Source organism: Streptomyces sp. NPDC001904, from assembly GCF_040297005.1.
Classification (GTDB): domain Bacteria; phylum Actinomycetota; class Actinomycetes; order Streptomycetales; family Streptomycetaceae; genus Streptomyces.
Genome location: NZ_JBEOYI010000015.1, coordinates 115344 through 171578 on the forward strand (window position 1 = coordinate 115344; position 56235 = coordinate 171578).

Consider the following 56235-nt stretch of genomic DNA (forward strand, 5'->3'; position numbering starts at 1 on the left):
CAAGCTGCTCCGCCGCAACCTCGGGATCTACGGCCTCGGCGGTCTGGTCGCCCCCTTCGTCGGCATCAAGATCATCGACCTGCTCATCTCCCTCATCCCCGGAATCGGCTGATCCGCATGAACAACTCCGTAGGAAACACCGCCCGGTTGCTGTGGGCAGGCCTGCGCGCCCTCATCGTGCTCACCGTCGTCTGCGGCGTGCTCTACCCGCTCGCCGTCACCGGCGTCGCCCAGGCCGCCTTCCACGGCAAGGCGAACGGCTCGGAGATCAAGTCCGAGGGCAAGGTGGTGGGGTCGTCCCTCATCGGGCAGACGTACCTCACCGCGGACGGCAAGCCCGACCTGCGGTGGTTCCAGCCGCGCCCGTCCAACGGCCTCGGCGAGAACAGCGTCAACACGCAGTACAAGCTGATCCTCTCCGGCGCCACCAACCTCTCCGGTGACAGCAAGGAACTGCTCAAGCAGGTCGAGGCCGCCAAGGACGCCGTCGTCGAGGACAACTCGACGGCCGCGTACAAGGTGCGGGCCGCGGACGTGCCGGCCGACGCCGTCACCTCGTCCGGCTCGGGCCTGGACCCGGCGATCTCCCCGGAGTACGCCGACCTCCAGGTGCACCGGGTCGCGGAACGGAACCACCTCTCCGTCGCCCGGGTCCAGAAGCTCGTCGACGCGCACAAGGACGGCCGGGTCCTCGGCTTCATGGGCGAGCCGACCGTCAACGTCCTCGAACTCAACATCGCGCTCAAGCAGTTGACGCGGTCGAGCTGACGGTCGTGACCGGCACGGCGGGAGCCGGCGACCCGGGGAACCTCCCGGACCGCCGGCTCCCGCCGTCCCGCACCCGGACCGGAGCGCCGCGGACACCCCGGGCGGCGGGGCGGTGCCGTGTCAGGGCGCGACGACGGCGGAGGGGATCACCCGAGCGCGGGCAGCGGTCCCAGCACGGCGCGCAGATCGGCCGGTTCGCGGTAGACGACACCGGTCATCCCGAGCGCGACCGCGGCCTCGACGTTCTCCTCGGTGTCGTCGACGAACAGACACCGGTCGAAGGAGACGCCCACGAGGGACGCGGCGATCTCGTAGATCTTCCGGTCCGGCTTGACCACGCCGAGCCGCGCGCTGCTGACGACATGGTCGGCGAGGTCGCTCAGCCCCATCGACGCCAGATCGTCCTCCAGGCGCACCGTCGCGTTCGTCACCAGGACCAGCGGCACCGCCGCCCGCACCCGCCGCAGCAGCGCCACGATCTCCGCGTCCGCCCGGAACGGCGAATCGGCGAGCGCCCGGCCGAGCTCCCGCGCCCGCTCCTCGGGCAGCCGCCCGGCGAACCCGGACACGATGGACTCCACCCACTGCCCGAGACCGATCTCGCCGCGCATCAGCGGCAGATCCACCTCGGGCGCGAACGCCACCCGCGCCGTGCGTCCCTCGTCCAGCCCGGCGGCCCGCTCCAGCTCCGCGAGACGGCTGCTGTCGTAGAACCGGATCACGTTGTCGACGTCGCAGAGCACGGCGTCGAAGGAGCGGTCGGTACCGGGGCGGGACGAGATCTTCACAGCCCCTGAATAGCACGCCGCACCGTCCCGGCTCCGGCCGGGCCCTAGGGAGGCGGGGAACTGCGCGACCGAATGTGTACTGGGTAGTTGGCCATGGCGTCCATGCTGCTCGGAAGGGGTGGGGCGGCGGCAGCGGCGGCCGGTTGAACCTGCCGTCCACCGACCGGGTCCACACCTCGGACGCCCCGACGGATATGTGCCCTCTGCAGCTACTCTGCGTCCGTACGCGAGGAACCGGGAGGCATCATGGGCAGCACGAGCGGGACGGGCGCGCGCGTCGTCGCCACCCTCGACGGCGCGAGCATGCGCCGCCTCACCACCGGCCAGGTCATCCTCGACGGCATCGACTGGAGCGTCCGCTCCGGCGAGCACTGGGCGCTGCTCGGCCCCAACGGCGCGGGCAAGACCAGCATCCTGCGCCTGGTCGGCGCGACCGCCTTCCCCACCACCGGCAGCGTCGAGGTCCTCGGCCACCGGCTCGGCCGCGTCGACGTGCGCGAACTGCGCGCCCACATCGGACACGTCTCCACCTCCCAGCGCGTCCCGCAGGACCTCACCGGCCACACCGTCGTCCTGACCGGCCACTCCGGCACCGTGCAGCCGCTCTGGAAGACGTACGACAGCGAGGTGCGCGACCGCGCCCACGAACTGCTCGCCGAACTCCAGATCAAGGACCTCGCCGACCGCCCGTACGGCGTCTGCTCCGGCGGCCAGCGCGCCCGCGTCCTCATCGCCCGCGCCCTGATGGCGAACCCGTCGCTGCTGCTGCTCGACGAGCCGTTCAACGCGCTCGACCTGCCCTCCCGCGAAGACCTCATCGACACCATGCGCCGGCTGGCCGACAACCGGCCCGAGCTCGCGACGGTCACCGTCACCCACCACCTCGAGGAACTGTCGCCCGCGATCAGCCACGCGCTGCTCCTGAAGGAGGGCCGGGTGCTCGCCCGGGGCACCGTCGAGGACGTGCTCACCGCCGACCGGATGACCGCCTGCTTCGGCCGCCCCATCGAGGTCACCCGCCACGCGGGCCGCTGGCTGGCCCGCTCGGGCGGACTTGTCTAGGCGAACGCCACCGTTCCCGGGGTGTACTCAGCACCACCCCGGTCCGGGCCGTACGCCCAGTGCCCCCGCGATCCGCCGTCCCTACCGTCGAGGACATCGACGACGAGGCGCGCGAGCGTCAGACGAGGGGATCGGCGGCCATGCGACAGCCACACGCACAGACACCTCACCGGGCCGAGGCGCTCCGCCTGGTGAAGGTCACCAAGACCTACGGCACCCGGGCGCACGGGGGGACCGGCGACGGTGAGGGAACGGCGATCCGCGCCCTCGACGACATCACCCTCTCCCTCCCCACCGGCACCTTCACCGCCGTGATGGGCCCCTCCGGCTCCGGCAAGTCCACGCTGCTGCACTGTGCCGCCGGACTCGACCGCCCCGACCAAGGCCTGGTCGTGGTCGACGGCGAGGAGATGACGGACTCCGCGAAGCCGCCGCGCGGCGAGGCCGCGCTCACCCGGTTCCGCCGCACCCGCATCGGCTTCGTCTTCCAGCAGTACAACCTGCTGCCGACGCTCACCGTCGCCCAGAACACGGTCCTGCCGCTCAGGCTCGCGGGCCGCCGCGTGGACCGGGCCCGGGTCGAGCGGACCCTCGCCGCCGTCGGCCTCGGCGACCGGCTCGGCCACCGCCCCGACCAGCTCTCCGGCGGCCAGCGCCAGCGCGTGGCGATCGCCCGCGCCCTGGTCACCGAACCGTCGGTGATCTTCGCGGACGAGCCGACCGGCGCCCTCGACACCCGCAGCGCCCGGGACGTGCTCGGCCTGCTCAGGGACGTGGTGCGCATCCACGGCAGGACGGTGGTCATGGTGACCCACGACCCGCTCGCCGCGTCGTACGCCGACGCGGTCCAGTTCCTCGCGGACGGACGGCTCGCCGGACACCTGAAGGCGCCCACGGCCGACGCGGTCGCCGAACGCCTCGCCCACCTCGGCGACGACCTGCCGGCGGGGGTGTGAGCGATGTTCACGACCCTCGGCCTCGCGGCCCGTTCCGTACGGCAGCGCCCCGGCCGCTTCCTCGCGACCCTCCTGTCCGCCTTCCTCGGCGCGGCGATCATCATGACCTTCAACGCGATGCACGACACGGCGGCGGGCAACGGCGTCGACAGCACCAGCGCCGACACCCTCACCACGGCGGCCAGCGTCGTCGGCGGCTACGGCACTCTGCTCGTCTTCTTCGCGGTCGCCTCCACGTTGACGGTCAACGTCCGTCAACGTACCGACGAGATGAGCCTGTTGCGCACCGCGGGCGCGACCCCGGGCCAGATCAAGCGCATGGTCGTCGGCGAGTCCGTCGCGGTCGCCCTCGCCGGAGCCGTCCTGGCCGTCGGCCCGGCCGCACTCGGCGGCGCCGTCCTGCTCGGCGTGTTCAAGGACAGCGGCCAGGTCGCCGGCTCCGTCGACTACGCCTTCGGGCCCATCGCGCTTCTGTCCGGCGTCGGCGTCACGCTCCTCGCCGCGGCGGGCGCCGCGTTCCTGGCCGTGCGCCGGGTCACCGGGGAAGCGGCGGGAATCCGGCACGGCAGGCGCGGGACACGGACGTTCATGTCCTGGTCGGCGCTCGTCCTGGGCCTGGTGTCGGTCTGCTCCACGTTCGCGATGAAGGCCACGGACGCCGCCCTCATGGCCGCGCCCGCCTACGGCGCGATCCTCCTCTCCGTGGGCCTCGCCCTCGTCTCGGCCGGCCTGCTGAGCACCGTTCTCGGCCGGGCCGAACCGCTCCTGACCGCCCTCACCGGCGCGAGCGGCTACCTGGGCGTGCGGAACCTGCGACAGCGGGCGTCCCAACTGTCCGGAGTCCTGGTTCCGTTGATCCTGTTCACCGCCATGGCCACCGCGACGCTGTACATGCAGGCCGTCGAGAACGACACGATCAAGGCATCGGGGTTGACCAGGTCAACAGAGGACAAGAACCTTGAGACGCTCAACCTGACCGTGGTCGGCATCATCGTCGTGTTCGCCTGCGTCATGCTGATCAACTCGCTGTACGCGGCCACGGCCGCCCGGGTGCGGGAGTTCGGCCAGCAGCGCCTCGCCGGCGCGACCCCGGCGCAGATCCTGGGAACCGTCGCGGTGGAAGGCGCCGTCCTGACCGTCACCGGAGTGTTCTTCGGCACATTGGCGGCACTCGCCGGCCTCCTTCCGTTCACCGCCGTACGCACCGACGGGCTCCTCCCGGACCGGGGCCCCGGCATCTGGATCACGGTCGTGGCCATTGCGGGGGCGGCCACCATGGTCACCGGCCTCCTCACCGCGTGGCGGGCCCTGCGGGTCCCGGCGGTCGACGCGGTCGCCCTGGCCGCGTGAGCGGAAGCGGCACTGCCCCGTGTCGGTGTTGGGCCAAGCGGGTGACATGACGTAAGAATTGGTCGGTGCAGACAACAGTGCGAGCCCGGACGGGGTGGGGGCAGTGAACAGCCACGACGTCACCGACGAACAATGGGAAGGGCTCGCCCAGGTCGTACCGCTGCGCAGCCGCAACGAGTGGCCGTCGGCGGTCGACCATCGGGCGATGCCGGATGTGGACACCGAACCGCGCCGCCGCTTCGTCGTGCTGCGGGTGAACGTCTTCGGCGACGCCCGCGAGGTCGCCGAGACCGTCATGTCCGGCATTCCGGTCCTGCTCGACCTGAGCGGCTCCGAGCCCGAAGTCGCCAAGCGGGTCCTCGACTTCAGCAGCGGCGTCGTGCTCGGCCTCGGCTGCGGCATGCACCGCGTCGACCGCAACGTGTTCCTGCTCGCCCCGCCCGGCACCGAGGTCCAGGGTCTCGTGGCGGGCGCGGGCGCACTGTCCTGAGCGCGCGTCGACGGGCAATCCCGTTCGGCATAATCGCTCGATCGTAGGAAGGTCACCGGGGACGAACGGTTCTGCGGTGCCGGTCCGCCTACGTTCACCTCATGACCGTGCTCCAGCGGGGCGCGCCCCCGTTACCTCCCGGCGCGTCCTCCGGCCGCCCGCGCGTGACCGAGCTGCGGCTCTCGGCCTTCGCCCGCCATCGCGGCGTCACCGTCCCTCTCGGCCCGTTCACCGCGCTGACCGGCCCCAGCGGCAGCGGCAAGAGCAGCGTGCTGCGGGCCCTCGACGCCCTCGCCCGGCTGGGCGGCGGTGCGCACCTCGCGGAGGTGTTCCCCGACCCGCGGGCCCACGTGCCCGAGCGGGCGCGGCCCGACGCGCAGCGCCGCCGCGGCTTCCGCATCGGCTGCACCGTCGAGGGCCCCGTCGGACCCGTCCGGCTCGACCTCGCCGTCCAGGCCGAGCCCGAACTGCGCGTCGTCGGCGAGCGGCTCACGGGCCCCGGCGTCGTCTACCTGGAGACCGCCCTGCGCGATCCGGGCCGCCGCGACGTCCAGGCCGCCTGGCACACCGCCGGATCGGTGCCGGTGACCCGGGGCCCGCTCCCCGACGACCTGCTCGGCACGGCCCTGCTCCCGCTGCGCGTCGCCGGGCGCACCGAGGGGCAGCTCCAGGTGCTCGCCGCGGCGGAACAGGTGGTGGTCGGGCTCCGCTCGGCGTTCGCCTGCGACCCCGACCCCGCCCGGATGCGGGCCCCGGCGCCGTCCCGCGCCGACCGGCTGCTCGGCGGCTGCGACAATCTGGCGGCCGTGCTGCGCCGCACCCACAGCGAGTGCGGCAACCGGCACGCGCTGCTGGTCGCCGCCGCGCGGGCGGGCCTCGCCGGACCCGTCCTCGACGTCTTCGCCGAACCGGCGGGCCGGGACGGCACGGTCCGCGCGTTCATCGATCGCGGCGACGGTCTGCGGACCCCCGTCGAGCGGCTCGCGGACGGCGAGTTGCGCTACCTCGCCCTCGCGCTCGTCCTGCTCACCGGCCCCCAGGTCCTGGAGGTCGACGCCGCGGCCGAGGTGCCGGAGGCGTATCAGACCCTGACCATCGCGGCGGACGGCTTCGACCGCGGCCTCGACCCGGCCCAGAGCACCGAACTCACCGCGCTCGCCGCCCGGATGTGCGCCCGCGGCCACATCCGGCTCGTCGCCGCGGTGGGCCAGGGGGCGAGTGCGGAACGGGAGGCGAGGGCGCACGGAGCGACGGTGGTAGACCTGGAACCGTGACAGACGCACAGAACCATGGGGCCGCTCTTCCGGCCGGCGGCGGCGACCTCGACGTCGCCGCCCTGCAGAACCGCCTCGCCCGCTTCGCCGCCGCCCGCGACTGGCAGCCCTTCCACACCCCGAAGAACTTGGCCACGGCGCTCAGCGTCGAGGCGTCCGAACTCGTCGAGATCTTCCAGTGGCTGACCCCCGAGCAGTCGGCCCGGGTGATGGACGACCCGGAGTCGGCGCACCGGGTCCGCGACGAGGTGGCCGACGTCCTCGCGTATCTGCTGCAACTGTGCGAGGTGCTCGGCGTCGACGCGCTCGCCGCACTGGCGGCGAAGATCGACCGCAACGAGTCCCGGTTCCCGGTTCCGGGGGACCAAGGGGACCAAGGGGAGGCGGGGGATCAAGGGGAGGCGAGGGATCAAGGGCGGTCGAGGGAGCCGGAAAAGGGAATCCGTCACTCTCCGGAGTCATAGAAATATCCACAGCGGATTACTTCTCCACAGATTTCGGGCCTCCCCTGGCTTTTCACCTCACGACCCCTCACTCTGGGTAGTGGACAAGGGAGTTCGGGCGTGACAGGTGGAGGCGCGGATGGAAGCGGTGCGGCTCATCGGGGTCGGCCGACGGGCCTTGGCGGACAGCCAGGACGCGCCGGACATCATGAGGGAGGCGTGGCAGGCACAGGCGCTGGCGCAGGCGATCGGCAGCCGGCTCGCCATGCTGGGGCCACTGGAGCTGAGAGGAGAGGCGCTGGGTCTCTGTGAGGCAGGAGCGCGGGGCAGTGGCGGATCGGCGGTCCCGGTGGTGGGGGCCGGCGGGATACGGGCGGCGCAGCTGACCGAACTGGGCAATGTGCGCGGGGCGTTGATCGATCTCGGCGCGCTGCTCGGCGATGTGGGGATCGCGCTCGTCGCGGTGGCGAGCGAGTCGTTCGAGGAGGGGGCCTATTGGCAGTGCATGGAAGCCATCGACGCGGCGGACGAGTCACGGGACCGCGTCCTGGAGATACTCCGACGCCTCCCGGAGCGGAACAGCCGCCTCGCGGACCCCGGTCCGGAGCCCGGCTCCGACTCGGCGGCCTGACCGGGAGCGCACCCGCAGCAGCGGCGCCCCCGGCACGGCGCTCCCCGCGGGCTGCCGGGGGAGCGCGGTGATCGCCTCGGCGGGCGGCTGCCTCAGAGGTCGTCGGCGGCCGGACGCGAGGCGCCCGGGGGCTGTTGGAGGTCGGCGTCGAGCTGCGACAGATCGGCGTTGAGCGCCGCCATCAGCTCCTCCATCTGCTGCAGCAGACCCTTGGGTGCCCCCTGCTGCTCCGGCACGTTCGTATCGTGCGCGGCCTGCTCGGGCACTGCTTCCTGGGACATGACGGCCTCCTCGGCCTTTGCCTTCCCCGCGGAGGGGAGGCAGCTGACGCAAGTGACGCGCGGCAGCGACCGCCGGCGCGGGGGCCGGGCGGTCCGGCTCCGCCCGAGCCAACGATCATCGGGCGGGCCGAGTCACTGCGGCGGGACCGCCCCGCACCACGGGTTGACGCAATTTCACCCGACAGGGGCCGTGGGGCGGGACCGGGCGACAGCGGAGTTGACGTCCCGCCGAGGGAAGGTGGTCAGCGAGAAGGAGGTCAGGAGAGGTGCGGGGCCACCTCGGAGGCGATCAGCTCCAGGTGGTCGAGGTCGTCCAGGTCGAGCATCTGCAGATACATCCGCTGCGAGCCGACGGCCTGGTAGGCGGCGATGCGTTCCAGGACCTCCGCGGGGGAGCCGGCGAGCCCGTTCGCCTTCAGCTCGTCGACGTCCCGCCCGATCGCGTCCGCGCGCCGCTTCACCTCGGCGTCGTCGCGGCCCACGCAGATGACGAGAGCATTGGAGTAGACGAGGGAGTCCGCCGCCCGCCCGTACTCGACGGCGGCGGCCCCGACCCGCTTGAACTGCGCCTCACTGTCGGCGACGGAGGCGAACGGGATGTTGAACTCGGTGGCGAACCGGGCCGCGAGCGCCGGCGTCTTCTTGGCGCCGTGGCCCCCGACGAGGACCGGCACCCGCGCCTGGGCGGGCTTGGGCAGCGCGGGGGAGTCCTTCAGCTGGTAGTAGGTGCCGTCGAAGGTGAAGCGCTGGCCGACCGGCGTCTCCCACAGCCCGGTCACGATGGCCAGCTGCTCCTCCAGCCGCCCGAACTTCTCCTTCGGGAAGGGAATGCCGTACGCGGCGTGCTCCTCGGCGTACCAGCCGGAGCCGAGCCCCAGCTCGACCCGGCCGCCCGACATCTCGTCGACCTGGGCGACCTGGATGGCGAGGACACCGGGCAGCCGGAAGGTGCCGGCGGTCATCAGGGTGCCCAGGCGGATCCGTCGCGTCTCGCGGGCCAGACCGGCCAGCGTCGTCCAGGCGTCCGTGGGGCCGGGCAGACCGTCGGCGGATCCCATGTGGAGGTAATGGTCCGAGCGGAAGAAAGCGTCGAAGTTCAGCTCCTCGGCCGTCTGCGCGACGCGGAGCAGCGTCTCGTAGGTGGCACCCTGCTGCGGTTCGGTGAAAACTCGAAGATCCATACAGCCATGATGCCCGGGGCCGGGCCGCGCGAGGGAAAACTCGCTGGTCGCCGTGGCGGGCGCCGGGGAGACTGGGTGGCGTGTTCCTGACGATCAGTACCACCGGTACCCGTGAACGCCCCGCGACCGACCTCGGTTTCCTGCTGCACAAGCATCCCGACAACGCACAGGCGTTCTCCACCTCCTACGGCACCGCGCACGTCCTCTACCCCGAGGCGAGCGCGGAGCGGTGCACGGCCGCGCTGCTGCTCGAAGTGGATCCGGTGGCGCTGGTGCGCCGCGGCAAGAAGAACAACACCGCCGACGCGGCGCTCGCGCAGTATGTGAACGACCGGCCCTACGCCGCCTCGTCGCTGCTCGCCGTGGCGCTCAGCACGGTTTTCTCCAGCGCGCTGCGCGGGGTGTGCAAGGCGCGTCCCGAGCGGGCCGAGGAGCCGTTGCCGCTGCGCGTCGAGGTGCCCGCGCTGCCCGCGCGCGGCGGCCCGGACCTCGTACGGAAGCTGTTCGAGCCGCTCGGGTGGGCCGTCGAGGTGGAGCGCGTCGGGCTCGACGACCGGTTCCCCGAGTGGGGCGAATCGCGGTACGTGCGCCTCGTCCTGGAGGGGGAGCTGCGGCTCGCGCAGGCGCTGCGGCACCTGTACGTGCTGCTGCCGGTGCTCGACGACGCCAAGCACTACTGGGTCTCCGCCGACGAGGTCGACAAGCTGCTGCGCGCGGGGGAGGGCTGGCTGGCCGACCACCCCGAGCAGCGCCTGATCACCAGCCGGTACCTGTCGCGCCGCTGGTCGCTGACCCGCCAGGCGATGCAGCGGCTCGAACTGGTGCGGCTCGCGGACGCCGACGACACGGACGTCGAGGAGATCGACAACGCCGTGGACGAGTCGACCGACACCGAGGAGAAGCCGGTGCCGCTCGCGGTGCGGCGCCGCGAGGCGATCCTCGACGCGCTGCGCGACTCCGGCGCGGCCCGGGTGCTCGATCTGGGCTGCGGACAGGGCCAGTTGGTGCAGGAGCTGCTCAAGGACGTGCGGTTCACCGAGATCGTGGGGCTCGACGTGTCCGTGCGCGCCCTCACCATCGCCGCGCGACGGCTCCGGCTGGAGCGCATGGGGGAGCGGCAGGCCGCGCGCGTGCAGCTCGTCCAGGGGTCGCTCGCCTACACCGACAAGCGGCTCAAGGGGTACGACGCGGCGGTGCTCAGCGAGGTGATCGAGCACCTCGACCTGCCGCGGCTGCCCGCCCTCGAGTACGCGGTGTTCGGCTCCGCGCGGCCCCGCACCGTGCTCGTGACGACGCCGAACGTCGAGTACAACGTCCGTTGGGAGACCCTGCCCGCCGGGCACGTCCGGCACGGTGACCACCGGTTCGAGTGGACACGCGAGGAGTTCCGCACCTGGGCGGAGCGCGTGGCGGGGCGGCACGGGTACGACGTGCGGTACGTGCCGGTGGGACCCGACGACCCCGAGGTGGGGCCGCCCACCCAGATGGCCGTTTTCACGGTACGAGAGACAGCGGAGAAGGAGGCGGCGGCATGACCGACAGCGAGAACACGGGGCGCGTGCTGCCCGTCACCGACCTCTCCCTGGTCGTCCTGATCGGCGCGTCCGGTTCGGGCAAGTCCACGTTCGCGCGGGCCCACTTCAAGCCGACCGAGGTCATCTCCAGCGACTTCTGCCGCGGCCTCGTCGCCGACGACGAGAACGACCAGAGCGCCAGCCGCGACGCCTTCGACGTGCTGCACTACATCGCGGGCAAGCGCCTGGAGGCCGGCCGCCTCACGGTGGTCGACGCGACGAACGTGCAGCAGGACGCCCGCCGTCAGCTCGTCGACCTCGCGCGGAAGTACGACGTGCTGCCGATCGCCGTCGTGCTCGACGTGCCGGAGGAGGTGTGCGCCGCGCGCAACGCGGAGCGGACCGACCGGGCCGACATACCGCGCCGCGTCATCACCCGGCACACCCGCGAACTGCGCCGCTCGCTGCGGCACCTGGAGCGGGAGGGATTCCGGAAGGTGCACGTCCTGCGGGGCGCGGACGAGGTGGCGCGGGCCGCTGTCGTGCGCGAGAAGCGGTTCAACGACCTGACCCACCTCACCGGACCGTTCGACATCATCGGCGACATCCACGGCTGCGCGAGCGAGCTGGAGACGCTGCTCGGCAAGCTGGGGTACGCCGACGGGGCGCACCCGGAGGGCCGCACGGCGGTGTTCGTCGGCGACCTCGTCGACCGCGGGCCCGACACCCCCGGTGTGCTGCGCCGGGTGATGGGGATGGTGAAGGCCGGCACCGCGCTGTGCGTGCCCGGCAACCACGAGAACAAGCTGGAGCGCTGGCTCAAGGGCGCGCAGGTCCAGCACACCCACGGCCTCGCCGAGACCGTCGAGCAGATGGGCGGGGAGAGCGAGGAGTTCCGGGCCGAGGTGCGGGAGTTCGTGCGCGGACTCGTCAGCCACTACGTCCTCGACGGCGGCAGACTGGTCGTGTGCCACGCGGGCCTGCCCGAGAAGTACCACGGGCGGACCTCGGGGCGGGTGCGTTCGCACGCGCTGTACGGGGAGACGACGGGCGAGACCGACGAGTTCGGGCTGCCCGTGCGCTACCCGTGGGCGGAGGACTACCGCGGCAGGGCGGCGGTGGTCTACGGCCACACCCCGGTCCCGACCGCGACCTGGCTGAACAACACCATCTGCCTCGACACCGGTGCCGTCTTCGGCGGCCGGCTCACCGCGCTGCGCTGGCCGGAGCGCGAGCTGGTCGACGTACCGGCGGAGCGGGTCTGGTACGAGCCGGCCAGGCCGCTGGCCACGGAGGCGCCCGGCGGACACGAGGGCCGGCCGCTGGACCTCGCCGACGTCCGGGGGCGCCGGACCGTGGAGACCCGGCACGGCGGCCGGATCACGGTGCGCGAGGAGAACGCGGCGGCGGCGCTGGAGGTCATGAGCCGCTTCGCGGTCGACCCGCGGCTCGTGCCGTACCTGCCGCCGACCATGGCGCCGACGGCGACCTCGCAGCTGGAGGGGTACCTGGAGCACCCTGCCGAGGCGTTCGCCCAGTACGCGGCCGACGGCGTGGCCCGGGTCGTGTGCGAGGAGAAGCACATGGGCTCGCGGGCCGTGGCCCTGGTCTGCCGGGACGCGACGGTGGCGCACGAGCGGTTCGGCGTCGCCGAGGGCGGCACGGCGGTGACGGGCGCGCTCTACACCCGTACCGGACGGCCGTTCTTCGACAGCGCCGAGATGACGGAGGCGTTGCTCGGGCGGGTACGGGACGCCGTCACGGCGGCCGGGCTCTGGGACGCGCTCGACACCGACTGGGTGCTGCTCGACGCGGAGTTGATGCCGTGGTCGCTGAAGGCGTCCGGGCTGCTGCGTTCGCAGTACGCGGCGGTGGGCGCGGCCGCCGGGGCCGTGTTCCCGGACGTGCTGGGCGCGCTGGAGGGCGCGGCCGGGCGCGGGGTCGACGTGGGCGGTCTCCTCGACCGGCAGCGGGAGCGGGCGGCCGACGCCGCCGCGTTCACGGACGCCTACCGGCGCTACTGCTGGACCACGGACGGGCTGGAGGGGGTGCGGCTCGCGCCGTTCCAGGTCCTCGCCGTGCGCGGCCGGTCTCTGGCCGCGCTGCCGCACGACGAGCAGCTCGCGCTCGTCGACCGGATGGTCGAGCACGACACGAGCGGGCTGCTGCGGACGACGCGACGGCTCCACGTCGACACCGGGGACCCGGAGTCGGTGCGGGCCGGCGTCGACTGGTGGCTGGAGATGACCGGGCGCGGCGGCGAGGGCATGGTCGTCAAGCCGGTCGGGGCACTGGTGCGCGACGAGAAGGGGCGGCTGGTGCAGCCCGGGATCAAGTGCCGGGGGCGCGAGTACCTGCGGATCATCTACGGCCCGGAGTACACGCGCCCGGAGAACCTGGCCACGCTGCGCCGGCGCTCCCTCGGGCACAAGCGGTCGCTTGCGGCGCGGGAGTTCGCGCTGGGGGTGGAGGGGCTGGAGCGGCTGGCCGACGGGGAGCCGCTGTGGCGCGTGCACGAGGCGGTCTTCGCGGTTCTCGCCCTGGAGTCGGAGCCGGTCGACCCCCGCCTGTGACCGGCTGCGGGCCGGTGGCCGCTTCTCGCGCAGTTCCCCGCGCCTCCGGAACGAGCTTCGCTCGCCCAGGGGCGCGGGGAACTGGGCTTCCCGGGGAAGGATGGCTTCATGGGATTTCACGTCGACTCCGAGGCCGGGCGGCTGCGCCGCGTGATTCTGCACCGGCCCGATCTGGAGCTGAAGCGGCTCACGCCCAGCAACAAGGACCAGTTGCTCTTCGACGACGTGCTCTGGGTGCGCAGGGCGCGCCAGGAGCACGACGGGTTCGCCGACGTGCTGCGCGACCGGGGCGTCACGGTGCACCTCTTCGGCGACCTGCTCACGGAGTCGCTCGCCGAGGAGGCGGCCCGCACACGCGTCCTGGACCGCGTCTTCGACGAGAAGGAGTACGGCCCGCTCGCCACCGACCCGCTCCGCGCCGCCTTCGAGGCGCTGCCCGCGCACGAACTGGCCGAGGCGCTGATCGGCGGGATGACCAAGCGGGAGTTCCTGGCCGGACACCCGGAGCCGACGTCCGTCCGCTTCCACGTGATGGACCTCGACGACTTCCTGCTCGCGCCGCTGCCCAACCACCTCTTCACCCGTGACACCTCGGCCTGGATCTACGACGGGGTGTCGGTGAACGCGATGCGCTGGCCGGCCCGGCAGCGCGAGACGGTGCACTTCGAGGCGATCTACCGGCACCATCCGCTGTTCCGGGACGAGAGATTCCAGGTCTGGTCCGAGGGACAGGCCGACTACCCGTCCACCATCGAGGGCGGCGACGTACTCGTCATCGGTGAGGGCGCCGTCCTCATCGGCATGAGCGAGCGGACCACCCCGCAGGCCGTCGAGATGCTCGCGCACAAGCTGTTCGCGGCGGGCTCGGCCCGCACCATCGTCGCGCTGGACATGCCGAAGCGGCGGGCCTTCATGCACCTGGACACCGTGATGACGATGGTGGACGGGGACACGTTCACGCAGTACGCGGGCCTCGGCATGCTGCGCTCGTACACCATCGAACCGGGCACCTCCGGACGGGAGTTGAAGGTCACCGACCATCCGCCGGAGCACATGCACCGGGCCATCGCGGCGGCTCTCGGCCTCAGCGGCATCCGGGTCCTGACCGCCACCCAGGACGTGCACGCCGCCGAGCGCGAGCAGTGGGACGACGGGTGCAACGTGCTGGCCGTCGAGCCGGGTGTCGTCGTCGCCTACGAGCGGAACGCGACCACGAACACCTTCCTGCGCAAGCAGGGCATCGAGGTCATCGAGATTCCGGGCAGTGAGCTGGGCCGGGGCCGGGGCGGTCCGCGCTGCATGAGCTGTCCGGTGGAGCGGGACCCGGTCGGCTGAGCCGCGGGCCGGGGCTCAGCCCGGCCCGGCGGGCGGCAGCCCCCGTTCCGTCACCTGCGTGCGCAGCAGCGCCGTGAACGCCCGTACGGCCGCCGAGCGGTGGCCGCCGGAGCGGGTGAGAAGCGCCGCCGTGCGGTGCGGCAGCGGCGGGCGCAGGGGCGCCTGGGAGAGCCCCGGCCGGTCCAGGGTCACGGCGTCGGGGAGCACGGTGGCCAGCGTCCCGCTCCGTACGATCTCCAGGAGGGCCAGCGCCGAGTCGGCCTCGACGACGACCCGGGGCGCCACCCCCTGCTCGGAGAAGTAGGCGTCGATCCGGGCGCGGGTCGCGAAGTCGCCGGCGAGCAGCGCGAGGTCCCGGCCCGCCAGCTCGGCCACCGGCAGCGGCGCGGAACCGGCCCCGGCGCCCGTAACCACGCCGAGCGTCTCGGTGAACAGCGGCTCGGCCGTGACACCGGGCACCGCCGCGCCGGTGAAACCGATGCCCGCGTCCAGCTCGTCGGTGATCAGCCCCTCCGAGATGCGCTCCTGCGTCGCCTCCCGGACGGTCAGGTCGAGCCCGGGGTGCCGGGTGTGCAGGGCGGCCATGAGCGGTCCGACGAGGTATGCCGTGAAGGTGGGCGTGACCGCGAGCCGCAGCCGCCCGCGCGAGAGGTCCTGCACGTCGCGCAGGGCCGCGTCGGCGGCGGCGATCTCGCGCAGCGCCCGCCGTGCGTGATCGGCGTAGACCTCGCCCGCGTCGGTGGGGCGCACGGTGCGTCCGGACCGGTCGAGCAGAGGCTGCCCCACGGACCGCTCCAGCGCCCGGATCTGCTGCGACAGGGTGGGCTGGGAGACGTGCAGCGCCTCGGCCGCCCGGGTGAAGCCGCCGTGTTCGACGACGGCCAGGAGATAGCGCAGGTGCCGCAGTTCCACAGGAGCCATGCGACGAGCCTAGCGCCGGGTATAGCTGTCATCTATAGGAGACATCGGCAGTGCGTCTTGGACGCTATAGGTGCAGTTCAGCCAGGCTGGGTAGCAGTTCGGCAGAAGCCGAGAACACATCGACCGGAGGTATCTCATGGACTTCGTCCAGCGCACCATCGACCTGGCCCGCGCCAACGTCCTGGACGGCGGCCGCCCCTTCGCCACCGTCGTCGTCAAGGACGGCGAGATCATCGCGGAGCGCGCCAACCAGGTCGCCCAGACCCACGACCCGACGGCCCACGCCGAGGTGCTGGCCGTCCGTGACGCGTGCGTGCGGCTCGGCACCGAGCACCTGACCGGCACCACGATCTACGTCCTGGCGCAGCCGTGCCCGATGTGCCTGGGCGCGCTCTACTACTGCTCGCCCGACGAGGTCGTCTTCGTCACCACCCGGGACGCCTACGAGCCGCACTACGTGGACGACCGCAAGTACTTCGAACTGGGCACGTTCTACGACGAGTTCGCCAAGCCGTGGCAGGAGCGCAGGCTGCCGATGCGGCACGAGCCGCGCGAGAACGCCGTGGACGTCTACCGCCTGTGGCAGGACCGCAACGGCGGCGACCGCCGGGTCCCCGGTGCCCCGGTGAGCGATCACGGTACGCAAGGCTGAATATAAATGTGGAACATCGTATAGACTTCCATCGTCCTGTTGTTCCCTTCCCTGTACCCGAGCCTTCCTCAGGAGCGCCCCATGGCGACGACCGCCCGCCCCGACCTCGCAGGCCGCCACTTCCTGAAGGAGGTGGACTTCAGCGCGCAGGAGTTCCGCGGTCTGGTCGAGCTGGCCGCCGAGCTGAAGGCCGCCAAGAAGGCGGGCGCCGAGACGCAGTACCTCAAGGGGAAGAACATCGCGCTGATCTTCGAGAAGGCGTCGACCCGGACCCGCTGTTCGTTCGAGGTCGCGGCCGCCGACCAGGGTGCATCGACGACGTACATCGACCCGACCGGCTCGCACATCGGCAAGAAGGAGTCGAGCAAGGACACCGCGCGCGTCCTCGGCCGGATGTTCGATGCCATCGAGTTCCGCGGGGACGAGCAGGAGATCGTCGAGACGCTCGCCGAGTTCTCCGGCGTGCCGGTCTACAACGGCCTGACCGACGACTGGCACCCGACCCAGATGCTCGCCGACGTGCTGACGATGACCGAGCACAGCGACAAGCCGCTGAACGAGATCGTCTTCTCCTACCTCGGCGACGCCCGCTTCAACATGGGCAACTCCTACCTCGTCACCGGCGCCCTGCTCGGCATGGACGTGCGGATCGTCGCGCCCAAGGCCTACTGGCCCGCCGCGGAGATCGTCGCGCAGGCCGAGCGGCTCGCCGGGGCGAGCGGCGCGCGCATCACGCTCACCGAGTCCGTCGCCGACGGGGTCGCCGGAGCGGACTTCGTCGTCACCGACGTCTGGGTCTCCATGGGTGAGCCCGAGGAGGTCTGGGACGAGCGGATCAAGGCGCTCACGCCGTACGCCGTCACCATGGACGTGCTGCGCGCGACGGGCAACGCGGACGTGAAGTTCCTGCACTGCCTGCCCGCCTTCCACGACCTGGGTACCAAGGTCGGCCGCGAGATCCACGCCAGGTACGGTCTGGAGTCCCTGGAGGTCACCGACGAGGTCTTCGAGTCGGCGCACTCCGTCGTCTTCGACGAGGCCGAGAACCGGATGCACACCATCAAGGCCGTCATGGTCGCCACGCTCGGCCGCCCGTGACCGACGGGACACACGCTCTGTAACACCTCGAAAACCGCACATATCTGTTCACACTGATGGGGCCGGAACACCCTCTCCGGTCCCATCGGCATGCGGCACACCCCCGCCGCACCCGCACCACCGGAAAAGAGCACCACCCCATGCGCATCAAGTCGCCCGAATCCCTCATCGCCGAATCGGGCGCCGACCTCGAAGGCCACGGCCTCAAGCGCACCATGGGGCTCTTCCAGCTCGTGTGCTTCGGGGTCGGCGCGGTCGTCGGCACGGGGATCTTCGTCGGACTGTCCGACACGGTCGCCGAGGCCGGACCGGCCGTCATCATCTCCTTCGTGCTCGCCGCGATCACCTGCGTCTTCACGGCGTTCTCGTTCGCCGAGCTGGGCGGCGCGATCCCGGTCTCCGGCTCCTCGTACTCGTTCGCCTACGCGACCCTCGGCGAGCGCGTCGCCTTCCTCGTCGGCTGGTGCCTGCTCCTGGAGTACGGCGTCTCGGTGTCCGCCGTGGCCGTCGGCTGGAGCCAGTACCTCAACGAACTGCTGGACAGCCTCTTCGGATGGCAGCTGCCCGCCGCCCTGTCCGCGGGCCCGTCCGACGGCGGTGTCCTCAACCTGCCCGCCGTCGTCGTCCTGCTGATGGCCGCGGCGCTGCTCGTGCGCGGCATCCGGGAGAGCGCGACGGCCACCGCGGCGATGGCCGTGCTGAAGATCGGCGTCCTGATCGCGTTCTGCGCCATCGCGTTCACCGCGTTCGAGGACCACAACCTGACCCCGTTCCTCGCCCACGGCGTCGGCGGCGTCACCTCGGGTGCCTCGCTGGCCTTCTTCTCGTACATCGGCTTCGACGCGGTCACCACCGCCGGCGAGGAAGTGAAGAACCCCCGGCGCAACATCCCGCTCGCGATCATGATCTGCATCGGCATCGTCACGCTGCTCTACTGCGCGGTCGCCGTCGCGGCCATCGGCGCGCTCGGCTCGGACGCCGTCGGCAACAAGCCCGCCGCGCTCTCCCTCGTCGTCGACGACGTCACCCACTCCGGCGTCGGCGGCGGGATCATCGCCTTCGGTGCGGTCGTCGCCATCGCGTCCGTCGTGCTCGCGGTGATGTACGGACAGACCCGGATCCTGATGTCGATGTCCCGCGACGGGCTGATCCCGCGCGTCTTCGAGCGGGTCTCGCCGACGACGTCGACGCCGGTGCGGGGCACCTGGATCGTGGCGGTCGTCTTCGCGGTCCCGGCCGCGTTCTCCTCGCTGGACGCCGTGGTGAACCTGACGACCATCGGCACGCTCGCCACCATGGTCGCCGTCAACGTCGCGGTCGTCGCCCTGCGCCGCTCGCACCCCGGCCTGAAGCGCTCGTTCCGGGTGCCGCTGTACCCGCTCAGCCCGGCCCTGGGCGTCGTCTTCTGCCTCTACCTGATCTGGGGCACGGGCTGGACGACCTGGGTGCAGTTCGCGGTGTTCCTCGCCGTCGGCGTGCTGGTCTACGCCCTCTACGGACGGAAGAACTCGCGGCTCGGCGCGGGCGCGGAGCCTACGCCTCGGACGGGGGCCGCTGCCTAGGCACCGCGGGAAGCGTGAACCACACCGCCTTGCCGGACTCGGTCGGGCGGTGCCCGCACGAGGAGGACAGGGTGCGGATCAGGAGCAGGCCGCGGCCGTGCTCCTGCCACGGGTCGGGCTCCTCGGCGTCGTCCGGATTGGTGAGGTCCGCGGGCGGCGCCGGGTCGGCGTCGTGCACCTCGACCTGACAGCCGGTCTCCAGAAGCTCCACCACCAGCTCGATGGGGGCGTCGCCCGCGGTGTGCTCCACCGCGTTCGCCACCAGCTCGGCCGTGAGCAGCTCCGCGGTGTCCATGTCGGCGGCCGGCGAGTCGATCTCGGTCAGCGCGGTACGGACGAGGGCGCGCGCCACCGGCACGGCGGCGGCCGTGTGGGGCAGGGCTATGCGCCACGACGTGGGCGTGGAGGGCCCGGGGGGAGGAGTCAAGGCGGGTCCTGAGGGGCGGGTGGGAGCGGATCGGGCGGGACGGGTGCCGGGGGATGCTGCGTGGGGTGGCCGTCCTGCGTTCAACCTTATGAATGGTACGGCGTGCGTCGATAGAGGCTCCCGGTGGTCTTCCTCGGGACATTGGGCTCTATGAGCTGAACTGTTCCTTATTCCGTCCGCCGTCCCGGCTCCTCCAGGGCGTGCCGTCGCCGTATCGCGTTCTGATGACGACGGTCACGAAGCGGTGATATCTTCGGGGGACAGTCGTCGGAGCACGCCTGCCCGCAGGAGGCCGTACGCGCATGAGTCCCTTCACCGGCTCCGCCCCCCGCACCGAGACCTGGCACCACCTCGCGTACGCCGTGGACGCGCACGGCGTCGCCACCGTCACCCTCGCCCGGCCCGAGAAGCTCAACGCGCTCACCTTCGGCGCCTACGCCGATCTGCGCGATCTGCTCGCCGAGCTGTCCCGGGAGCGAGCCGTCCGCGCCCTGGTCCTGACCGGCGAGGGCCGCGGCTTCTGCTCCGGCGGCGACGTCGACGAGATCATCGGCGCCACCCTCGCCATGGACACCGCGCGGCTGCTCGACTTCAACCGGATGACGGGGCAGGTGGTGCGCGCCGTGCGCGAGGCGCCGTTCCCCGTGATCGCCGCCGTGCACGGGGTCGCCGCGGGCGCCGGCGCGGTGCTCGCGCTCGCCGCCGACTTCCGGGTCGCCGACCCCAGCGCCCGCTTCGCGTTCCTGTTCACCAAGGTCGGACTGTCCGGCGGCGACATGGGCGCCGCCTATCTGCTGCCCCGCGTCGTCGGCCTCGGCCACGCCACCCGGCTGCTGATGCTCGGCGACGCGGTGCGCGCCCCGGAGGCCGAGCGGATCGGCCTCGTCAGCGAGCTGACCGACGAGGGCCGGGCCGACGCGACGGCCCTCGCCCTCGCCCACCGGCTCGCCGCGGGACCCGCACTCGCCCACGCCCAGACCAAGGCGCTGCTCACCGCCGAGCTGGACATGCCGCTCGGCGCGGCGGTCGAGCTGGACGCCGCCACCCAGGCCCTGCTGATGACCGGCGAGGACTACGCCGAGTTCCACGCCGCCTTCACCGAGAAGCGCCCGCCCGCGTGGCAGGGGAAGTGAGGCCCGCGTGACCACGTGTGCGCAGAAGATCGCCGTCATCGGCGGCGGTCCCGGCGGCCTGTACGCGGCCGCGCTCCTCAAGCGGCTCGACCCGGACCGCGAGATCACGCTCTGGGAGCGCAACGCGCCGGACGACACCTTCGGCTTCGGCGTCGTCCTGTCCGACGAGACCCTCGGCGGCATCGAGCACGCCGACCCGGTCGTGTACGCGGCGCTGCGGGACGAGTTCGTGCGCTGGGACGACATCGACATCGTGCACCGGGGCGTGCGGCACACCTCCGGCGGCCACGGTTTCGCCGCGCTCGGCAGGCGCCGCCTCCTGGAGATACTCCAGGGCCGCTGCCGCCGGCTCGGCGTCGAGCTGCGCTTCCGCACCCAGGCCCCGCCCCTGGACCGGCTGTGCGCCGAGTACGACCTGGTGGTCGCCGCCGACGGGGTGCGCAGCGCGACCCGCACCGCCCGCGCCGACGCCTTCGGCCCGCACATCGAGGAGCATCGCAACCGCTACATCTGGCTCGCCGCCGACGTCGCCCTCGACGCGTTCCGCTTCGAGATCGCGGAGACCGGGCACGGGGTGATGCAGCTGCACGCGTACCCGTACAGCGACAGCGAGTCGACGGTCATCGTCGAGATGCGGGACGAGGTGTGGCGGGCCTCGGGACTCGCCGGCCTGGAGGTGCGGGAGTCCGTCGCGGCCTGCGCGAAGATCTTCGCCGACGCGCTCGGCGGACGCGCCCCGAAGGTCGGCAACTCCTCCTGGCTCACCTTCCGCACCGTCGTCAACGACCACTGGTCGCACGGCAATTGCGTACTGATCGGCGACGCCGCCCACACCGCGCACTTCTCCATCGGATCCGGCACCAAGCTCGCCGTCGAGGACGCCCTCGCCCTCGCCGCGTGCCTGGGCGAACACCCCACCACGAGCGCCGCGTTGCAGGCGTACGAGGCCGAGCGGCGGCCCGTCGTCACCTCCACCCAGCGCGCCGCGCGCGCCAGCCTGACGTGGTTCGAGGACCTGCCGCGCTATCTGGACCAGCCCCCGCGCCAGTTCGCGTTCAACCTGCTCACCCGCAGCCGCCGGGTCACCCATGACAATCTGCGGCTGCGCGACGCCCGCTTCACCGATGCGGTGGAGCGCGAGTTCGGCTGCCCCGAGGGCACCCCGCCGATGTTCACGCCGTTCCGGCTGGGCGGACTGCGGCTGCGCAACCGCGTCGTGGTCTCCCCGATGGACATGTACGTGGCCGAGGACGGCGTGCCCGGCGACTTCCATCTGGTCCACCTCGGCGCGCGGGCGCTCGGCGGGGCGGGCCTGATCATGACGGAGATGGTCTGCGTCAGCCCCGAGGGCCGCATCACCCCGGGCTGCGCCGGTCTCTACACCGCCGAACAGGCTGCGGCCTGGCGGCGGATCACCGAGTTCGTGCACACCAGGGCGCCCGGCGCCGCGATCGGCGTCCAGCTCGGCCACTCCGGCCGCAAGGGCTCGACCCGCCTGATGTGGGAGGGCATCGACGAACCGCTGCCCGACCCGGCGGACAACTGGCCCCTGGTGGCGGCGTCCCCGATCCCGTACAAGGCGGGAAGCCAGACCCCGGCGGAACTCACCCCCGCTCAACTGGCCGACATCACCGCGCAGTTCGTCTCGGCGGCCCGGCGAGCCGCCGACGCGGGCTTCGACCTCCTCGAACTGCACTGCGCGCACGGCTATCTGCTGTCCGGCTTCCTGTCCCCGCTGACGAACCGGCGCGACGACGCCTACGGAGGCTCCCTGGAGGCGCGACTGAGGTACCCCTTGGAGGTCTTCGACGCGGTGCGCGAGGTGTGGCCGGACGACCGGCCCCTGACCGTACGGATCTCCGCGACGGACTGGGCCGAGGGCGGGACGACCGCCGAGGACGCGGTCGCGATCGCCCGGGCCTTCGCCGCGCACGGCGCCGCCGCGATCGACGTCTCCACCGGCCAGGTCGTCGCCGACGAGCGACCGGCGTACGGGCGCTCCTACCAGGTGCCGTACGCCGACCGGATCCGCGGCGAGACCGGCGTCCCCGTGATCTCCGTCGGCGCGATCTCCTCCTGGGACGACGTCAACTCCCTTGTCCTGGCGGGCCGTACGGACCTGTGCGCGCTCGCCCGCCCGCACCTGTACGACCCGCACTGGACCCTGCACGCGGCGGCCGAACAGGGCTACGCGGGAGAGGGGGCCGGATGGCCCGACCCGTACCGGGCGGGCAGCAGACCACCCCGCACCGGCCGCCTCGACGCCCCCAAACCCCGGCTGGTGCTGCCGAGTTGATTTCTTCGGGGTGAGCGTTCATCACGCCTCATTGCAATGACGTCTTCTTAACTCGCCTTTATTCGGCAGGTGTTGACGAAATTGATCGTTGACGACTTTGTGAACGCAATGTAGCTTTCGGGCGTTCGACGAATCCTGGCCATGTGCACGGGCGCCGACGGCGGCGCAGGGGGAGTTACGTGATGGGACAGAACAGCGGCGGTTTCTCCAAAGCGGGACTGCGCAAGGTGCACGACGTGCTGGCGCGGAGCGTCGACACGGGCCGGATCCCCGGCGTGGTCGCGCTGTTCGGCCGCGGGGACGAGACGCACGTCGAGACGATCGGCACGATGCGCCACGACGGCGGCGACCCCATGCGCCGGGACACCATTTTCCGGATGGCCTCGACCTCCAAGCCGCTGTCGATCTCGGCGGCCATGGTCCTGCTCGACGAGTGCCGCATCCACCTCGACGACCCGGTGGAGCAGTGGCTTCCCGAGCTCGCCGACCGCCGGGTGCTGCGGACGATCGACAGCCCGCTCGACGACACCGTGCCGGCCCGCCGCCCGATCACCGTCCGGGACGTGCTGACCTCCACGTTCGGCCTCGGCATGGATATGACCGTGATCGGCACCCCGGTCATGAACGCGGTCTTCGAGCAGGGCATCACCCCGAACCTGCCGGAGCCGATGCCCGAGCAGGACGAGTGGATGCGCCGCCTGGGCACCCTCCCGCTGATGTACCAGCCCGGCGAGCGCTGGCAGTACCAGATCGCCAGCGACCTGGCCGGGGTGCTCGTCTCCCGGGTCACGGGCCGGTCCTACGAGTCGTTCCTGCGCGAGCGGATCCTCGAACCGCTGGGCATGAAGGACACCGGGTTCCACGTCCCGCAGGACCAGCTGCACCGGCTGCCCCCGCTGTACGCGCCCGACCCTGCGACCGGTGAGTTCCACGTGTGGGACGAGGCCGCGACCGGCCGCCACAGCACGCCCCCGGCGTTCCAGGGCGGCGGCGGTGGGCTGAACTCCACGGCCGACGACTACCACGCCTACTTCAGGATGCTGCTGGCCGGGGGCGTGCACGACGGGGAGCGGATCCTGTCCCGGCCCGCCGTCGAACTCATGACGACGAACCGGCTCACTCCCGAACAGCAGGCCGCACGTCAGGAGCTGGCTCTCGACAACGTGCACATCTCCTTCGGCCAGGGCCAGCACGGCGGCTGGGGCCTGGGCATGGCGGTGCGCACCTACCGCGGCGACTACGCGCCCGTCGGCCAGTTCGGCTGGGACGGCGGCAGCGGCACCTCGACCTACGCCGACCCGGTCAACGGGATCGTCGGCATCCTGCTCACCCAGGTCGGCGCCTCCGCGCCCTACTCGATCCACCTGATGCACGACTTCTGGACCACGCTGTACCAGGCCCTCGACGACTGACGGTCCGCGAACGCCGTGCGTCAGCGCGGCGGCTCCGCCTTCCCCGCGGTCGTTCGCCGTCAAGCGATGCGCCGGTCCCGGCGACGCGATGAAGACCGGCTACGTCTTCGGCGCCGGCGTCCGCTGTCCGCGCTGCACTGGTTCCCTCAGTGCCCCTTCACGAAGTGCGCGTCACTTGCGGCCATCTGTTCACGCGGCATTCACGAAGCGGGCCGCGGCGGTGTGCAGCCGCTCGTGCAGCGCCCGGAACACCGCGGCCGAGCGCAGCCCCGGCCACTGCGCGGGCAGCAGCTCGGACGGCAGCCCGGGATCCGCGTACGGCAGGTGCCGCCAGGAGTCGAGGGCGAGCAGATGGTCCCGGTAGGCCGCCATCGGCGGGGTGTCCGCGCGCGCCTCCCAGGCCCGCAGCACCGGCTCGTGCTCGTCGAGGAACGCCTCGTGCAGCTTGGCCAGCGCCGCCAGGTCCCACCAGCGGGCCACCGCGTCGGCCGTCGCGGTGAAGCCCAGGTGCTCGCCGGTGAACAGCTCCACGTACCCGGCGCAGCCGGCCCGCTCCAGCGTGTGCCGGGCCTCCGCGTACAGCCCCGCGGGCGCCAGCCACACCCCGGGCGCCGCCGTGCCGAAGCCGAGCCCGGCCAGGGTGGAGCGCAGGACGTGCCGCTTGGCGCGCTCGGACTCCGGGACGGAGAACACGGCGAGCACCCAGCCGGCCTCGCCCGTGGCGCCCCCGTACACCCGGCGGTCGCCGTCGTCGAGGAGCTGCCGGGCGTCGTCCGACAGGGCGTAACCGGCGGCCCCGTCGGCCGTGCGCGCGGGCAGCAGCAGGCCGCGCCGCTTCAGCCGGGAGACCGCCGAGCGCACCGACGGCGCGTCGACCCCGGCCGCGCCGAGCAGCCGGATCAGTTCGGCGACCGGGACCGGTCCGGGGAAGCCGCGCCCGTGGGCGCCGTACAGGGTGACGATCAACGACCGGGGCGTATGCGGGGTCTGCTCGGACACGTGATCACTGTACGGTTCCGGGCGCGCGCAGCCGGAACCGCTGGAGCTTCCCCGTGGCCGTGCGCGGCAGCGCGTCCAGGAACACCACCTCGCGCGGGCACTTGTACGGCACCAGCTCGGCCTTCACGAACTCCCTGAGCGCCGCGGCGCCGCGATCGTCCCGCCGCGCCCCCGCCCGCAGCACCACGTACGCGACCGCGATCTGGCCCCGCGTGTCGTCGGGCCGCCCGACGACGGCCGCCTCCGTCACGTCGGGGTGGCGCAGCAGCGCGTCCTCGACCTCGGGGCCCGCGATGTTGTACCCGGCGGAGATGATCATGTCGTCGGCGCGGGCCACGTACCGGAAGTAGCCGTCGGGCTCGCGCACGTAGGTGTCGCCCGTGATGTTCCAGCCGTGCCGCACGTACGTGCCCTGCCGCGGGTCGGTGAGATACCGGCAGCCGACGGGCCCGCGCACGGCGAGCAGCCCCGGCTCCCCGTCCGGCAGGCCGCTGCCCGCCTCGTCGACCACGCGCGCCTCCCAGCCCGGCACGGGCACCCCGGTCGTGCCCGGCCGGACGGCCTCGTCGGCGGCCGAGATGAAGATGTGCAGCAGCTCGGTCGCGCCGATGCCGTTGATGACGCGCAGCCCCGTCGCCTCGTGCCAGGCGTGCCAGGTGGCGGCGGGCAGGTTCTCCCCGGCGGAGACGCAGCGACGCAGCGAGGTGAGGTCGTACGAGGACCAGGACGGATCCGCGAGCATCGCCCGGTAGGCCGTCGGCGCGGTGAACAGCACCGACACCCGGTGCTCGGCCACGGCCGCCAACAGCCTTGGTGCGCCCGCCTGTTCGAGCAGCAGCGCGGACGCCCCGGCGCGCAGCGGGAAGACCACGAGTCCGCCGAGCCCGAAGGTGAAGCCGAGTGGCGGGCTGCCCGCGAAGACGTCGTCCGGCGTGGGTGCGAGGACGTGCCGGGAGAAGGTGTCGGCGATCGCGAGCACGTCCCGGTGGAAGTGCAGGCACCCCTTGGGCCGGCCGGTCGTGCCGGAGGTGAAGGCGATCAGCGCGACATCGTCGGCGGAGGTGCGCACGGCCTCGTACGCGGACGGTTTCCCGGCCGCGCGGCGCAGCAGGTCGTCCGGGCCGTCCCCGTCGAACGCCGTGATCCGCAGCCCCGGCACCTCCGCCTTCGCCAGATCGTCGACGGACCGCGCGTCGCACAGCGCGTGCCGGACCTGCGCGATCTCGCACATCGTGGCCAGCTCGGCCGCCCGCGCCTGGGCGAGCACGGTCACCGCGACGCCGCCCGCCTTCATGACGGCGAGCCAGCAGGCCGCGAGGTGCGGGGTGGTGGGGCCGCGCAGCAGGACGCGGTTGCCGGGGACGACGCCCAGATCGTCGGTGAGGACGTGCGCGATACGGTCGACGGTTGCTCTCAACTCGCCGTAGGTCCAGGGGAGATGGCCGGGGGAGTGGAAGGCGGGGCGGTCCGCGCCGAACCGCTCCACGGTCGCGTCCAGCAGTTCGGCGCCGCAGTTCAGGACGTCGGGGTAGCGCAGTTCGGGCCGGTCCAGAAGGAGACCCGGCCACTGCTCGGGGGGTGGTAGATGGTCGCGCGCGAAGGTGTCGACGTGCCCCGAGGGGAGAAGTGAGCCGGGCGGGTGGGTCATGGCCGGGTGCCCCCTTGCCGTCGCGTCGTCCCACCGTATCGTGATGGTGACGACAGTCAACGGGGCGCGATACGGTGGATGCATGGGCAACTTCTCGCTCGACCCCGGTCAGCTCGCCCGGTGTGCGGAGCTGCGCGACCTCGCCCGGCGGCACCTGGCCCCTCTCGCGGAGAAGGGCGAACCGGGCCGGGTCAACCGCCCGCTCGTCGCCGAGCTCGGCCGACTCGGCCTGCTGGAGCGGCTGTTCACGTCCGGGGCGCTCGATCTGTGCCTGATGCGCGAGTCGCTGGCCCAGGTGTCCACGGAGGCGGAGACCGCCCTGGCCCTGCAGGGTCTCGGCGCCCACCCCGTGCACGCCTACGGCACCCGGGCCCAGCGCACCCGCTGGCTCCCGGAGGTCCGCGCCGGCCGAGCGGTGGCGGCCTTCGCCCTGACCGAGCCGGGCGCGGGCTCGGACGCGGCGGCCCTGGCCCTCCGGGCGACAGCGACAGACATCGCGCCCCTGGAGGGGCGCGGGGAACTGCGCGACCAGCCACGACGAGACCCGCACCCGCCCCCACCCCCGCAGAGCTGGCTCCTCAACGGCGAGAAGACCTGGATCTCGAACGCCCCGGAAGCCGACTTCTACACGGTCTTCGCCCGCACCGGAGCCCCCGGAACCCGCGCCGGAGGCGTCACCGCGTTCCTGGTCCCGGCCGACCGCCCCGGCCTGACCGGCACCCCCCTCGACATGCTCTCGCCCCACCCCATCGGCACCCTCGCCTTCGACGACGTCCCGGTCACCACCGACGACGTGCTCGGCGAGCCGGGCGGGGGCTTCCGCGTGGCCATGAACACCCTCAACCTCTTCCGCCCCAGCGTCGGCGCGTTCGCCCTCGGTATGGCCCAGGCCGCGCTCGACGCGACGCTCGCGCACACCGCCCGCCGCGAGGCGTTCGGCGGCCCGCTCAAGGACCTCCAGACCGTGGCCCACCAGGTCGCCGACATGGCGCTGCGCGTCGAGTCCGCCCGGCTGATGGTGTACGCGGCGGCATCCGCGTACGACGAAGGAGCCGACGGCGTACCGCGCCGGGCCGCGATGGCCAAGCTCCTCGCCACCGAGACCGCCCAGCACGTCGTGGACACGGCCGTCCAACTGCACGGCGCGCGAGCCCTGCGCCGCGGCCACCTCCTGGAGCACCTGTACCGGGAGGTGCGCGCGCCCCGGATCTACGAGGGCGCCTCGGAGGTCCAACGTGCCGTCATCGCCCGCGAGTTGTACAAGGAGGCAGCCCCATGAGCCGTGAGCCGAACCGGGTGAACCCGCCCGAACTCTCCCCGCCCACCGGCTTCTCGCACGCCGTCGTCGCCTCGGGCCGCCGTCTCGTCCTGCTCGCGGGGCAGACGGCCCTGGACACGGACGGCAAGATCGTGGGGGAGGACCTGCCCACGCAGTTCACCCGCGCCCTCACCAACCTGCTCACCGCGCTGCGCCACGCGGGCGGCGCCCCCGCGGACCTGGCCCGCGTCACCGTGTACGCGACGGACGTGGCCGACTACCGTGCGCACGCCCGCGAACTGGGCTCCATCTGGCAGAAGTTGGCGGGCCGTGACTATCCGGCGATGGCGGTGATCGGCGTGACCCGCCTCTGGGACGAGGAGGCCCTGGTGGAGCTGGACGGCACCGCGGTCCTGCCCTGACCCGCGGCGCTCACCGGGCGAACCCGGACGTCAGGAACGAGCCCTCGTCCCGCGTCGAGCTGGTCGGACGGCGCGGTCGCGGAGCGCGTCGAAACGGTCATCAGCAGATCCGGGTGCCCGTCCCCGTTCAGGTCGTCGGGATCCGCGGACCCCCGACCCGCCTCCGCATCCCGTGACCAGGACGAAAGCGGCCGGACCGGCCGACCAGGCACGCGTCAGAGCGCCTGCGGAACCCGGAACCGCCGCCGGTACTCCGTCGGTGTCGTGCCCACCCGCCGCCGGAACGCCCGTACCAGCGTGTCCACCGTCCCGAACCCGCAGACGGCCGCGACCCGTTCGAGCGTGGCGTCCGACGACTCCAGTTCGTGCCGGGCCTTCTCCACCCGCACCGACTCGATGTACGCGTGCGGGGTGGTGCCGAGTTCCGTCTTGAAGAGCCGGGTCAGATGGCGGTCGCTGACATGCGCGTACGCGGCGAGATCGGTGACCGTCAGGGGCTCGGCGACATGGCGCAGGATGTGGTGGCGCAGATCCTCGATGCGCCGCGTCGTGGAGACCTGCTCCAGCGGAACGCTGAACTGGCTCTGCCCGCTGGGGCGTTTGAGGTACATCACGAGCTGGCGGGCCACCCGCAGGGCGACCGCCTCGCCGAGGTCGTCGGCGATCAGCGCGAGGGACAGATCGAGGCAGGCGCTGATCCCGGCGCCGGTCCACACATTGCCCTCGCGGATGAAGATCGGGTCGGCGTCGACCGTCACCTCCGGATGATCGGCCGCGAGCTGGGGCGCGGTCGACCAGTGCGTCGTGGCCCGCTTGCCGTCGAGCAGCCCCGCCGCGGCCAGCAGATGCGCGCCCACGCACACGGAGGTGACCCGGTGCGTCCGCGCGGCCAGCACCTTCACCCAGTCGACCAGTTCGGGATCGACGAGGGGCCGCACCCGGCGCTCGGCGTCGAACTCCACGGCCCCCGGCACGATCAGCGTGTCGATGGCACCGGACGCGACCTCGGCGAAGGTGCGGTCCGGCAGGACCCGGACCCCGGCGCCCGTCGTCACCGGGTCCAGGGTCCGGGCGGCGAGCACCACCTCGTACCCCGCGGCCGCGTCGGTCTCGCGCAGGGCGAGCGAGAACACCTCGGGGGGACCGGTGACGTCGAGCAGGTCGACCCCCTCGAAGAGCACGACGACGATCAGCCGCCCGGCCTTGTCCGTCACAGTTCCTCCCACTGCCGCATGTCGGTATCTGCATGTTAGACGTCATTGCAGACGTCCGGGCGGGCTCATAGCGTTAGTGACGCGGCTCGGCGGAACACCACGGGCCGCGCCTCTCCCACGTAACTCCGAAGGCGGTACACCCATGTCCCGAACCACGCTGCGCGAGCTGAACGGCTTCGACCAGACGCCCGCGACGCTGGCCGACTCGACGCTGATCCTGATCGACTTCCAGAACACCTACACCCGGGGCGTCATGGAACTCGACGGCTGGGAGAAGTCCCTCGACGCCGCCGCGCAGCTGCTGGCCCGGGCCCGCGAGGCAGGCACCAAGGTCGTGCACGTCATCAACGACGGCGGCGAGGGCACCCCGTACGACATCCGGGCGGAGATCGGCCAGATCCACCCGAGGGTCGCGCCCGTCGAGGGTGAGGCGGTCGTCGTGAAGCAGGCGCCGAACGCGTTCGTCGGCACCGACCTCGACACGCACCTCAAGGAGGGCCAGGACGTCGTCATCGCGGGCTGGATGACCCACATGTGCGTGGCGTTCACGGCCCAGGGCGCGTTCCTGAACGGCAACCGGCCGACCGTCGTCGCCGAGGCCACCGCGACCCGCTCGCTGCCCGTCGCGGGCACCGACCTCGACGCCTGCCAGGTGCACTACAGCGCCCTCGCCACCATCGCCGACCTCTACGGGGTCGTGGTTCCCACGCAGAAGGAGATCGTCTGATGAAGCTGCTCCGTTCGGCCGCCGCGCTGGGCGCCGCCGCCGTGCTCGCGGCCACCATGACGGCATGCGGCGGAAGCTCCGAGGCCGCCACCCGCACCGACGGCGCCGCGAGCCGGGACCGGGGGCACGAGAAGAACCACGCGAAGGACACGACGACGCTGCGGCAGCTGATGAAGCTGGACGAGACCCCGGCCAAGCTGTCCGACGCCACGCTCGTCCTCGTCGACTACCAGAACGTGTACACCGAGGGCACGATGGAGCTCACCGGCTGGCGCGAGGCGGTCAAGAACACCAGGGCGCTCCTGGACCGGGCCCGCAAGGCGCACACGCCGGTCGTCCACATCGTGGAGAAGGGCTACGACCTGAAGTCGAAGGCGGGCCAGATCATCCCGGCGCTCAAGCCGGCCAAGGGCGAGGCCGTCGTCGAGAAGGCCGTCCCCAACGGCTTCCACGACACGAACCTCGACGCGGAACTCAAGAAGACCGGCCGCGAGAACGTCATCATCGCCGGCTTCATGACCCACATGTGCACCCTGTTCACCACCGAGGGCGCCGTCTACAACGGCTACCACCCCACCGTGATCGGCGACGCCTCCGCGACCCGCCCGCTCCCGGTCGCGGGCAACCCGCGGGGCATCCCGGCCCGGCAGGTGCACGAGGCCGCGCTCGCCACGATCCAGGACCGCTTCGGCGTCGTCGTGCCCCGGCAGCGCGACCTCAAGTAGCCGAGCGGCCCGGCCCCACACGTCCGGCAGGGAAAGAGCGGCCGCTCTTTCCCTGCTCGCCCCTGCCGTCCCCCCCCCATTCCCCCCATCCCCCCAACCGAAGGTTCCCCCCCATGACCGATCAGCAGCTCTCGACATCCCTATGGAGAAAACGAAGATGGCTACGCGCAGAGGTTTTATAGGTGGCGCCACCGGTGTCGGTACGGCGGCCCTGCTCGGCTACTCGGCGACCCCGAGCGCCGCGGACACCGTGTCCGCCACGGCGGTCACCCAGACGCAGGCGCGCGAGTCGATGTTCGCCGTGAACGCGGGGATGCGCGCCAACTACGCGACACTCAAAGCCGAGTTGATCAAGCACCTCTCCCCGGTGGTCGTCGTCCAGAACGACGCCAAGGGCGGCCGGTTCACCCTCGTGACCAAGGACGGGCAGGAGTCCGTCAACCCCGTCTCGCAGACCTTCGAGCTGGCGAAGTCCATCGCCCACACACCGCTCGGCGTCTTCTCGGTGATCGCCTCGTACCTCGCCGACAAGATCCCCAACCTGCCGAACGCCGACCGCATCGACCCGCACGACCTGATGATGGTCGCCTTCAACGACGACACGTCCACCGCCTGGATCGAGCCCCTGAAGGCCTACGCGGCCAAGCTCTCCACGGCCCGCCAGAACCTGCCGTCCGCCGGACTCCCGGCCGCGCTGCAGACGTCCTGCGCCACGATCCTCGACGGCGCCCTGGCGTTCATCAAGACCTCCGTCGCCGCCAAGCACTTCGACATGGCGTCGTTCGAGCAGTTCTCCGGCAGCGTCTACCCGGCCATCCGCACCAACATGGAGCACGCCTCGCAGGCCCAGATCAAGGGCGTGCAGGACATCATGAAGACCTGGCGCGCCAAGGTGGGCGAGGCGGCGTGGGCGGACCTGTACTGCGTGGTGATCTCGCAGTGGACCACCAGCGTGCTCAACCAGAACACCATCATCATCAAGGACTGCATGAACGCGGCGAAGGTCGCCACCCACCTGATCGACCTGCCCGGCCTGGAGCCGCCGGCGGACCCGGTCTTCACCGCGCTCGACAACCTCGCCCGCATCGTGCAGGACAACGTCGCCGCGGAGATGGTGTTCCCGAAGGACACGACCGTCGCCGACGCGCTCAAGGGCCAGCAGGACCTGCTCTCCGACGAGATCCTCAACCAGCTCGGCAGCGTCAACGTGACGGCCCAGGCCGCCCCGCTCTACAACACGGTCGCCACCCCCGGGGTGTGCCCGGTCCGGAAGTAGCCGTACACGCCGACGGCCCGACCGCGCACGCGCGATCGGGCCGACGGTCCGGGCAGGGCCCGGGTCAGGGGCAGGTGACGAGGACGACGGAGACGGCGTGGCAGGTGACGGACGCCGTGTCGTTGGCCGAACCGGGGTCGCTGGGCGCGGAGGCGGTGCGCTGACCGGTGACCTTCACCGGGCCGAGGGTCAGCAGGCTCAGCGGGACGCGGAACGTCTTGCTCACGCTCGCGCTGTCGGCGATGCCGCCGTAGGCGCAGGTGACCGTGGTGCCGGAGGCGGTGCAGCCCGCGGCGAGGTTGGTGGCCTTGGTGCCCGGCGGCAGCTTCGCGGTGAGCGTCGCCGAACCGACCGCCTGGGGGCCGGTGTTGTGGGCGGTGAGCGTGTAGGAGAGGTAGGGCACCAGGATGTTCAGGTGCGGCTGCGCGGTGAGGCGTACGTCGATGTCGGCCCTCGCCGGTGACGGCGCCCCGGCGAAGGCGAGGCCGTAAGGGCCGTCGAATCCACCGATCGTGGTCGTGACCTGGTTGGTCCCGGTGTCGATCGCGGAGACCGTGCCGTCGCTCACGTTGGTGGCGTAGACGGCCGTGCCGGACGGGGCGACCGCGACGCGGGCGGGGCCGTCACCGACCGGGACGGTCGCCGTCACGGCCGCGGTCGCGGTGTCGATCACCTTCACGTCGTCGCTGCCCCGGTCGGCGACGTAGGCCCGCGTGCCCGACGCGTCGAACGCGACGCCGTTGGGACCGCTGCCGACCGCGATGGTCGAACTGACCGTGTCGGTCGCGGTGTTGATGACCGAGACGGTGTTGCCGCCGCTGTTGGTGACGTAGGCGAAGGCCCCCGACGGGCTGACCGCCACACCGGCGGGCGACGACCCGACCGGGACGGTGGAGGTCACCGTGTTCGTGGCGGTGTCGATGACCGAGACCGTGGCCGCGTCGCTGTTGCTGACGTACGCGGTGGCGCCGGACGGAGTGATCGCCACGCCGTTGGGGCCGTTGCCGACCGGGACGGTCGCGGTGACCGCGTCGGTCGCGGTGTCGATGACCGAGACGGTGGTCCCGCCGCTGTTGGTGACGTAGGCGAAGGCCCCGGACGGGGTGACGGCCACGCTGAGGGGGTTGCTGCCGACGGGAACGGTCGCGCCGACCGTGTTGCTGTCCGTGTCGACCACCGAGACGGTGCCCTCGTCGAAATTGGTCACGTACGCGTGCGCGCCCGACGGGCCGACCGCCACACCGACGGGGCTGTTGCCGACGGTGATGCTCTGGGTGACCGTGTTCGTGCTCGTGTCGACCACCGAGAGGGAGTCGCCGTAGAAGTTGGCCACGTACGCCGTCGGGCTCGTGGCGGCCTGCGCGGACCCGGGAAGGGCGGCCACGCCCGTCAGTGCCAGCGCTCCACCGGCGGCGAGAGAGATCATCCGCCGCGAGAATGCGGTGGACCCGGACGGCCTGGAGGGTCTGAAGACAGCACGGAGCAAGGAAGTTCCCCCTTCATCCTGTCCGCCCCGACAGCGGGGCCGGACGACGTCCCGGAATCATCCCGCCCGTTCAACAACTCGGGGGTCACATCTTCACTCTTGTCCGAATACAGCCGACAACTGCCCACAGATGCCACCGCGCCCCTCCCCGCCCCGCCGCTCGGCAGGTCGGAAAGGGGCGCGGGGTCGCTCCGCGCGGATCAGGGGGATCAGATGTCGCGGAACGTCTCGATCTGTGCCCCCACCGAGTTCAGCCGCTCGGCCAGCTCCTCGTAACCGCGGTTGATCACATACACGTTGCGCAGCACCGAGGTGCCCTCGGCCGCCATCATCGCGAGCAGGACGACCACGGCGGGGCGCAGGGCCGGCGGGCACATCATCTCCGCCGCGCGCCAGCGCGTCGGGCCCTCCACCAGGACCCGGTGCGGGTCGAGGAGCTGGAGGCGGCCGCCCAGGCGGTTGAGGTCCGTCAGGTAGATCGCGCGGTTGTCGTAGACCCAGTCGTGGATGAGGGTCTTGCCCTGGGCCGAGGCCGCGATCGCCGCGAAGAACGGGACGTTGTCGATGTTCAGGCCCGGGAACGGCATCGGGTGGATCTTGTCGATCGGCGCCTCCAGTTTGGAGGGGCGGACCGTGAGGTCGACCAGCCGGGTGCGGCCGTTGTCCGCGACGTACTCCGCGGAGCGGTCGTGGTCGAGGCCCATCTCCTCCAGGACCGCGAGCTCGATCTCCAGGAACTCGATCGGGACGCGGCACACGGTCAGTTCGGACTCCGTGACGACCGCCGCGGCCAGCAGGCTCATCGCCTCGACCGGGTCCTCGGACGGCGAGTAGTCGACGTCCACGTCGATCTTCGGCTTGCCGTGCACCGTCAGTGTCGTGGTGCCGATGCCCTCGACCTCGACGCCCAGGGCCTCCAGGAAGAAGCACAGGTCCTGGACCATGTAGTTCGACGACGCGTTGCGGATGACCGTCCGGCCGTCGTGACGGGCCGCCGCGAGCAGCGCGTTCTCCGTCACCGTGTCGCCGCGCTCGGTCAGCACGATCGGGCGGTCCGGGCTGACGTCCCGCGCCACCTGCGCGTGGTACAGCCCCTCGGTCGCCGCGATGTCCAGGCCGAACCGGCGCAGGGCGATCATGTGCGGCTCGATGGTGCGGGTGCCGAGGTCGCAACCGCCCGCGTACGGCAGCTTGAAGCGGTCCATGCGGTGCAGCAGCGGGCCCAGGAACATGATGATCGACCGCGTGCGGCGGGCCGCCACCTCGTCGATGGCGGCCATGTCCAGGTCGGCCGGCGGCACGATCTCCAGGTCGACGCCGTCGTTGATCCAACGGGTGCGCACGCCGATGGAGTTGAGGACCTCGAGGAGCCGGTAGACCTCCTCGATCCGGGCCACGCGGCGCAGCACCGTGCGCCCGTCGTTCAGCAGCGACGCGCACAGCAGCGCCACGCACGCGTTCTTGCTCGTCTTGACGTCGATCGAGCCCGACAACCGGCGCCCGCCGACGACGCGCAGATGCATCGGACCGGCGTAGCCGAGGGACACGATCTCGCTGTCGAGGGCTTCGCCGATCCGGGCGATCATCTCAAGGCTGATGTTCTGGTTGCCGCGCTCGATCCGGTTGACGGCGCTCTGGCTGGTGCCGAGCGCCTCGGCGAGCTGCGTCTGCGTCCAGCCCCGGTGCTGCCGGGCGTCGCGGATGAGCTTGCCGATGCGTACGAGGTAGTCGTCTGCCATGACGTGAACGTTATCTCAGATATGAGATGACGCATTCTGGGGGGCCCATCGGAGTGACGGGACGTCAGTGGTTCTAGCGGCGCTTGGTGGTCGTCTTGCGCCAGCCGAACGGGCCGGGCAGGTCCATGGAGGTCGTGCGACGGCCCGTGCTGCTGTGCGTGTGCTTCGGCCCGTGGGAACCGCCTCCGGTCGTGATCGACCAGGACTTGCGGTTGATGTTGAGCCGCACGCCGGGGAGGATGCGGAAGCTCTTGCGGAATGTGAGGGGCATGGCGTCGTCTCCTTCTGGCTGGTGGCGTCCGAATACCCACCCGCCCCTCGATCAGTCCGCCCCGCCCCCGCAGAGACGCCCCGCGTCCCCTAGCCGCGCTCGTACGTGCCCGTCAGTCGTCCCCGTCCGAGGAGCGGCGCCGTGATCGACGACAGCAGCGCCCGCGGCCGTGCCCCGTCGGCCGCGTCCAGCGGGGCCGACAGCGCGTACAGCAGGAAGACGTACCGGTGCGGTCCGTGGCCCTTGATCGGCCCCGGGCCGTGGTACCCGCGGCCGATGCTCGCGCGCAGCAGCCGCACCCCGGACCCCGGCTGCCGGGCGTCGAGCGCACCGGGCTCCAGTTCGGTGCACGACGGGTCGAGCAGCGCGACGCAGTGCGTGACGGGCCGGGGCAGGGGGATGTCGAGATCCTCCATGACGAGCAGCAGCTGTGCCGTTCCGGCGGGCGGGGTGGTCCAGGTCAGGTGCGGGGAGACGTTCTCGCCGCCGATGTTCTTCGCCGCCTGCCGGGCCGGCATGGGGGCGCCGTCGGTGAAGTCCTGGCTGGTGAGGACCAGGTTCTCGGGGGCCTGGAGGCCGGGGCGGTGCCAGGCGGAGGCCGTTTCGTCGGCCCGGCGGTTCTTCAGGAGCTTGCCCAGCAGCGTCATCGGGTCGCCTCCACCATGTCGATGATCTCCTGCGTGGTGGCGGTCTCGCCCAGCTTGGGGAAGACGCGCCGCACGCTGTGTTCGTGGATGGCCGCGTCGGGGTCGTCCATCGCGTCGGTGGCCAGCACGACGTGGTAGCCGTGGTCGACGGCCGAGCGTGCGGTCGACTCGACGCCGGAACCGGTCGCGACGCCGGTCAGCACGACCTGGGTGACCCCGTGGTCGCGCAGCAGGGTGTCGAGCCCGGTGTCGTGGAACGCGCTGCGCCGCCGCTTCGTGACGGTGAAGTCCCCGGGCCGCGCGCCGAGTTCCTCCACGAGGTCGGCGAAGCCGTCGGGCAGGGCGGTGCCGATCCGGTGCCGCGCGGACTCGGTGCGGCCGGGCGCGACCCCGGTGACGTTGACGAGGATCACCGGCAGGCCGTGCCGCCGGAACGCGTCGGCCAGCCGGGCCGACCGCTCCACGACGGGGTCGAACGGGGACCCGGCCGGGGCGATGCCCTTCTGGAGGTCGATCACGACCAGTGCGGGGGTGGGGTCGATGGTGCTGAGTGCCATGGTGCTGGTTACTCCTGGAGATCGGACGACGCCGGGGCCGGCGTCCTGGGGGAGGGCGAGGTGCTGGACGCCGCCCGGGTGCGCACCCGCCCCGGCCCGCGCAGCAGTGACGCCAGCGCGGCGAGGAGGGCGAGGACCGTGCCGAACGCGAACACGACGACCAGGCCCGAGTGGAAGGGTCCGGAGAGCAGGTGCGGGAAGAACTCGCCGCCGGTCAGGGTCTGCTGCTGCGCCGGGTCGAGGTGGTGCAGGGCGCCGCTGGGCTTGAGCAGGTTCTCCACCGGGTTGACGCCGAGCTGGGCGGCGAACAGCGACGCGACCGGCGGCAGCTCGCCGACCTGCGCGGCGACGTGCGCCGACACGCCCTGCTGCTGGAGGCCCGCGGTGAGGGTCTGCGGGAGGCTCCCGGCCAGGCCCGCGATCATCAGCGAGAAGAACACGCCGATCGACACGGCGGTGCCGGAGTTCTGGAAGGTGGCGCGCATCCCGGAGGCCACTCCGCGCAGCTCGGCCGGGACGCTGCCCATGATGGAGGACGAGTTGGGGGAGGCGAACATGCCGCTCGCTATCCCGTTCAGCGCGATGAGCAGCGCGAAGATCCAGTAGCTGAAGTCGATGGGCAGCGCCATCAGGCCGAGGAAGCTGGCGCCGAAGAGCAGCGCGCCGCTCGTCGCCAGGCCCCGCGAGCCGAACCGGTCCGACAGGTACCCGGACACGGGCCCCGCCGCGAGGAACCCCGCGGTCAGCGGCAGCATGAAGATGCCCGCCCACAGCGGTGTGGCGTCGTAGGCGTAGCCGTGCAGCGGCAGCCAGATGCCCTGGAGCCAGATGATCAGCACGAACTGGAGCCCGCCGCGCCCGATCGAGATGGCGAGGCCCGCCAGGTTGCCGAAGGTGAAGGCACGATTGCGGAAGAGCCCCGGCTGGATCATCGGTGCCGCGACCCGCCGCTCGACGACGACGAAGGCGACGAGCAGCGCGATCCCGCCCACGAGGAGCGCCTGGACCAGCGGGTTCGTCCAGCCCATGGTGTGTCCGCCGTAGGGCTGGAGGCCGAAGGTGACCCCGATCAGGGCCGCGCTCAGCCCGACGCCGAAGGTGATGTTGCCCCACCAGTCGATCCGGCCTCCGCCGTGCCGTCCGGTCTCGCGCAGGGTGCGGTACGCCCACACGGTGAAGAAGAGCCCGACGGGGACGTTCACCCAGAACACCGCGCGCCAGTCCCAGGCCGTCAGCAGCCCGCCGGCGACCAGCCCGATGAACATCCCCGCGAGGGCGGCCACCTGGTTGATGCCGAGGGCGAAGCCGCGCCGCTCCTTGGGGAAGGCGTCGGTGAGGATCGCCGCCGAGTTCGCCGTCAGCATCGACCCGCCGACGGCCTGGAGCACGCGCCAGCCGATCAGCCACACCGCGCCCCGGCCGCCGTCGAAGGGGTCGAAGGAGAGCAGGATCGAGGCGAACGTGAAGACCGCGAACCCGCTGTTGTAGATGCGCACCCGCCCGTACATGTCGCCGAGCCGGCCCACCGTGACCACCAGGACGGCCTGGACCAGCCGGTAGCCCATGATCATCCACAGCAGATAGGCGATGTTGCCCGGCGCCAGCGGGTCCAGATGGATGCCGCGGAAGATCGCCGGGAGGGCGATCAGCACGATGGAGCCGTCCAGCGCGGACATGAAGACCGCGGCGGTCGTATTGGTCAGTGCCGTCCATTTGTACCGCTCGTCGGGGACCCGCTCCGCCATGAGCGTCTCTCCGGGATCCGTCATCGGCCTGCTTCCTCTCAGGGGCCTCAGAGACGCTCGGCCAGCCGCTCGACCAGCGGTGCCACCGCCTGGAGCTGGGCCAGTTCCTCGGGGCTGAAGGCGTCGGAGCCCAGCACCCGGCCGAGCATCTCGACCCGCTCGTTGCGCTTGTCCCGCAGTGCCCGGCGTCCGGCCTCGGTCACGGAGAGGACCATCCGCCGCCCGTCCTCCGGGTCCTGGCTGCGCTCGACGAGGCCGCGCTCGCGCAGCACGCCGAGCGTCGCGCCCATGGCCTGCGCCGTGATCTGCACCTCGCGGGCGAGCGCCGAGGAGGTGGTGGGGCCCAGCCGCTCCAGCCGGGACAGCGCGGTGCGCTGCGGCATCGTCAGCCCGCTCTCGACGGGGACCTGCCGCACGCGCCGCACCAGCACGCTGACGCTCGCGAGCAGGGCGGAGGCGACCGCCTCGGGGTCCGGCTCTTGGTTCATACACTAAGGCTAGTTGATAAGGCTGCCTTAGTAAATCGCCGAGGGTCGGGACGTCCAGCACTGGTGGAGGCCCGGACCGCGTACGACGATGGAAGGGCGGTACGTGGGTACGCGCAGCGGTGAGCCCCGCACGGCACCGCTTGATGGCACCGACGGGTGATGTATTAGAGTTATCTCGACATCGAGATATCTGCCGAGGCGCACGCAGCCGCGCGCCGCTGTCGAGTCCGAAGGTAAGGGTTACCTAACTTAGCCTTACCTTAGCGGATTGGCGACCCGTCGTGGCGGCAGGATGCGGTGGAACGCGCACATATATGAAGGAGACTGTCGTGTCGGCGAACAGCTTCGACGCCCGCAGCACGCTGAGCGTGGGCGACGAGTCGTACGAGATCTTCAGGCTGGACAAGGTCGAGGGCTCTGCTCGCCTTCCCTACAGCCTCAAGGTCCTTCTGGAGAACCTGCTCCGCACCGAGGACGGCGCGAACATCACCGCCGACCACATCCGTGCGCTCGGCAACTGGGACTCCCAGGCGCAGCCCTCGCAGGAGATCCAGTTCACGCCGGCCCGCGTGATCATGCAGGACTTCACCGGCGTGCCCTGTGTCGTGGACCTGGCCACCATGCGTGAGGCCGTGAAGGAGCTGGGCGGCGACCCCGCGAAGGTCAACCCGCTCTCCCCGGCCGAGCTGGTCATCGACCACTCCGTCATCGCCGACAAGTTCGGCACGAAGGACGCCTTCGGCCAGAACGTCGAGCTGGAGTACGGCCGCAACCGCGAGCGTTACCAGTTCCTGCGCTGGGGCCAGACGGCCTTCGACGACTTCAAGGTCGTCCCGCCGGGCACCGGCATCGTGCACCAGGTGAACATCGAGAAGCTGGCCCGCACGGTCATGGTCCGGGGTGGCCAGGCCTACCCGGACACCCTCGTCGGCACCGACTCGCACACCACGATGGTCAACGGCCTGGGCGTGCTCGGCTGGGGCGTCGGCGGCATCGAGGCCGAGGCCGCCATGCTCGGCCAGCCGGTCTCCATGCTGATCCCGCGCGTCGTCGGCTTCAAGCTGACCGGCGAGCTCCCGGCCGGCACCACCGCCACCGACCTCGTGCTGACGATCACCGAGATGCTGCGCAAGCACGGCGTCGTCGGCAAGTTCGTCGAGTTCTACGGTGAGGGCGTCGCCGCCACCTCGCTGGCCAACCGCGCCACCATCGGCAACATGTCGCCGGAGTTCGGCTCCACCGCCGCGATCTTCCCGATCGACGACGAGACCCTGAACTACCTGCGCCTGACCGGCCGTGACGCCCAGCAGGTCGCGCTCGTCGAGGCGTACGCCAAGGAGCAGGGCCTCTGGCTCGACCCGGCCGCCGAGCCCGACTTCTCCGAGAAGCTGGAGCTCGACCTCTCCACGGTCGTCCCCTCCATCGCCGGCCCGAAGCGCCCGCAGGACCGCATCGTCCTCGCGAACGCGTCGCAGCAGTTCGCCCAGGACGTGCGCAACTACGTCTCGGACGACTCCGAGGCGGGCAAGGAGTCCTTCCCGGCCTCCGACGCCCCGGCCGTCTCCAACGGCGTTCCGTCGAACCCGGTCACCGTGACCGCCCCCGACGGCACCACGTACGAGCTGGACCACGGCGCCGTCACCGTCGCCGCGATCACCTCCTGCACCAACACCTCGAACCCGTACGTGATGGTGGCCGCCGCCCTCGTCGCGAAGAAGGCCGTCGAGAAGGGCCTGACCCGCAAGCCGTGGGTCAAGACCACCCTCGCCCCGGGCTCGAAGGTCGTCACCGACTACTTCGACAAGTCGGGTCTCACCCCGTACCTGGACAAGGTCGGCTTCAACCTCGTCGGCTACGGCTGCACCACCTGCATCGGCAACTCGGGCCCGCTGCCCGAGGAGGTCTCGAAGGCCGTCAACGACCACGACCTCGCCGTCACCTCGGTCCTCTCCGGCAACCGGAACTTCGAGGGCCGCATCAACCCCGACGTCAAGATGAACTACCTGGCGTCCCCGCCGCTGGTCGTCGCGTACGCCATCGCCGGTTCGATGAAGGTCGACATCACCAAGGACGCGCTCGGCGTCGACCAGGACGGCAAGCCCGTCCACCTGGCCGACATCTGGCCGACCGAGGCCGAGGTCAACGACGTCGTCGCCAACTCGATCGGCGAGGACATGTTCAACAAGTCCTACTCCGACGTCTTCGCGGGCGACGCCCAGTGGCAGGCGCTGCCGATCCCGACCGGCAACACCTTCGAGTGGGACACCGAGTCCACCTACGTCCGCAAGCCCCCGTACTTCGAGGGCATGACGATGGAGACCACCCCGGTCTCCGACATCCAGGGCGCCCGCGTCCTGGCGAAGCTGGGCGACTCGGTCACCACCGACCACATCTCCCCGGCCGGTGCCATCAAGGCCGACACCCCGGCCGGCAAGTACCTCACCGAGCACGGTGTGGAGCGTCGTGACTTCAACTCCTACGGCTCGCGCCGAGGCAACCACGAGGTTATGATCCGCGGCACGTTCGCCAACATCCGCCTGCGCAACCAGCTCGCGCCGGGCACCGAGGGCGGCTACACCCGCGACTTCACGAAGGAGGACGCCCCCGTCTCCTTCATCTACGACGCCTCGCGCAACTACATCGAGCAGGGCACCCCGCTCGTCATCCTGGGCGGCAAGGAGTACGGCTCCGGCTCGTCCCGCGACTGGGCCGCCAAGGGCACCGCGCTCCTCGGCGTCAAGGCCGTCATCACCGAGTCGTACGAGCGCATCCACCGCTCGAACCTCATCGGCATGGGCGTCCTGCCGCTCCAGTTCCCGGAGGGCCAGAACGCCGACTCCCTCGGCCTGACCGGCGAGGAGACCTTCTCCTTCACCGGCGTCGAGGAGCTGAACAACGGCTCGACCCCGAGCACGGTGAAGGTCACGACCGACACCGGCGTCGAGTTCGACGCGGTCGTCCGCATCGACACCCCCGGCGAGGCGGACTACTACCGCAACGGCGGCATCATGCAGTACGTGCTGCGCAACCTGATCCGCAACTAAGCGGCAGGCACCAGCAGTTGGGGCCGCGTCCCGGGTTCGCCCGGGGCGCGGCCCCTCCGCTTGTCGCCGCTACTGGCCCACCCGGCCGTCGATCCGCTCGCGCAGCAGGTCCGCGTGGCCGCTGTGGCGGGCGTACTCGTCGATGCGGTGCACCAGCAACTCGCGGATCGCGACGTCGTCCCTGCCGACGCGCTCGCCGAGGTCCGTGAACTGCGCCAGCGCCGCGTCCGTCTCCGCCTGCTCGCGCTCCAGGTCGGCGTACGCGGCGTCGACCACGGCCTGCTCGGGCACGGCTCCGTGGAAGTCGGCGTCCTTGGGGCCGTAGAGCTTCGGCAGCGGCTCGTCCAGGGTCAGCCAGGTGCGCCAGTCGCGCTCCACCTCGGCGAGGTGCCGGATCAGCCCGAGCAGGGACATCGTCGACGGCGGCACGGACCGTGTGGCCAGCTGCTCCGGGTCCAGGCCCTCGCACTTCATCCGCAGCGTGATCCGATAGCTCGTCAGGAAGTCGTGCAGCGTGGCCCGTTCGCCCTCGGGCGCGTCGTCGTTGTCGCGCGGGTCGTCGGCCGGGTCGGTCCACATGTCCGGGTACACGGTGGCCTGCGTCCAGCGTTCGGGCTGCCCGTTCGTCTCGATCATGCGCGCAGCATCGCACGGGCGTACGGCGCGTGGAGGTGCGATGAGTTCTCCCGTCCGGCAGAGTCTGACCGGCGACAGTCACCACTCGCGACGACAGGAGCATCCATGAGCGGCCAATTGCTGCGCGTCCAGAACTTCAACGTCTCCGCCGACGGTTTCGGGGCCGGAGGCGAGCAGACCTTCGAGCGGCCGTTCGGGCACGCCGATCCGCGCACCCTGATGGCCTGGTGCGGGGAGACCGCCAGCTGGCTGATGCGCACCGAACCGGGCGGCAGCCGCGGCCTCGACGACTACCTGGTCCGGGACTACGCCCGCAACATCGGCGCCGAGATCATGGGCCGCGGCAAGTTCGGCCCGCAGAAGGGGGCCTGGGAGGATCACGAGTGGCAGGGCTGGTGGGGTGACGAACCGCCGTTCCACACACCGGTGTTCGTCATGACCCACCACACCCGCCCCTCGATCACCCTCTCCGACACCACGTTCCACTTCGTCGACGCCGACCCGGCGACCGTCCTCGCCCAGGCGCGCGAGGCGGCCCAGGGCAAGGACGTCCGGCTCGGCGGCGGGGCCACGGTCATCCGCCAGTTCCTCGACGCCGACTTGATCGACACCCTGCATGTGGCGGTCTCACCGGGCATCGAGCTCGGCTCGGGCTCCCGCCTGTGGAAGTCGCCGGACGAGCTGCGCGACCGGTTCCACGTCGACGTGGTGCCGAGCCCGGGCGGCAGCGTGGTCCACTACCTGGCCTGGCGGAAGTGATCCGCGGGGCCCGTCAGTTGCGGTACCGGTAGAGGATCCGGCCACGCGTCAGGTCGTACGGGCTCAGCTCCACCAGGACCCGGTCGAACGGCAGGATCTTGATGTAGTTCTTCCGGATCTTGCCGCTGATGTGGGCGAGCACCTTGTGCCCGTTCTGCAACTCCACCTGGAACGTGGCGTTGCGCAGGCACTCGGTGACGGTGCCCTCGATCTCGATACCAGGGTTTGTCTTCGGCATCAGTGAAGTACGACCTCCAGATTGGTTCCGACGCGTTCCGCGCCGATGTCGTCGAACAGTGCGGCGGCGGCCGTGTTGGCCGCGCCGGTCTCGGCCGTCGCCGCCCGGACCCCCGACCGGTGCAAGGATCCCAGTACGTCGGCCAGGAGCGCCCGCGCGACCCCGCGCCGCTGCCGGTCCGCCCGTACGGCGAGCAGCCCGATCCTGGGCTGCCGGGGGACCGGTGCCACCCGCAGCAGGCCCACGTACCGGCTGCCCTCGGCGGCCACCGCGTACTTCGTCGGGTCGACCACCGTGGCGTCGTCGAGGCGCGGCAGCACCTCGGCCGGCATCTCCCGCCAGCCGAGGGCGGCCTCGACCTCGGCGCGGACCGTACGGTCCAGCTCGCGCAGGGGGTCCTTCTCCGCCGCGCCGAGGGGGAGGATCGTCACGCCCTCGGGCGGGCGTGCCGCGCCGAGGTTAGTCAGCTCCGGGTCGGTGGGCACGCGGTACACGTGCTCGCGGCGCGCGTGGCTGAATCCCGCCTGCTCCCACCGGGACGTCAGTGCCAGGTCGGCCGCGTCGACCATCGTGTACAGCGGCCTCGGCAGCTCCGCCAGCATGGCCGTGGCCAGGCGGTCGAACGCCGTGTCGTGCCAGGAGTCGATGCTCAGGAACATCCGGCCGTCGTGCCTGCGCCAGGTCTCGCCCCGGCCGACCACCTGATCGTCCTCCAGCGCGTGCCACTGCCCGTCGGCGACGCGCGTGATCTCTGTTGTGTCCATAGGTCTCTGCCTCTCGGAATCGCCCAGTACGGGCGCTCCCGGCGACCTATGTCAGTGGCCGGCCCGTGAGAAGGAGGAGAGCACCCACGTGCGTACTGCGGTCATGGGTCCCACCTCCTCGGGCTGCATCACGGTTCGGGCCAGACAGTAAGCGCCGCGATGCCGTCCCGTCCACACAATTAAGCGCGGGGCAGCTCCAGGAAGGCGGCCCAGGCGCCCGGGGCGACCGTGAAGTGGGGGCCTGCGGTGTTCTTGGAGTCGCGGATGTGGATGGCGGTGGGGTGGGTTGCTACCTCGACGCAGTCTCCGCCTTCGCTGCCGCTGTAGCTCGACTTCCGCCAGTCGTAGGCGACTTCGAGGCACTGGCCGCCTTCATCGCTGCTGTAGCTCGACTTGAACCAGTTCCTTGTGGTCCTCATTGCTCTCCTAGCAGCCGGTCCAGCAGGCCCTTGGTTGCCTCGGGGCTGAGAGCCTGTGACCGCAGCATCGCATACTTGCGTTCCAGGACGGAGACCTCGCCTGGGTCGGAAACCCACTGGCTGCCGCGCTGGGACTCGGTGTATGCGAGGTGCTGATGCTCCGAGGTCTCCAGAAGGGTGAACGGGCCTGCGGTTCCAGCGTTCTCCGGTGCGTCGAGCGCCAGTACCTGCAAGGACAAGCCGGGAAGATTGGCGCACTCACGCAAGAAGCTCAACTGGTCTCTGCGTACGAGGGGTTCGGCGATCGCCATCTTCAGCGCGGGCTCCCACACGACGAAGCTGAGCGTCGGCGGACACTTGCGGTGCAGGATCTCCTGCCGCTCCGCGCGCCCCGCCACCTTGGTCTCGATCTCGTCCTCGTCGTACGCGGGTACCCGCTGCCCGAGCAGCGTCCGCGCGAACTCCGGGGTCTGGAGGAGGCCGGGCACGACAAGGGTGTCGTACCAGGACAGGGCGATGGCTTCACGCTCGTGCTGGATGTACGACTCCGCCCAGAGGGGGAACTGGTCGATCTCCGGCATGTTCGCCACCGTGACCGCCAACGCCCCCTTGGTATCCAGAACTTGGTCCATCAACCCGGCAGTGTCCAGCGGCAAAGGCCGCCTGCCCTGCTCATAAGCCGCAATGGTCGACTCGGCGATCACCAGCCGGGCCCCCAGCGTCGCCTGCGTGAACCCGGCGGCCTTTCGGAACAGGGCGAGCAGCTCACCGACCATCCTCAACGCCGACGGATTCTTCGGCGGACGCTTCCCAGGGCTCATGACGGTCAATCTCCCCGCCCCCGCTCTCCGTCGACCCCATTGGCACCCCGACAGAAAATCTGTCGGGGTCCACGTACTGTCCCGAGTGAATCACTCTCCGCGACATTTCCGACCATGAACCCGGAATATCGCGAACGCTTCTACCGCCGCGAACGCCAGTCGGTCCCGGCGGCCCGCGACTTCACCCAGGCCGCCCTCGTGGCTTGGCGAAAGACAACCCGAGCGGACGAAATCCTGCTCTGCGTAAGCGAGTTGACGACGAACGCCCTCCTCCACGGAGTGCCGCCCGGCCGGGGCTTCCTCCTGAGGATCACGCACGACGAGGTCGAGGACACCGTCCGCGTCGAGGTCCACGACAGCGGCACCGGCACCCCCGCCGTCCCCGTCCCCCAGCGGAGCGCCACCGCCGAGAACGGCCGGGGCCTGCTCCTCGTGGAGGCGCTGGCCGACAAGTGGGGCGTGGGGGAGCGGGACCCCGGCAAGGAGGTGTGGTGCGAGTTCGGACCGGGAACGGCGCAGGCCCCGCCGGAAGATCCCGACGGGGCCCGCACCGAAGACGGCGGCTACGACAGCAGCTCCACCTCCGCGACGGTCGCCGCGCCACCCGTGAACACGAGGCGGTAGTGCGCGTACGAACCCGGCTTCGGCACCGAGAACGCCCGGGTCTGCTTGTCCCAGGCGAAGGACTCACCGGACCGCTCGTCGAGCGTCTTCCAGGTCGTGCCGTCGGCCGACGCCTCCAGCTTCCAGCCCGTCGGGGCCTTCGCGTGGTCGGCGGACGTCAGCGTGTACTGCACGGCCTTCGTACCGTCCGCCGGGACCGGCAGGTCGGCCGACTCGACGCTCGCCGACGTGGCCGAGGTGTTGTCGAAGAGCGGACCCGAGCCCGTGATCGCGTCCTTGCGGGGCACGGCCACCTTGTCGTCCTTGGTGATGGACGTCGGTGCGGCGTCCTTGCCGCTGCCCCACGACGACGGCTTGTCGCCCATGGCGAACTCGATGACACCGCCCTTGGCGACGACCGAGTTCGGCAGCGAGGTCTTCGACCAGGTCTTGCCGTTGACCTTCACGCCCTGCACGTAGACGTTCTTGGCGCTGTTCCTCGGCGCCTTGACGACCAGGTCGCGGCCGTTCTCCAGGTGCAGGGTCATCTTGGTGAACTGCGGGGAACCGATGGCGAATTCGCCGCTGCCCATGACGAGCGGGTAGAAGCCCATCGACGAGAAGAGGTACCAGGCCGACTGCTCGCCGTTGTCCTCGTCGCCGTGGTAGCCCTGCCCGATCTCCGAGCCGGTGTAGAGACGGGACAGCACCTCGCGCACGTTCTTCTGCGTCTTCCACGGCTGGCCGGCCGCGTCGTACATGTACGTGACGTGGTGCGCGACCTGGTTGGAGTGGCCGTACTGGCCCATCCGCACGTCACGCGCCTCGGTCATCTCGTGGATGACCCCGCCGTACGACCCGGCGACATCCGCCGAACCGGTCTCCGGCGTAGAGAAGTACGTGTCCAGCTTCTTCGCCAGACCGGCCTGGCCGCCGTACAGGTTCGCGAGACCCTTGGTGTCCTGCACCGCGGTGAAGGCGTAGCCCCAGCCGTTCGTCTCGGTGTAGTCGTAGCCCCAGATCGCCGGGTTGAAGTCCTCCGACTTCACCCGCCAGTCGCCCTTGGCGCTCTTGCCCTGGAAGAAGCCCGTACCGGCGGCCTTGTCGTCGAACATGTTGACGTAGTCGCGGGCCCGGTTGAGGAAGTACTCCGACTCCTCCTGGTACTGCTTCTTGCCGGTCTTCTTGTAGAGGGCCTGGCCCATCTGCGCGATGCCGTAGTCGTTGAGGTAGCCCTCCAGGGCCCACGACATGCCCTCGTGCGTGTCCGTCGACGTGTAGCCGAGGAACGGCGAGGTGTCCATGCCCTTGCGGCCCACACCCGACTGCGGCGGCACCACGGTCGCGTTCTTCACGGCCGCCTTGTACGCGTCCTCCGCGTCGAAGTCGACGCCCTTCACGTACGCGTCGGCGAACGCGACGTCCGACGACGTGCCCGTCATCAGGTCCGCGTAACCCGGCGAGGACCAGCGCGAGATCCAGCCGCCGTCCTTGTACTGCTGCACGAACCCGTCGACCATCTCGCCCGCCCGGTCCGGCGTGAGCAGCGAGTACGCGGGCCAGGTCGTCCGGTAGGTGTCCCAGAAGCCGTTGTTGACGTACGGCTTGCCCTCGACGATCTTCGCGCCGGTGTGCGTCGGCGTGTCGGGACCGGTCATCGCGGAGAACGGCGACGCGTACTTGTACGTCGACCTGCCCTCCGAACGGACCTTCTCGAAGGCCGAGTTGGGGTACAGGTATAGCCGGTAGAGCGAGGAGTACAGCGTCGTGAGCTGGTCCTGCGTGGCGCCCTCGACCTCCACCTTGTTCATGATCTTGTCCCACTGGGCGCGGGCCGCGTTCTTCACCGAGGTGAAGGAGCGGTTCCCGGGCAGCTCCTGCGCCAGGTTGTCCTTCGCCTGGTCGATGGAGATCAGCGAGGTCGCCAGGCGCAGCGTGACGGTGCGGTCCTTGCCCGCGTCGAAGGTGAAGTGGCCCTTCACCCCGGAGGCGTCGGCGTCCTTCACCGCCTTGTCGAAGACGCCGTAGACGAACAGGCGGGTCGCGCCGGTCGACAGACCCGACTTCACGTCCGAGTAGCCGGTGACGACGCCGTTGTCCTTGTCGAGCGTGAGGCCGCCCTGCTCGGAGACGTTGTCGAAGACGACGCTCGCGTCGTCGCCCGGGTAGCTGAAGCGCAGCGCGGCGGCGTGGTCGGTCGGAGCCATCTCCGCCCGCACGCCGTTCTCGAACGTCACGCCGTAGTAGTACGGGCGGGCTGTCTCGTTGTCGTGCTTGAACGGCAGCGCCCGGCCGGAGCGCGAGGTGTCCAGGGCGTCGCCGGTCTTCGCCGACGGCATGATCTGGAACGTCTGGCGGTCACCCATCCAGGGGCTCGGCTCGTGGCTCGCCGCCAGCGCCTCCATGGTGGGGAGGTTGTCCGCGTTGTTGTCGCGCGCGTAGTCGTACAGCCAGCTGTCCGAGCCCGCGTTCGTCACCGGCGTCCAGAAGTTGAACCCGTTCGGGACGGCCGTCGCCGGAAACGTGTTGCCGCGCGAGAACCCGCCGCTGGAGTTCGTACCGCGGGTCGTCGACGCGTAGTCGCTCAGGTGCGCCTTGGGAGCCACCGGTCGGGCCCGCTCCACGGAGATGTCGTCGAGCCAGCCGCGGAACTTCGCCGGGCCCTTCGCCGAGTCGTACCCGACGAGTATCCGGTCGATGGTCTTCCCGGCCGCGACCGAGCCGATCGACGACTTCACGGCGTTCCACTGGTTCACGTACAGCCGCTTGGCGTCGCCCTGGCCGCGCGGGGTCAGCAGACCGCCGTTCGAGTCGACCGCCTTCAGGTCGCTCAGATATGTGCCGTCGGTGAAGGCGAGGTCGACCGAGACGTTCGTGGCGTCGTAGTCGCGGTCGCCGTCCGCCATCTGCGGGAAGATCTTGTACGACAGCTCGGTGTCCCGCGCCACCGCCACATCGACGTCGAAGACCTTGTTGTACGAGTACGCGCGGCCGTCCGTCTTGTGCGTGCCCGCGTAGCGCAGCGCGTACTTGCCCGTGAAGCCCGCGCCCGCCTTGGCCGTCGGCGAGCCGCTGGGGCCCTTGTCGACGAGCGACAGCATGTCCTCGGGCGCCGGGGCCTGCTCGTCGCCCGTGGACAGCTGGAGGTCGGCCAGCTGGGTCGCGTCGCCCGCGCCGTTGTTCTTCGTGAACTCGATGCGGAAATGGGCGTACTCGGCCGGCTTCTCCAGCTCGTACTTCTTCGTCTGGAACCGCTTGTCGAAGCTCTCGCCGGTGCGGGAGTCGAGAGTGGTCCAGTCCTTTCCGTCGGCCGAGCCCTTGAGGACCCAGTCCTTCGGGTCGCGCTCGTCGTGGTCGTTGGCCGACGTCAGCGTGTAGTTGGTGATCTTCAGCGCGGTGTCGAGGTCGTACTCGACCCAGGCGGTCGGCGTGAACGCCAGCCACTTGGTGCTCGACTCGCCGTCGGCGAGATTGGCCGCGCCCTCGCCGCCGCCGCTGTTCTCGTCGCTCGCCCGGACCTCGGTCACATGGCCGTTCACATTGCCCGGAACTCCACCGGTGTAGGCGCCGTCGACCCCGGACGACCGTTTGCTGCCGTCCGGGCCGGTGTCGACCGTGTTCAGCCAGTCGGGGACGGGTTGTCCCGCTTCGAAGGAGGAGCTGAACTCCGTCCCGGCATGCGGCTTGTGGGACGATGCCGCGACGGCGGCACCCTGCCCGGCCGCCGTGAGCACCAGTGCGGCCGCGCCCAGTGCGGCCGTGGACGCGAGTCTGTGTCGAGTTCTTCTTCCCTGCATGAGATGTGCACCCTCCGGCGACCGTAGACAACGTTGTCAGTTCGCTGCGCAAGGTCCAGTAGGGCGTCAAGTGACGCGTGGTGTCAAGGGTGTTGAAAGTCAGTGCAAGGGTTCGACGCGCGGGCCGGATTTCCGGTTCCGTGTACACCCTTTGTAGGCAAGGAAGTTGGGGCGCGTGACAAAGTCCGCCGTGCGGCTTATTTCCGGGAGGTCTCAACTCGGAAAAGACCGGCGTCCAAACCTGCATTCGATCTTGCCCAGCTCACAGGGAGTGGACTATACCTGTCGGCGTCCGGCCAGGCCCGAGTTCAGGCCGTGGCGGGACCGGGGGGACAGGGGGAAACGGCGGGGCGCGCGCAGCGTCCCGGCATCCGTGCATCTCCAGGCGTCCCGCATCATTGCGCACCACCCAGCTCCATCTGCGTTTCCCCTCAACAGGGGCACGACACAGCACATCACCGCGGTGCCGGGGAGGATCCGGTTCACCGCCTGAGTCCTGGAGAAGGCGAGGACTTGAGCATGGGATCCACTTCCGACCAGCACGGTAACGGTGGCGTCGGCCGTCGCACTCTGATCAAGCGTTCCGCGGCCCTCGGCATCGCCTCGGTGCCGGCCGTGAGCCTGCTGTCCGCGTGTGCGAGCGGCGACAGCGGCAGCGACGACAAGGTCAAGAAGGGCACCAAGTCCAAGGACAACCCGCTGGCGGTCAACGCGAGCGCGGCGCTGTCCGTGGTCATCTTCGACGGTGGTTTCGGCACCAAGTACGCCACCGACGCGAACGCCCAGTACAAGAAGGCGTTCCCGAAGGCGAAGGTCAACTTCCACGCCACCCAGAAGATCCAGTCCGAGCTTCAGCCGAAGTTCAACGGCGGCACCCCGCCTGACCTGATCGACAACTCGGGCGCCGAGCAGATGGACATGGGCGTCCTCGTCGGCAAGAAGCAGCTGACCGACCTGACCCCGCTCCTGGACGCCCCGTCCATCGACGACCCGAACAAGAAGGTTCGCGACACCCTGCGGCCGGGCATCGTGGAGATGGGCCAGTTCGACGGCGACCCGGTGTGGATCATGTACTACGCGTACACGGTCTACGGCGTCTGGTACTCGCAGACGGCCCTGGAGAAGCTGGACTCGGAGTACCCCGAGGACTGGGACGCGATGCTCGCCCTGTGCGCCAAGGCGAAGAAGAAGGGCATCGCCGGCTGGACGTACGCGGGCAAGTACCCGTACTACCTGCCGTTCTCGCTCTACCCGTTCATCGCCAAGATCGGTGGCCGCGAGGTCCTCGACAAGATCGACAACCTGGAGCCGAACGCCTGGAAGGACCCGGCCGTCAAGGCCGCCTTCGAGGCCTACTACGAGCTCTACAAGAAGGGCTACATCCTCAAGGGCACGCCCGGTATCGACCACATCCAGTCGCAGACCGAGTGGGCCAAGGGCAAGGCACTGTTCATCCCGAACGGCTCCTGGGTGGAGAACGAGTCGGCGAAGGTCATCCCGAAGGACTTCAACCTCGCCGTCGGCGCGCCTTCCAGCCTCGACTCCAGCGACAAGATGCCGTTCGGCACCATCTGGGCTTCCGGCGGTGAGCCGTTCATCGTCCCGGCCAAGGCGGCGAACGTCGAGGGCGGTATGGAGCAGCTGCGCATCATGCTCAGCGAGGCCTCGTCGAAGAACTTCACCAGCCAGGTGAAGTCGCTGTCCGCCTTCAACGGCGGCACCGACGGCATCGAGCTGACCCCGGGCCTCAAGTCCGGTGTCGCGGCCCTGGAGAAGGCCGGCGACAACGTCGTCAACCCGCGCCTCCAGGACTGGTACGTCAAGCTCCAGAAGGAGCAGATCGGCGTCGCCGGTCTCGGCGAGATGATGGCGGGCCGCCTCACCCCGGCCGAGGCCATCAAGAAGATCCAGGCCTACGCGGACGCGGCGGCCAAGGACCAGTCGGTCAAGCACTACAAGCACCAGTAAGCGACAGGCGGAAGAACAGCACGTGCGCACACGTCCACTGGTGCGGCACCCGCACAGCGATCGGGGTCGGTAACCATGCAACACGGCAAGTACCGCTTCATTGTGGGGTTCTTGGTGGCCCCCCTGGCGTTGTACGCCATCTTCGTCATCTGGCCGTTCATCCAGTCGATCTACTACTCGTTCACCGACTGGACCGGACTGAGCCCCGACTTCAAGATGGTGGGCTTCGCCAACTACACACGCCTGCTGCACGACGACATCTTCTGGAAGTCGCTGCAGCACAGTGTGATCTTCGTCGTGCTGCTGCCTCTGGTGACGCTGAGCCTCGCGCTGTTCTTCGCCTTCATGCTGAACGTCGGCGGGCGGCGCCGTAAGGGCGCCGCCATCGCCGGCGTCCGCGGCTCCGGCTTCTACAAGATCGCGTACTTCTTCCCGCAGGTGCTCTCGATCGCGATCGTGTCCCTGCTGTTCCGCTTCATCTACAACCCCAGCGGCGGCCTGCTGAACTCGGCGCTCGACGCCGTCGGCCTCGACAGCTTCCAGCCCCAGTGGCTGGGCGACCCGAGCTGGGCGCTGTGGGCGGTCATGGCCGTCCTGGTGTGGAGCACCGTCGGCTTCTTCGTGGTGCTCTTCTCCGCGGGCATGGCCTCCATCCCGAAGGACTTCTACGAGGCGGCGCTGCTCGACGGCGCCAGCCGCGTCACGACCTTCTTCAAGATCACCCTGCCGCTGCTGTGGGACACCATCCAGTCCGGCTGGGTGTACATGGGCATCCTCGCCCTCGGCGCGGAGGCGTTCTCGGCGGTCAACATCATGACCGTCGGCCCGGGCGGTCCCGACTACTCGACCACCGTGCTGCCGCTGTACGTCTACCAGTCGGCGTTCCGTGACGCGAACGCCGCCTACGCGACCACCATCGGCGTCGCGCTCCTCATCGTCACGCTGCTGTTCGCGGCGATCGTGATGCGTCTTGGCCGGCGCGATCGGCTGGAGTACTGATGAAGACCACTGACACCCCGCCCCCCGTAGACCCGGCGACGGACACCACCGGGAAGATCCCTGGCCAGCGCACGGTGAAGCAGGACGCTCCCGGCACGGGGAAGAGGATCTCGGGCAGCTCTCTGAACGTCTTCTCGCACGGCGTCCTGATCATCTGGGCGATCATGGTGGTGCTGCCGCTGCTCTGGGCGGTCATGACGTCCTTCAAGGACGACAACTCCATCCTGAGCACGCCGTGGGCGCTGCCGGACAAGCTGCACTTCGAGAACTGGTCGCGCGCCTGGTCGTCGGCGCACATGAGCGACTACTTCCTCAACACGATCATCGTGGTGGGCTTCTCGCTCGTCGGCACCCTCGTGCTCGGCTCGATGGCGGCCTACGTCCTGGCGCGCTTCGAGTTCCCCGGCAACCGGTTCATCTACTTCCTGTTCGTCGGCGGCATGAGCTTCCCGATCATGCTGGCCCTGGTGCCGTTGTTCTACGTCATGAACAACATGCAGCTCCTGAACACGCTGCCCGGCCTGATCCTGGCCTACATCGCGTACTCGCTGCCCTTCACGGTGTTCTTCCTGACGTCGTTCTTCCGGACCCTGCCGTCGTCGATCGCGGAGGCCGCCTTCGTCGACGGCGCCTCCCACACCCGTACGTTCTTCCAGATCATGCTGCCGATGGCCAAGCCGGGTCTGATCAGCGTGGGCATCTTCAACTTCCTCGGCCAGTGGAACCAGTACATGCTGCCGACGGTCCTCAACACGGACCCCGACAATCGTGTCCTCGCCCAGGGCCTGGTCGAGCTCGCGACCAGCCAGGGCTACAAGGGCGACTACTCCGGCCTCTTCGCGGGCCTGGTGATGGCGATGCTGCCCATCCTGGCCGCGTACATCATCTTCCAGCGGCAGGTGGTGCAGGGGCTCACGGCGGGGGCGCTCAAGTAACGCTCACCACCACTGCGTGACCGGGCTCCGGCCCCGGAGAGACGCCTCTCCGGGGCCGGAGCCCTGCGCGTGGAGGGGATACCGGCGGTAGCCCCGGGCGGACACGGCCTGGAACCGATTTCCGTCAAGGGCTTGACGCCACTGGCCGGTTCAGCAGAGCTTGGAGTTCATAACTTGTACAAGGTTCGGTCACCCAGGGTGACGCGAGCCACGGATAAGGGTGGGTCAATGGAGACTCCGGGGTCGCAGTCGTCGCTGCACCGGGCCAATCTGGAGCGGGTCGTGCGTGCCGTGCGCCTCGCCGGATCGCTCACGCAGGCGGAGATCGCGAGGACGACGGGCCTGTCCGCGGCGACCGTCTCCAACATCGTCCGGGAGCTCAAGGACGGGGGGACGGTCGAGGTGACCCCCACCTCGGCCGGGGGCCGCAGGGCCCGCAGCGTCTCGCTCAGCGGCGACGCGGGCATCGTGATCGGCGTCGACTTCGGCCACACGCACCTGCGGGTCGCGATCGGCAATCTGGCGCACCAGGTGCTCGCCGAGGAGTCCGAGCCGCTGGACGTGGACGCGTCCGCCGCGCAGGGCTTCGACCGCGCCGAGGAGCTGGTCGAGCGGCTGATCGCGGCGACCGGCGTGGACCGCACCAAGGTGGCCGGCGTCGGCCTCGGCGTGCCCGGCCCCATCGACGTGGAGAGCGGCACGCTCGGCTCCACCTCGATCCTGCCGGGCTGGACCGGCACCCGGCCGGCCGAGGAGCTGAGCAGGCGGCTCGGCGTCCCGGTGCACGTGGACAACGACGCCAACCTGGGCGCGCTCGGCGAGCTGGTCTGGGGGAGCGGGCGCGGGGTCAGGGACCTCGCCTACATCAAGGTCGCCAGCGGCGTCGGCGCCGGTCTGGTGATCGACGGCACGATCTACCGCGGCCCCGGGGGCACCGCGGGCGAGATCGGGCACATCACGCTCGACGAGTCGGGCCCGGTCTGCCGCTGCGGCAACCGCGGCTGCCTGGAGACCTTCACCGCGGCCCGCTACGTCCTGCCGCTGCTCCAGTCCAGCCACGGCACCGATCTGACCATGGAGGGCGTCGTGCGGCTCGCGCGCGACGGCGACCCCGGGTGCCGCCGGGTCATCGCGGACGTGGGCCGGCACATCGGCTCCGGTGTGGCCAATCTTTGCAATCTGCTCAACCCCAGCCGGGTCGTCCTCGGGGGCGATCTGGCGGAGGCCGGGGAGCTGGTCCTGGGGCCCATAAGGGAGTCTGTGAGCCGCTACGCGATCCCCAGTGCCGCCCGCCAACTCTCGGTCCTTCCCGGGGCGTTGGGCGGCCGTGCAGAGGTGCTCGGGGCGCTCGCCCTGGCGCTGAGTGAAATGGGCGATTCGACCCTTTTGGAAGGGGTTGGCGGGGGCTCTGTTCCCGCTGCTACACCTGCCTTCACTTAGAGAACGCATGACACCGTTGCCATCTCGTTAAGTATTTACTCCTTGACGCTTGTGTTGCGGCCGAGTTGACTCCCAGCTACCTCGGCCGCAACGACGCGGCCTCGTCAGGGAGGTTTCTGAAGTGAACACGCGTATGCGTCGTGCGGCCTTTGCGTTCTGTGCCACCGCCATGGCTGTCTCTCTCGCGGCCTGCGGCTCCGCCAAGGAGTCCAAGGACGACGGCGACAAGGCCAGCACCGGCTCCAAGAAGGGCGACGCCCTCACCGTGGGCCTGCTGCTTCCGGAGAACCAGACGGCTCGTTACGAGAAGTTCGACAAGCCGATCATCGAGAAGCAGATATCCCAGCTGACCAACGGCAAGGGCAAGGTCGAGTACCTCAACGCCAAGCAGGACGCTTCCCTGCAGTCGCAGCAGATCGACACGATGATCACCAAGAAGGTCGACGTCCTGATCCTGGACGCG

General features: G+C 70.7%; 50 protein-coding genes and 2 pseudogenes (2 of these 52 running past the window's edge). 31 read left to right on the top strand and 21 right to left on the bottom strand.

Going from position 1 to position 56235, the window contains the following annotated elements; genetic code table 11:
• Window positions 1-112 carry the 3' end of a potassium-transporting ATPase subunit KdpB gene (gene kdpB, locus ABT127_RS23615; RefSeq protein WP_351453405.1) on the top strand. Its footprint begins 2048 nt before the window's first position, so 112 of the gene's 2160 nt are visible here — the last part of the coding sequence; the start codon falls outside the window, past its left edge; it ends in the stop codon at window positions 110-112.
• Window positions 113-117: 5 nt separating this feature from the next.
• The gene (locus ABT127_RS23620; RefSeq protein ID WP_351453408.1) at window positions 118-768 is read left to right on the top strand and encodes a potassium-transporting ATPase subunit C; all 651 of its coding nucleotides are present in this window, start codon (window positions 118-120) and stop codon (window positions 766-768) included.
• 146 nt (window positions 769-914) lie between these two features.
• Here ABT127_RS23620 and ABT127_RS23625 read toward each other — a convergent pair whose 3' ends face one another.
• Window positions 915-1556 carry an HAD family hydrolase gene (locus ABT127_RS23625; RefSeq protein ID WP_351453411.1) on the bottom strand — a complete coding sequence of 214 codons (642 nt, stop codon included), beginning with the start codon at window positions 1554-1556 and terminating at the stop codon, window positions 915-917.
• A 246-nt stretch (window positions 1557-1802) separates the two neighbouring features.
• On the opposite strand from ABT127_RS23625, the gene ABT127_RS23630 reads away from it, so the two are divergent.
• The 7 genes and pseudogenes from ABT127_RS23630 (at window position 1803) to ABT127_RS23660 (ending at window position 7762) form a co-directional block, all read left to right on the top strand.
• Window positions 1803-2618 carry an ABC transporter ATP-binding protein gene (locus ABT127_RS23630; RefSeq protein ID WP_351453414.1) on the top strand — a complete coding sequence of 272 codons (816 nt, stop codon included), beginning with the start codon at window positions 1803-1805 and terminating at the stop codon, window positions 2616-2618.
• A 140-nt stretch (window positions 2619-2758) separates the two neighbouring features.
• Entirely contained in the window at window positions 2759-3574 is an 816-nt protein-coding gene (locus ABT127_RS23635) for an ABC transporter ATP-binding protein (protein WP_351453417.1), read from the top strand.
• A 3-nt stretch (window positions 3575-3577) separates the two neighbouring features.
• The gene (locus ABT127_RS23640) at window positions 3578-4924 is read left to right on the top strand and encodes an FtsX-like permease family protein (protein ID WP_351453418.1); all 1347 of its coding nucleotides are present in this window, start codon (window positions 3578-3580) and stop codon (window positions 4922-4924) included.
• 103 nt (window positions 4925-5027) lie between these two features.
• On the top strand, window positions 5028-5414 hold the full coding sequence (locus ABT127_RS23645) for a cell division protein SepF (protein WP_111662468.1): 387 nt from the start codon (window positions 5028-5030) through the stop codon (window positions 5412-5414).
• A gap of 101 nt (window positions 5415-5515) precedes the next feature.
• The gene (locus tag ABT127_RS23650) at window positions 5516-6688 is read left to right on the top strand and encodes an AAA family ATPase (protein ID WP_351453421.1); all 1173 of its coding nucleotides are present in this window, start codon (window positions 5516-5518) and stop codon (window positions 6686-6688) included.
• A pseudogene (locus ABT127_RS23655) lies at window positions 6685-7071 on the top strand (nucleotide pyrophosphohydrolase); the annotation flags it as partial. The gene ABT127_RS23650 and the pseudogene ABT127_RS23655, both read left to right, overlap by 4 nt.
• Window positions 7072-7270: 199 nt before the next feature.
• Window positions 7271-7762, top strand: a complete 492-nt coding sequence (locus tag ABT127_RS23660) for a DUF6099 family protein (protein ID WP_351453427.1) — start codon at window positions 7271-7273, stop codon at window positions 7760-7762.
• A 92-nt stretch (window positions 7763-7854) separates the two neighbouring features.
• On the opposite strand, the gene ABT127_RS23665 is transcribed toward ABT127_RS23660, so the two are convergent.
• Both ABT127_RS23665 and ABT127_RS23670 read right to left on the bottom strand, forming a co-directional pair.
• Window positions 7855-8043 carry a hypothetical protein gene (locus tag ABT127_RS23665; RefSeq protein WP_351453430.1) on the bottom strand — a complete coding sequence of 63 codons (189 nt, stop codon included), beginning with the start codon at window positions 8041-8043 and terminating at the stop codon, window positions 7855-7857.
• A 257-nt stretch (window positions 8044-8300) separates the two neighbouring features.
• Complete coding sequence (locus ABT127_RS23670; protein WP_351453432.1) at window positions 8301-9224, bottom strand: LLM class F420-dependent oxidoreductase; 924 nt, start codon at window positions 9222-9224, stop codon at window positions 8301-8303.
• Between the two features lie 80 nt (window positions 9225-9304).
• Between ABT127_RS23670 and ABT127_RS23675 the strand changes: the two genes are divergently transcribed.
• From ABT127_RS23675 to ABT127_RS23685, 3 genes are all read left to right on the top strand, one after another.
• Window positions 9305-10759, top strand: a complete 1455-nt coding sequence (locus ABT127_RS23675; RefSeq protein ID WP_351453435.1) for a 3' terminal RNA ribose 2'-O-methyltransferase Hen1 — start codon at window positions 9305-9307, stop codon at window positions 10757-10759.
• Window positions 10756-13311 carry a polynucleotide kinase-phosphatase gene (locus ABT127_RS23680; RefSeq protein ID WP_351453438.1) on the top strand — a complete coding sequence of 852 codons (2556 nt, stop codon included), beginning with the start codon at window positions 10756-10758 and terminating at the stop codon, window positions 13309-13311. Before ABT127_RS23675 ends, ABT127_RS23680 begins: the two co-directional genes overlap by 4 nt.
• 108 nt (window positions 13312-13419) lie before the next feature.
• Complete coding sequence (locus tag ABT127_RS23685; RefSeq protein WP_351453441.1) at window positions 13420-14646, top strand: arginine deiminase; 1227 nt, start codon at window positions 13420-13422, stop codon at window positions 14644-14646.
• Window positions 14647-14661: 15 nt separating this feature from the next.
• Here ABT127_RS23685 and cynR read toward each other — a convergent pair whose 3' ends face one another.
• Entirely contained in the window at window positions 14662-15567 is a 906-nt protein-coding gene (cynR, locus tag ABT127_RS23690) for a transcriptional regulator CynR (protein WP_351453444.1), read from the bottom strand.
• 136 nt (window positions 15568-15703) lie between these two features.
• Here cynR and ABT127_RS23695 point away from each other — a divergent pair, with 136 nt between their 5' ends.
• The 3 genes from ABT127_RS23695 (at window position 15704) to ABT127_RS23705 (ending at window position 18879) form a co-directional block, all read left to right on the top strand.
• Complete coding sequence (locus tag ABT127_RS23695; RefSeq protein ID WP_351453447.1) at window positions 15704-16219, top strand: nucleoside deaminase; 516 nt, start codon at window positions 15704-15706, stop codon at window positions 16217-16219.
• Window positions 16220-16300: 81 nt separating this feature from the next.
• Window positions 16301-17317, top strand: a complete 1017-nt coding sequence (argF, locus tag ABT127_RS23700) for an ornithine carbamoyltransferase (protein WP_351453450.1) — start codon at window positions 16301-16303, stop codon at window positions 17315-17317.
• 140 nt (window positions 17318-17457) lie between these two features.
• On the top strand, window positions 17458-18879 hold the full coding sequence (locus ABT127_RS23705) for an amino acid permease (protein WP_351453453.1): 1422 nt from the start codon (window positions 17458-17460) through the stop codon (window positions 18877-18879).
• Here ABT127_RS23705 and ABT127_RS23710 read toward each other — a convergent pair.
• Window positions 18851-19306 carry an ATP-binding protein gene (locus tag ABT127_RS23710; RefSeq protein WP_111662457.1) on the bottom strand — a complete coding sequence of 152 codons (456 nt, stop codon included), beginning with the start codon at window positions 19304-19306 and terminating at the stop codon, window positions 18851-18853. The two genes, ABT127_RS23705 and ABT127_RS23710, sit on opposite strands and share 29 nt — an antisense overlap.
• A 302-nt stretch (window positions 19307-19608) precedes the next feature.
• Between ABT127_RS23710 and ABT127_RS23715 the strand changes: the two genes are divergently transcribed.
• The 3 genes from ABT127_RS23715 to ABT127_RS23725 all read left to right on the top strand — a co-directional run bounded on the left by ABT127_RS23715 (window position 19609) and on the right by ABT127_RS23725 (window position 24147).
• Window positions 19609-20439, top strand: a complete 831-nt coding sequence (locus ABT127_RS23715; protein ID WP_351453456.1) for an enoyl-CoA hydratase family protein — start codon at window positions 19609-19611, stop codon at window positions 20437-20439.
• A 7-nt stretch (window positions 20440-20446) separates the two neighbouring features.
• Entirely contained in the window at window positions 20447-22735 is a 2289-nt protein-coding gene (locus tag ABT127_RS23720) for a bifunctional salicylyl-CoA 5-hydroxylase/oxidoreductase (protein ID WP_351453459.1), read from the top strand.
• A gap of 182 nt (window positions 22736-22917) precedes the next feature.
• Window positions 22918-24147, top strand: coding sequence for a serine hydrolase domain-containing protein (locus tag ABT127_RS23725; RefSeq protein ID WP_351453461.1), 1230 nt, complete (start codon window positions 22918-22920; stop codon window positions 24145-24147).
• 189 nt (window positions 24148-24336) lie between these two features.
• Here ABT127_RS23725 and ABT127_RS23730 read toward each other — a convergent pair whose 3' ends face one another.
• Both ABT127_RS23730 and ABT127_RS23735 read right to left on the bottom strand, forming a co-directional pair.
• A complete protein-coding gene (locus ABT127_RS23730; protein ID WP_351453464.1) occupies window positions 24337-25146 on the bottom strand; it encodes a PaaX family transcriptional regulator in 810 nt (269 codons plus the stop codon).
• A 4-nt stretch (window positions 25147-25150) separates the two neighbouring features.
• Window positions 25151-26794, bottom strand: a complete 1644-nt coding sequence (locus tag ABT127_RS23735; protein ID WP_351453466.1) for an AMP-binding protein — start codon at window positions 26792-26794, stop codon at window positions 25151-25153.
• A gap of 82 nt (window positions 26795-26876) precedes the next feature.
• On the opposite strand from ABT127_RS23735, the gene ABT127_RS23740 reads away from it, so the two are divergent.
• Together ABT127_RS23740 and ABT127_RS23745 are read left to right on the top strand one after the other, a co-directional pair.
• On the top strand, window positions 26877-28073 hold the full coding sequence (locus ABT127_RS23740; protein ID WP_351453469.1) for an acyl-CoA dehydrogenase family protein: 1197 nt from the start codon (window positions 26877-26879) through the stop codon (window positions 28071-28073).
• Window positions 28070-28474 (top strand): RidA family protein, encoded by a 405-nt coding sequence (locus ABT127_RS23745; RefSeq protein ID WP_351453471.1) that lies wholly within the window; start codon window positions 28070-28072, stop codon window positions 28472-28474. The genes ABT127_RS23740 and ABT127_RS23745 overlap by 4 nt, the downstream gene beginning before the upstream one ends.
• A 215-nt stretch (window positions 28475-28689) precedes the next feature.
• Here the strand turns inward: ABT127_RS23745 and ABT127_RS23750 are convergent, their stop codons facing one another.
• Window positions 28690-29688: a GlxA family transcriptional regulator gene (locus ABT127_RS23750; protein ID WP_351453474.1), complete on the bottom strand. Its 999-nt coding sequence runs from the start codon at window positions 29686-29688 to the stop codon at window positions 28690-28692.
• Window positions 29689-29830: 142 nt separating this feature from the next.
• Here ABT127_RS23750 and ABT127_RS23755 point away from each other — a divergent pair, with 142 nt between their 5' ends.
• The 3 genes from ABT127_RS23755 to ABT127_RS23765 all read left to right on the top strand — a co-directional run bounded on the left by ABT127_RS23755 (window position 29831) and on the right by ABT127_RS23765 (window position 32416).
• Window positions 29831-30415, top strand: a complete 585-nt coding sequence (locus tag ABT127_RS23755) for an isochorismatase family protein (protein ID WP_351453477.1) — start codon at window positions 29831-29833, stop codon at window positions 30413-30415.
• Complete coding sequence (locus ABT127_RS23760) at window positions 30415-31140, top strand: isochorismatase family protein (protein ID WP_351453480.1); 726 nt, start codon at window positions 30415-30417, stop codon at window positions 31138-31140. The genes ABT127_RS23755 and ABT127_RS23760 overlap by 1 nt, the downstream gene beginning before the upstream one ends.
• Before the next feature lie 157 nt (window positions 31141-31297).
• On the top strand, window positions 31298-32416 hold the full coding sequence (locus tag ABT127_RS23765; protein ID WP_351453483.1) for a hypothetical protein: 1119 nt from the start codon (window positions 31298-31300) through the stop codon (window positions 32414-32416).
• A gap of 64 nt (window positions 32417-32480) precedes the next feature.
• Here the strand turns inward: ABT127_RS23765 and ABT127_RS23770 are convergent, their stop codons facing one another.
• The 7 genes from ABT127_RS23770 to ABT127_RS23800 all read right to left on the bottom strand — a co-directional run bounded on the left by ABT127_RS23770 (window position 32481) and on the right by ABT127_RS23800 (window position 39349).
• A complete protein-coding gene (locus ABT127_RS23770; protein WP_351453485.1) occupies window positions 32481-33842 on the bottom strand; it encodes a beta-propeller fold lactonase family protein in 1362 nt (453 codons plus the stop codon).
• 269 nt (window positions 33843-34111) lie between these two features.
• Window positions 34112-35641: a helix-turn-helix domain-containing protein gene (locus ABT127_RS23775; RefSeq protein WP_351453488.1), complete on the bottom strand. Its 1530-nt coding sequence runs from the start codon at window positions 35639-35641 to the stop codon at window positions 34112-34114.
• Window positions 35642-35714: 73 nt separating this feature from the next.
• Window positions 35715-35912: a DUF4236 domain-containing protein gene (locus ABT127_RS23780; protein WP_351453490.1), complete on the bottom strand. Its 198-nt coding sequence runs from the start codon at window positions 35910-35912 to the stop codon at window positions 35715-35717.
• An 89-nt stretch (window positions 35913-36001) separates the two neighbouring features.
• Window positions 36002-36559 carry a YbhB/YbcL family Raf kinase inhibitor-like protein gene (locus tag ABT127_RS23785; RefSeq protein ID WP_351453493.1) on the bottom strand — a complete coding sequence of 186 codons (558 nt, stop codon included), beginning with the start codon at window positions 36557-36559 and terminating at the stop codon, window positions 36002-36004.
• A complete protein-coding gene (locus ABT127_RS23790; RefSeq protein WP_351453496.1) occupies window positions 36556-37116 on the bottom strand; it encodes an isochorismatase family protein in 561 nt (186 codons plus the stop codon). Before ABT127_RS23790 ends, ABT127_RS23785 begins: the two co-directional genes overlap by 4 nt.
• Window positions 37117-37124: 8 nt before the next feature.
• Window positions 37125-38885 (bottom strand): MFS transporter, encoded by a 1761-nt coding sequence (locus ABT127_RS23795; RefSeq protein WP_351453498.1) that lies wholly within the window; start codon window positions 38883-38885, stop codon window positions 37125-37127.
• A 23-nt stretch (window positions 38886-38908) separates the two neighbouring features.
• The gene (locus ABT127_RS23800) at window positions 38909-39349 is read right to left on the bottom strand and encodes a MarR family winged helix-turn-helix transcriptional regulator (RefSeq protein ID WP_351453501.1); all 441 of its coding nucleotides are present in this window, start codon (window positions 39347-39349) and stop codon (window positions 38909-38911) included.
• 329 nt (window positions 39350-39678) lie between these two features.
• Between ABT127_RS23800 and acnA the strand changes: the two genes are divergently transcribed.
• Window positions 39679-42393 carry an aconitate hydratase AcnA gene (gene acnA, locus ABT127_RS23805; RefSeq protein ID WP_351453503.1) on the top strand — a complete coding sequence of 905 codons (2715 nt, stop codon included), beginning with the start codon at window positions 39679-39681 and terminating at the stop codon, window positions 42391-42393.
• A 69-nt stretch (window positions 42394-42462) separates the two neighbouring features.
• Here the strand turns inward: acnA and ABT127_RS23810 are convergent, their stop codons facing one another.
• Window positions 42463-43029, bottom strand: a complete 567-nt coding sequence (locus ABT127_RS23810; RefSeq protein ID WP_351453505.1) for a DinB family protein — start codon at window positions 43027-43029, stop codon at window positions 42463-42465.
• A 105-nt stretch (window positions 43030-43134) separates the two neighbouring features.
• Between ABT127_RS23810 and ABT127_RS23815 the strand changes: the two genes are divergently transcribed.
• Window positions 43135-43788: a dihydrofolate reductase family protein gene (locus ABT127_RS23815; RefSeq protein ID WP_351453506.1), complete on the top strand. Its 654-nt coding sequence runs from the start codon at window positions 43135-43137 to the stop codon at window positions 43786-43788.
• Window positions 43789-43801: 13 nt separating this feature from the next.
• Here the strand turns inward: ABT127_RS23815 and infA are convergent, their stop codons facing one another.
• The 4 genes from infA to ABT127_RS23835 all read right to left on the bottom strand — a co-directional run bounded on the left by infA (window position 43802) and on the right by ABT127_RS23835 (window position 46030).
• Window positions 43802-44026 carry a translation initiation factor IF-1 gene (infA, locus tag ABT127_RS23820; RefSeq protein ID WP_351453508.1) on the bottom strand — a complete coding sequence of 75 codons (225 nt, stop codon included), beginning with the start codon at window positions 44024-44026 and terminating at the stop codon, window positions 43802-43804.
• Window positions 44026-44790, bottom strand: a complete 765-nt coding sequence (locus ABT127_RS23825) for a GNAT family N-acetyltransferase (protein WP_351453511.1) — start codon at window positions 44788-44790, stop codon at window positions 44026-44028. The genes infA and ABT127_RS23825 overlap by 1 nt, the downstream gene beginning before the upstream one ends.
• Window positions 44791-44969: 179 nt before the next feature.
• Window positions 44970-45209, bottom strand: coding sequence for a DUF397 domain-containing protein (locus tag ABT127_RS23830; RefSeq protein ID WP_351453513.1), 240 nt, complete (start codon window positions 45207-45209; stop codon window positions 44970-44972).
• On the bottom strand, window positions 45206-46030 hold the full coding sequence (locus ABT127_RS23835) for a helix-turn-helix domain-containing protein (RefSeq protein ID WP_351453516.1): 825 nt from the start codon (window positions 46028-46030) through the stop codon (window positions 45206-45208). The genes ABT127_RS23830 and ABT127_RS23835 overlap by 4 nt, the downstream gene beginning before the upstream one ends.
• A 114-nt stretch (window positions 46031-46144) precedes the next feature.
• On the opposite strand from ABT127_RS23835, the pseudogene ABT127_RS23840 reads away from it, so the two are divergent.
• Window positions 46145-46555, top strand: a pseudogene (locus ABT127_RS23840) (ATP-binding protein); the annotation flags it as partial.
• Between the two features lie 38 nt (window positions 46556-46593).
• On the opposite strand, the gene ABT127_RS23845 reads toward ABT127_RS23840, so the two are convergent.
• A complete protein-coding gene (locus ABT127_RS23845; protein WP_351453521.1) occupies window positions 46594-50430 on the bottom strand; it encodes a GH92 family glycosyl hydrolase in 3837 nt (1278 codons plus the stop codon).
• 519 nt (window positions 50431-50949) lie between these two features.
• On the opposite strand from ABT127_RS23845, the gene ngcE reads away from it, so the two are divergent.
• The 5 genes from ngcE to ABT127_RS23870 all read left to right on the top strand — a co-directional run.
• Window positions 50950-52398, top strand: a complete 1449-nt coding sequence (gene ngcE / locus ABT127_RS23850) for an N-acetylglucosamine/diacetylchitobiose ABC transporter substrate-binding protein (RefSeq protein WP_351453524.1) — start codon at window positions 50950-50952, stop codon at window positions 52396-52398.
• Window positions 52399-52473: 75 nt separating this feature from the next.
• Window positions 52474-53397: a carbohydrate ABC transporter permease gene (locus tag ABT127_RS23855; RefSeq protein ID WP_351453526.1), complete on the top strand. Its 924-nt coding sequence runs from the start codon at window positions 52474-52476 to the stop codon at window positions 53395-53397.
• On the top strand, window positions 53397-54332 hold the full coding sequence (locus tag ABT127_RS23860) for a carbohydrate ABC transporter permease (RefSeq protein ID WP_351453528.1): 936 nt from the start codon (window positions 53397-53399) through the stop codon (window positions 54330-54332). Before ABT127_RS23855 ends, ABT127_RS23860 begins: the two co-directional genes overlap by 1 nt.
• Window positions 54333-54560: 228 nt before the next feature.
• Entirely contained in the window at window positions 54561-55772 is a 1212-nt protein-coding gene (locus ABT127_RS23865; protein ID WP_351453530.1) for an ROK family transcriptional regulator, read from the top strand.
• A 133-nt stretch (window positions 55773-55905) separates the two neighbouring features.
• On the top strand, window positions 55906-56235 hold the 5' end (the start) of the coding sequence (locus ABT127_RS23870; protein WP_351453576.1) for a sugar ABC transporter substrate-binding protein. Its footprint extends 786 nt past the window's final position; the window shows 330 of its 1116 coding nt (coding positions 1-330); the start codon lies at window positions 55906-55908; its stop codon lies beyond the right edge, outside the window.

What these genes read in the sequence shown, in the direction of transcription:
- ABT127_RS23780 (WP_351453490.1), bottom strand. Translation starts at nt 35,912, where the DNA reads ATGCCCCTCACATTCCGCAAGAGCTTCCGCATCCTCCCCGGCGTGCGG.
- ABT127_RS23765 (WP_351453483.1), top strand. Translation starts at nt 31,298, where the DNA reads ATGGCTACGCGCAGAGGTTTTATAGGTGGCGCCACCGGTGTCGGTACG.
- ABT127_RS23695 (WP_351453447.1), top strand. Translation starts at nt 15,704, where the DNA reads ATGGACTTCGTCCAGCGCACCATCGACCTGGCCCGCGCCAACGTCCTG.
- infA (WP_351453508.1), bottom strand. Translation starts at nt 44,026, where the DNA reads ATGCCGAAGACAAACCCTGGTATCGAGATCGAGGGCACCGTCACCGAG.
- ABT127_RS23770 (WP_351453485.1), bottom strand. Translation starts at nt 33,842, where the DNA reads ATGATCTCTCTCGCCGCCGGTGGAGCGCTGGCACTGACGGGCGTGGCC.
- ABT127_RS23775 (WP_351453488.1), bottom strand. Translation starts at nt 35,641, where the DNA reads ATGGCAGACGACTACCTCGTACGCATCGGCAAGCTCATCCGCGACGCC.
- ABT127_RS23755 (WP_351453477.1), top strand. Translation starts at nt 29,831, where the DNA reads ATGTCCCGAACCACGCTGCGCGAGCTGAACGGCTTCGACCAGACGCCC.
- ABT127_RS23800 (WP_351453501.1), bottom strand. Translation starts at nt 39,349, where the DNA reads ATGAACCAAGAGCCGGACCCCGAGGCGGTCGCCTCCGCCCTGCTCGCG.
- ABT127_RS23795 (WP_351453498.1), bottom strand. Translation starts at nt 38,885, where the DNA reads ATGACGGATCCCGGAGAGACGCTCATGGCGGAGCGGGTCCCCGACGAG.
- ABT127_RS23735 (WP_351453466.1), bottom strand. Translation starts at nt 26,794, where the DNA reads ATGACCCACCCGCCCGGCTCACTTCTCCCCTCGGGGCACGTCGACACC.
- ABT127_RS23825 (WP_351453511.1), bottom strand. Translation starts at nt 44,790, where the DNA reads ATGGACACAACAGAGATCACGCGCGTCGCCGACGGGCAGTGGCACGCG.
- ABT127_RS23835 (WP_351453516.1), bottom strand. Translation starts at nt 46,030, where the DNA reads ATGAGCCCTGGGAAGCGTCCGCCGAAGAATCCGTCGGCGTTGAGGATG.
- ABT127_RS23790 (WP_351453496.1), bottom strand. Translation starts at nt 37,116, where the DNA reads ATGGCACTCAGCACCATCGACCCCACCCCCGCACTGGTCGTGATCGAC.
- ABT127_RS23670 (WP_351453432.1), bottom strand. Translation starts at nt 9,224, where the DNA reads ATGGATCTTCGAGTTTTCACCGAACCGCAGCAGGGTGCCACCTACGAG.
- ABT127_RS23680 (WP_351453438.1), top strand. Translation starts at nt 10,756, where the DNA reads ATGACCGACAGCGAGAACACGGGGCGCGTGCTGCCCGTCACCGACCTC.
- ABT127_RS23785 (WP_351453493.1), bottom strand. Translation starts at nt 36,559, where the DNA reads ATGACGCTGCTGGGCAAGCTCCTGAAGAACCGCCGGGCCGACGAAACG.
- ABT127_RS23635 (WP_351453417.1), top strand. Translation starts at nt 2,759, where the DNA reads ATGCGACAGCCACACGCACAGACACCTCACCGGGCCGAGGCGCTCCGC.
- ABT127_RS23830 (WP_351453513.1), bottom strand. Translation starts at nt 45,209, where the DNA reads ATGAGGACCACAAGGAACTGGTTCAAGTCGAGCTACAGCAGCGATGAA.
- ngcE (WP_351453524.1), top strand. Translation starts at nt 50,950, where the DNA reads ATGGGATCCACTTCCGACCAGCACGGTAACGGTGGCGTCGGCCGTCGC.
- ABT127_RS23810 (WP_351453505.1), bottom strand. Translation starts at nt 43,029, where the DNA reads ATGATCGAGACGAACGGGCAGCCCGAACGCTGGACGCAGGCCACCGTG.
- ABT127_RS23650 (WP_351453421.1), top strand. Translation starts at nt 5,516, where the DNA reads ATGACCGTGCTCCAGCGGGGCGCGCCCCCGTTACCTCCCGGCGCGTCC.
- ABT127_RS23640 (WP_351453418.1), top strand. Translation starts at nt 3,578, where the DNA reads ATGTTCACGACCCTCGGCCTCGCGGCCCGTTCCGTACGGCAGCGCCCC.
- ABT127_RS23705 (WP_351453453.1), top strand. Translation starts at nt 17,458, where the DNA reads ATGCGCATCAAGTCGCCCGAATCCCTCATCGCCGAATCGGGCGCCGAC.
- ABT127_RS23860 (WP_351453528.1), top strand. Translation starts at nt 53,397, where the DNA reads ATGAAGACCACTGACACCCCGCCCCCCGTAGACCCGGCGACGGACACC.
- cynR (WP_351453444.1), bottom strand. Translation starts at nt 15,567, where the DNA reads ATGGCTCCTGTGGAACTGCGGCACCTGCGCTATCTCCTGGCCGTCGTC.
- ABT127_RS23865 (WP_351453530.1), top strand. Translation starts at nt 54,561, where the DNA reads ATGGAGACTCCGGGGTCGCAGTCGTCGCTGCACCGGGCCAATCTGGAG.
- ABT127_RS23715 (WP_351453456.1), top strand. Translation starts at nt 19,609, where the DNA reads ATGAGTCCCTTCACCGGCTCCGCCCCCCGCACCGAGACCTGGCACCAC.
- ABT127_RS23620 (WP_351453408.1), top strand. Translation starts at nt 118, where the DNA reads ATGAACAACTCCGTAGGAAACACCGCCCGGTTGCTGTGGGCAGGCCTG.
- ABT127_RS23685 (WP_351453441.1), top strand. Translation starts at nt 13,420, where the DNA reads ATGGGATTTCACGTCGACTCCGAGGCCGGGCGGCTGCGCCGCGTGATT.
- ABT127_RS23855 (WP_351453526.1), top strand. Translation starts at nt 52,474, where the DNA reads ATGCAACACGGCAAGTACCGCTTCATTGTGGGGTTCTTGGTGGCCCCC.
- ABT127_RS23630 (WP_351453414.1), top strand. Translation starts at nt 1,803, where the DNA reads ATGGGCAGCACGAGCGGGACGGGCGCGCGCGTCGTCGCCACCCTCGAC.
- ABT127_RS23665 (WP_351453430.1), bottom strand. Translation starts at nt 8,043, where the DNA reads ATGTCCCAGGAAGCAGTGCCCGAGCAGGCCGCGCACGATACGAACGTG.
- ABT127_RS23845 (WP_351453521.1), bottom strand. Translation starts at nt 50,430, where the DNA reads ATGCAGGGAAGAAGAACTCGACACAGACTCGCGTCCACGGCCGCACTG.
- ABT127_RS23660 (WP_351453427.1), top strand. Translation starts at nt 7,271, where the DNA reads ATGGAAGCGGTGCGGCTCATCGGGGTCGGCCGACGGGCCTTGGCGGAC.
- ABT127_RS23745 (WP_351453471.1), top strand. Translation starts at nt 28,070, where the DNA reads ATGAGCCGTGAGCCGAACCGGGTGAACCCGCCCGAACTCTCCCCGCCC.
- ABT127_RS23760 (WP_351453480.1), top strand. Translation starts at nt 30,415, where the DNA reads ATGAAGCTGCTCCGTTCGGCCGCCGCGCTGGGCGCCGCCGCCGTGCTC.
- argF (WP_351453450.1), top strand. Translation starts at nt 16,301, where the DNA reads ATGGCGACGACCGCCCGCCCCGACCTCGCAGGCCGCCACTTCCTGAAG.
- ABT127_RS23740 (WP_351453469.1), top strand. Translation starts at nt 26,877, where the DNA reads ATGGGCAACTTCTCGCTCGACCCCGGTCAGCTCGCCCGGTGTGCGGAG.
- ABT127_RS23815 (WP_351453506.1), top strand. Translation starts at nt 43,135, where the DNA reads ATGAGCGGCCAATTGCTGCGCGTCCAGAACTTCAACGTCTCCGCCGAC.
- ABT127_RS23725 (WP_351453461.1), top strand. Translation starts at nt 22,918, where the DNA reads ATGGGACAGAACAGCGGCGGTTTCTCCAAAGCGGGACTGCGCAAGGTG.